This window comes from Adlercreutzia sp., assembly GCF_056795635.1.
This window is the reverse complement of the sequence record NZ_JBQIIT010000007.1, coordinates 1-56,677: the sequence shown is the minus strand read 5'-3', so window position 1 is coordinate 56,677 and position 56,677 is coordinate 1. Positions and strand designations below refer to the sequence as shown.

50 protein-coding genes (1 of these 50 cut by a window edge) are annotated in these 56,677 nt (G+C 66.9%); 29 read left to right on the top strand and 21 right to left on the bottom strand.

Going from position 1 to position 56,677, the window contains the following annotated elements; translation table 11 throughout:
• Together ACTOXK_RS06155 and ACTOXK_RS06150 are read right to left on the bottom strand one after the other, a co-directional pair.
• Positions 1-569, bottom strand: the 5' end (the start) of a protein-coding gene (locus ACTOXK_RS06155; protein ID WP_482276799.1) for a sensor histidine kinase. 1,636 nt of this gene lie to the left of the window's left edge; 569 of the gene's 2,205 nt are visible here — the first part of the coding sequence; the start codon lies at positions 567-569; the stop codon falls past the left edge of the window.
• Positions 559-1,281, bottom strand: a complete 723-nt coding sequence (locus ACTOXK_RS06150) for a response regulator transcription factor (protein WP_482276798.1) — start codon at positions 1,279-1,281, stop codon at positions 559-561. Before ACTOXK_RS06150 ends, ACTOXK_RS06155 begins: the two co-directional genes overlap by 11 nt.
• A 177-nt stretch (positions 1,282-1,458) precedes the next feature.
• Here ACTOXK_RS06150 and ACTOXK_RS06145 point away from each other — a divergent pair, with 177 nt between their 5' ends.
• From ACTOXK_RS06145 to ACTOXK_RS06120, 6 genes are all read left to right on the top strand, one after another.
• Positions 1,459-2,583, top strand: a complete 1,125-nt coding sequence (locus tag ACTOXK_RS06145; RefSeq protein WP_482276797.1) for a C39 family peptidase — start codon at positions 1,459-1,461, stop codon at positions 2,581-2,583.
• 118 nt (positions 2,584-2,701) lie between these two features.
• On the top strand, positions 2,702-3,577 hold the full coding sequence (locus ACTOXK_RS06140) for an ABC transporter ATP-binding protein (RefSeq protein ID WP_482276796.1): 876 nt from the start codon (positions 2,702-2,704) through the stop codon (positions 3,575-3,577).
• The gene (locus ACTOXK_RS06135; protein WP_482276795.1) at positions 3,571-4,401 is read left to right on the top strand and encodes a hypothetical protein; all 831 of its coding nucleotides are present in this window, start codon (positions 3,571-3,573) and stop codon (positions 4,399-4,401) included. The genes ACTOXK_RS06140 and ACTOXK_RS06135 overlap by 7 nt, the downstream gene beginning before the upstream one ends.
• A gap of 142 nt (positions 4,402-4,543) precedes the next feature.
• On the top strand, positions 4,544-5,269 hold the full coding sequence (locus tag ACTOXK_RS06130) for a DUF5067 domain-containing protein (protein WP_482276794.1): 726 nt from the start codon (positions 4,544-4,546) through the stop codon (positions 5,267-5,269).
• Positions 5,270-5,371: 102 nt separating this feature from the next.
• Entirely contained in the window at positions 5,372-5,791 is a 420-nt protein-coding gene (locus tag ACTOXK_RS06125) for a helix-turn-helix domain-containing protein (RefSeq protein WP_482276793.1), read from the top strand.
• Positions 5,792-5,870: 79 nt separating this feature from the next.
• Positions 5,871-7,169, top strand: coding sequence for a serine/threonine-protein kinase (locus tag ACTOXK_RS06120; RefSeq protein ID WP_482276792.1), 1,299 nt, complete (start codon positions 5,871-5,873; stop codon positions 7,167-7,169).
• 11 nt (positions 7,170-7,180) lie between these two features.
• Here ACTOXK_RS06120 and ACTOXK_RS06115 read toward each other — a convergent pair whose 3' ends face one another.
• From ACTOXK_RS06115 to ACTOXK_RS06105, 3 genes are all read right to left on the bottom strand, one after another.
• Positions 7,181-8,086, bottom strand: a complete 906-nt coding sequence (locus ACTOXK_RS06115; protein WP_482276791.1) for a TrmH family RNA methyltransferase — start codon at positions 8,084-8,086, stop codon at positions 7,181-7,183.
• Between the two features lies 1 nt (position 8,087).
• A complete protein-coding gene (locus tag ACTOXK_RS06110) occupies positions 8,088-9,218 on the bottom strand; it encodes a hypothetical protein (protein WP_482276790.1) in 1,131 nt (376 codons plus the stop codon).
• Between the two features lie 385 nt (positions 9,219-9,603).
• A complete protein-coding gene (locus ACTOXK_RS06105; RefSeq protein ID WP_482276789.1) occupies positions 9,604-10,227 on the bottom strand; it encodes a helix-turn-helix transcriptional regulator in 624 nt (207 codons plus the stop codon).
• Between the two features lie 434 nt (positions 10,228-10,661).
• Between ACTOXK_RS06105 and ACTOXK_RS06100 the strand changes: the two genes are divergently transcribed.
• The 7 genes from ACTOXK_RS06100 to ACTOXK_RS06070 all read left to right on the top strand — a co-directional run bounded on the left by ACTOXK_RS06100 (position 10,662) and on the right by ACTOXK_RS06070 (position 15,186).
• Positions 10,662-11,606, top strand: a complete 945-nt coding sequence (locus ACTOXK_RS06100; RefSeq protein WP_482276880.1) for an undecaprenyl-diphosphate phosphatase — start codon at positions 10,662-10,664, stop codon at positions 11,604-11,606.
• A gap of 161 nt (positions 11,607-11,767) precedes the next feature.
• A complete protein-coding gene (gene nrfD, locus ACTOXK_RS06095; RefSeq protein WP_482276788.1) occupies positions 11,768-12,775 on the top strand; it encodes an NrfD/PsrC family molybdoenzyme membrane anchor subunit in 1,008 nt (335 codons plus the stop codon).
• A gap of 18 nt (positions 12,776-12,793) precedes the next feature.
• Positions 12,794-13,255, top strand: a complete 462-nt coding sequence (locus tag ACTOXK_RS06090) for a GntR family transcriptional regulator (RefSeq protein WP_482276787.1) — start codon at positions 12,794-12,796, stop codon at positions 13,253-13,255.
• Between the two features lie 2 nt (positions 13,256-13,257).
• Positions 13,258-14,181, top strand: coding sequence for a slipin family protein (locus tag ACTOXK_RS06085; RefSeq protein ID WP_482276786.1), 924 nt, complete (start codon positions 13,258-13,260; stop codon positions 14,179-14,181).
• 111 nt (positions 14,182-14,292) lie between these two features.
• A complete protein-coding gene (locus tag ACTOXK_RS06080) occupies positions 14,293-14,586 on the top strand; it encodes a helix-turn-helix domain-containing protein (RefSeq protein WP_482276785.1) in 294 nt (97 codons plus the stop codon).
• Positions 14,583-14,936, top strand: coding sequence for a HipA N-terminal domain-containing protein (locus ACTOXK_RS06075; protein ID WP_482276784.1), 354 nt, complete (start codon positions 14,583-14,585; stop codon positions 14,934-14,936). Before ACTOXK_RS06080 ends, ACTOXK_RS06075 begins: the two co-directional genes overlap by 4 nt.
• A 13-nt stretch (positions 14,937-14,949) precedes the next feature.
• Entirely contained in the window at positions 14,950-15,186 is a 237-nt protein-coding gene (locus tag ACTOXK_RS06070; RefSeq protein ID WP_482276783.1) for a hypothetical protein, read from the top strand.
• Between the two features lie 84 nt (positions 15,187-15,270).
• Here ACTOXK_RS06070 and ACTOXK_RS06065 read toward each other — a convergent pair whose 3' ends face one another.
• On the bottom strand, positions 15,271-15,576 hold the full coding sequence (locus ACTOXK_RS06065) for a HigA family addiction module antitoxin (protein WP_482276782.1): 306 nt from the start codon (positions 15,574-15,576) through the stop codon (positions 15,271-15,273).
• Positions 15,577-15,777: 201 nt separating this feature from the next.
• Here ACTOXK_RS06065 and ACTOXK_RS06060 point away from each other — a divergent pair, with 201 nt between their 5' ends.
• From ACTOXK_RS06060 to ACTOXK_RS06020, 9 genes are all read left to right on the top strand, one after another.
• On the top strand, positions 15,778-16,098 hold the full coding sequence (locus ACTOXK_RS06060; RefSeq protein ID WP_482276781.1) for a nucleotidyltransferase family protein: 321 nt from the start codon (positions 15,778-15,780) through the stop codon (positions 16,096-16,098).
• A complete protein-coding gene (locus ACTOXK_RS06055; RefSeq protein ID WP_482276780.1) occupies positions 16,085-16,576 on the top strand; it encodes a HepT-like ribonuclease domain-containing protein in 492 nt (163 codons plus the stop codon). The genes ACTOXK_RS06060 and ACTOXK_RS06055 overlap by 14 nt, the downstream gene beginning before the upstream one ends.
• Before the next feature lie 204 nt (positions 16,577-16,780).
• Positions 16,781-19,192: a molybdopterin-dependent oxidoreductase gene (locus tag ACTOXK_RS06050; RefSeq protein WP_482276779.1), complete on the top strand. Its 2,412-nt coding sequence runs from the start codon at positions 16,781-16,783 to the stop codon at positions 19,190-19,192.
• A gap of 1 nt (position 19,193) precedes the next feature.
• Entirely contained in the window at positions 19,194-19,811 is a 618-nt protein-coding gene (locus ACTOXK_RS06045) for a 4Fe-4S dicluster domain-containing protein (protein ID WP_482276777.1), read from the top strand.
• A 146-nt stretch (positions 19,812-19,957) separates the two neighbouring features.
• Entirely contained in the window at positions 19,958-21,160 is a 1,203-nt protein-coding gene (gene nrfD, locus ACTOXK_RS06040) for an NrfD/PsrC family molybdoenzyme membrane anchor subunit (RefSeq protein WP_482276776.1), read from the top strand.
• A 278-nt stretch (positions 21,161-21,438) separates the two neighbouring features.
• Complete coding sequence (locus tag ACTOXK_RS06035; protein WP_482276775.1) at positions 21,439-22,005, top strand: HdeD family acid-resistance protein; 567 nt, start codon at positions 21,439-21,441, stop codon at positions 22,003-22,005.
• Between the two features lie 276 nt (positions 22,006-22,281).
• Positions 22,282-22,563: a chorismate mutase gene (locus tag ACTOXK_RS06030; RefSeq protein ID WP_482276774.1), complete on the top strand. Its 282-nt coding sequence runs from the start codon at positions 22,282-22,284 to the stop codon at positions 22,561-22,563.
• Positions 22,560-23,360, top strand: coding sequence for a 3-deoxy-7-phosphoheptulonate synthase (aroF, locus tag ACTOXK_RS06025; RefSeq protein WP_482276773.1), 801 nt, complete (start codon positions 22,560-22,562; stop codon positions 23,358-23,360). The genes ACTOXK_RS06030 and aroF overlap by 4 nt, the downstream gene beginning before the upstream one ends.
• A 701-nt stretch (positions 23,361-24,061) precedes the next feature.
• Positions 24,062-24,838: a hypothetical protein gene (locus tag ACTOXK_RS06020; protein WP_482279874.1), complete on the top strand. Its 777-nt coding sequence runs from the start codon at positions 24,062-24,064 to the stop codon at positions 24,836-24,838.
• 201 nt (positions 24,839-25,039) lie between these two features.
• Here ACTOXK_RS06020 and ACTOXK_RS06015 read toward each other — a convergent pair whose 3' ends face one another.
• The 6 genes from ACTOXK_RS06015 to ACTOXK_RS05990 all read right to left on the bottom strand — a co-directional run bounded on the left by ACTOXK_RS06015 (position 25,040) and on the right by ACTOXK_RS05990 (position 31,890).
• Entirely contained in the window at positions 25,040-25,807 is a 768-nt protein-coding gene (locus ACTOXK_RS06015) for an energy-coupling factor transporter transmembrane component T family protein (RefSeq protein ID WP_482276771.1), read from the bottom strand.
• Positions 25,807-26,784 (bottom strand): energy-coupling factor ABC transporter ATP-binding protein, encoded by a 978-nt coding sequence (locus ACTOXK_RS06010; protein ID WP_482276770.1) that lies wholly within the window; start codon positions 26,782-26,784, stop codon positions 25,807-25,809. Before ACTOXK_RS06010 ends, ACTOXK_RS06015 begins: the two co-directional genes overlap by 1 nt.
• Positions 26,781-27,620, bottom strand: coding sequence for an energy-coupling factor ABC transporter ATP-binding protein (locus ACTOXK_RS06005; protein ID WP_482276769.1), 840 nt, complete (start codon positions 27,618-27,620; stop codon positions 26,781-26,783). The genes ACTOXK_RS06010 and ACTOXK_RS06005 overlap by 4 nt, the downstream gene beginning before the upstream one ends.
• A gap of 197 nt (positions 27,621-27,817) precedes the next feature.
• Positions 27,818-28,501, bottom strand: a complete 684-nt coding sequence (locus ACTOXK_RS06000) for a tryptophan transporter (RefSeq protein WP_482279515.1) — start codon at positions 28,499-28,501, stop codon at positions 27,818-27,820.
• 540 nt (positions 28,502-29,041) lie between these two features.
• Positions 29,042-30,901: a DUF6320 domain-containing protein gene (locus ACTOXK_RS05995; protein WP_482276767.1), complete on the bottom strand. Its 1,860-nt coding sequence runs from the start codon at positions 30,899-30,901 to the stop codon at positions 29,042-29,044.
• Positions 30,874-31,890: an alpha/beta hydrolase gene (locus ACTOXK_RS05990; protein ID WP_482276766.1), complete on the bottom strand. Its 1,017-nt coding sequence runs from the start codon at positions 31,888-31,890 to the stop codon at positions 30,874-30,876. The genes ACTOXK_RS05995 and ACTOXK_RS05990 overlap by 28 nt, the downstream gene beginning before the upstream one ends.
• Before the next feature lie 426 nt (positions 31,891-32,316).
• Between ACTOXK_RS05990 and ACTOXK_RS05985 the strand changes: the two genes are divergently transcribed.
• Entirely contained in the window at positions 32,317-34,617 is a 2,301-nt protein-coding gene (locus tag ACTOXK_RS05985; RefSeq protein WP_482276765.1) for a HelD family protein, read from the top strand.
• 69 nt (positions 34,618-34,686) lie between these two features.
• Here the strand turns inward: ACTOXK_RS05985 and ACTOXK_RS05980 are convergent, their stop codons facing one another.
• From ACTOXK_RS05980 to ACTOXK_RS05955, 6 genes are all read right to left on the bottom strand, one after another.
• On the bottom strand, positions 34,687-35,118 hold the full coding sequence (locus tag ACTOXK_RS05980; RefSeq protein WP_482276764.1) for a hypothetical protein: 432 nt from the start codon (positions 35,116-35,118) through the stop codon (positions 34,687-34,689).
• 67 nt (positions 35,119-35,185) lie between these two features.
• Positions 35,186-35,623, bottom strand: a complete 438-nt coding sequence (locus ACTOXK_RS05975) for a LytTR family DNA-binding domain-containing protein (protein WP_482276763.1) — start codon at positions 35,621-35,623, stop codon at positions 35,186-35,188.
• Between the two features lie 112 nt (positions 35,624-35,735).
• Complete coding sequence (locus tag ACTOXK_RS05970) at positions 35,736-37,307, bottom strand: C69 family dipeptidase (RefSeq protein ID WP_482276762.1); 1,572 nt, start codon at positions 37,305-37,307, stop codon at positions 35,736-35,738.
• A 219-nt stretch (positions 37,308-37,526) separates the two neighbouring features.
• Entirely contained in the window at positions 37,527-38,870 is a 1,344-nt protein-coding gene (locus tag ACTOXK_RS05965) for an MFS transporter (RefSeq protein WP_482276761.1), read from the bottom strand.
• A 214-nt stretch (positions 38,871-39,084) separates the two neighbouring features.
• On the bottom strand, positions 39,085-39,957 hold the full coding sequence (locus tag ACTOXK_RS05960) for a MerR family transcriptional regulator (RefSeq protein WP_482276760.1): 873 nt from the start codon (positions 39,955-39,957) through the stop codon (positions 39,085-39,087).
• 73 nt (positions 39,958-40,030) lie between these two features.
• The gene (locus ACTOXK_RS05955; protein ID WP_482276759.1) at positions 40,031-41,323 is read right to left on the bottom strand and encodes an MFS transporter; all 1,293 of its coding nucleotides are present in this window, start codon (positions 41,321-41,323) and stop codon (positions 40,031-40,033) included.
• Between the two features lie 165 nt (positions 41,324-41,488).
• On the opposite strand from ACTOXK_RS05955, the gene ACTOXK_RS05950 reads away from it, so the two are divergent.
• The 3 genes from ACTOXK_RS05950 (at position 41,489) to ACTOXK_RS05940 (ending at position 48,981) form a co-directional block, all read left to right on the top strand.
• Positions 41,489-41,686, top strand: coding sequence for a hypothetical protein (locus ACTOXK_RS05950; protein ID WP_482276758.1), 198 nt, complete (start codon positions 41,489-41,491; stop codon positions 41,684-41,686).
• Positions 41,683-46,998: a DEAD/DEAH box helicase gene (locus ACTOXK_RS05945; RefSeq protein ID WP_482276757.1), complete on the top strand. Its 5,316-nt coding sequence runs from the start codon at positions 41,683-41,685 to the stop codon at positions 46,996-46,998. The genes ACTOXK_RS05950 and ACTOXK_RS05945 overlap by 4 nt, the downstream gene beginning before the upstream one ends.
• A gap of 450 nt (positions 46,999-47,448) precedes the next feature.
• A complete protein-coding gene (locus tag ACTOXK_RS05940) occupies positions 47,449-48,981 on the top strand; it encodes a helix-turn-helix transcriptional regulator (RefSeq protein ID WP_160324478.1) in 1,533 nt (510 codons plus the stop codon).
• Positions 48,982-49,009: 28 nt separating this feature from the next.
• Here ACTOXK_RS05940 and ACTOXK_RS05935 read toward each other — a convergent pair whose 3' ends face one another.
• The 3 genes from ACTOXK_RS05935 to ACTOXK_RS05925 form a co-directional block, all read right to left on the bottom strand.
• On the bottom strand, positions 49,010-49,480 hold the full coding sequence (locus ACTOXK_RS05935) for an acyl-CoA thioesterase (protein WP_160324479.1): 471 nt from the start codon (positions 49,478-49,480) through the stop codon (positions 49,010-49,012).
• Positions 49,481-49,579: 99 nt separating this feature from the next.
• Positions 49,580-49,891: an L-rhamnose mutarotase gene (rhaM, locus tag ACTOXK_RS05930; RefSeq protein WP_160324480.1), complete on the bottom strand. Its 312-nt coding sequence runs from the start codon at positions 49,889-49,891 to the stop codon at positions 49,580-49,582.
• A gap of 129 nt (positions 49,892-50,020) precedes the next feature.
• Complete coding sequence (locus ACTOXK_RS05925; RefSeq protein ID WP_482276756.1) at positions 50,021-51,562, bottom strand: helix-turn-helix transcriptional regulator; 1,542 nt, start codon at positions 51,560-51,562, stop codon at positions 50,021-50,023.
• A 220-nt stretch (positions 51,563-51,782) separates the two neighbouring features.
• Between ACTOXK_RS05925 and ACTOXK_RS05920 the strand changes: the two genes are divergently transcribed.
• Genes ACTOXK_RS05920 through ACTOXK_RS05910 form a run of 3 tightly spaced genes read left to right on the top strand, consistent with a single transcriptional unit; the run spans position 51,783 to position 56,233 of the window.
• Positions 51,783-54,731 carry a molybdopterin-containing oxidoreductase family protein gene (locus ACTOXK_RS05920; RefSeq protein ID WP_482279873.1) on the top strand — a complete coding sequence of 983 codons (2,949 nt, stop codon included), beginning with the start codon at positions 51,783-51,785 and terminating at the stop codon, positions 54,729-54,731.
• Positions 54,732-54,737: 6 nt separating this feature from the next.
• Positions 54,738-55,352 carry a 4Fe-4S dicluster domain-containing protein gene (locus tag ACTOXK_RS05915; protein WP_160324483.1) on the top strand — a complete coding sequence of 205 codons (615 nt, stop codon included), beginning with the start codon at positions 54,738-54,740 and terminating at the stop codon, positions 55,350-55,352.
• Complete coding sequence (locus tag ACTOXK_RS05910; RefSeq protein WP_160324484.1) at positions 55,352-56,233, top strand: hypothetical protein; 882 nt, start codon at positions 55,352-55,354, stop codon at positions 56,231-56,233. Before ACTOXK_RS05915 ends, ACTOXK_RS05910 begins: the two co-directional genes overlap by 1 nt.
• Positions 56,234-56,677 lie beyond the last annotated feature (444 nt).

The window sequence follows — 56,677 nt, the reverse complement described above, 5'->3', positions numbered from 1 at the left end:
AGGATCTGCTCGTAGGACACCGGGGGCACGGGAGCGAGATTGTCGGCGCTTGCGTTGCGGGCGCCGTCGTCGGTGGCGTCGATGCCGGCCGCTTCGATGCCACCGACTTCTCCGCCAGCGTCCACTTCGGGAGTGCCGCTGGCGGCGCCCGATATCTTGGTTTCGGCCCGGGCCTTCTCGTCGGCCGCCTTCGCAGCGGCATTCTCCTCAGAGACCGTAACGTACTCGCCGATGGCGTCCTGCATCTCGTTGACCTGTCCCTGGACCTCATCGACGGTGGCCGCCTCGCCGGAATACCCTTCGTTCACGAGATCCTCGACCCACATGTCGAACAGGCCGTTATCGAGCATGCCCTGGTCGACGAGGATGCGGCGGAACTCGGGGGAAGCGTCCAAGGCGCGCCAGCTGGAGGTGGCGTTGGCCACATAATTGGCCACGGATGGCACGACGAAGGTTTCCAGGGAGAAGCAGATCAGGACGAAGGCCCCGCTGAACAGAACGAGATTGCGGATGAGGGCGCCGAGCACGCGCCGCTTGAGGACGCGGGCCTGCTCGCTCCTAAGCGCCATGGCCGTCGGCGCCGGGGCCGCCGCGCAGCTTGTAACCTACGCCCCAGGCGGTCTCGATGAAGGCGGAGGAGGCATCGATGGCGGCGAGCTTCTTGCGCAGGCGGCGGATGTGCACCATGACCGTGTTGGCCGCAGCGTCGTCGAAGCGCTCGTGCCAGGCCCCCTCGAACAGGTCGGCAGCCGAGACCGGCGAGCCCACCGACTGGGCCAGCAGGGCCAGGATGGCGAACTCCTTGGGGGTGAGATGGAGCGGCTCGCCGTGGAGCGTTGCCAGGTGGGTGCGCAAGTCCACCTCGATGGCGCCGGCGGTCAGCAGGGTGGAAGAGGCCTGGGGGGCTGCGGCCTGGCGTCGGCGCAGGCGCGCCTTCACTCGGGCCACGAGCTCCCGGGGGCGGAAGGGCTTGGTGACGTAGTCCTCGGCGCCCAGGGTGAAGCCCACCACCTGGTCGGCCTCCTCGTCCTTGGCCGAGAGGAAGATGACGGGGATGTCCATCATCTGCCGCATGCGCACGCACAGCTCGAAGCCGTCGATGCCGGGCATCATGATGTCCACGATGGCCAGATCGAAGGGAGTGCGGCCGAGCATATCGAGGGCTGCCTGGCCGCTGTAGCAGGCCAGGGCATCCATGCCCTCGGCCACGAGCAGGTTCACCACCAAATCGGCGATGGCCTGCTCGTCGTCGACCACCAATATGTGAGCGCGTTTTTCCATGGGATCCATGGTACACGATTCCAGCGGCGGCTGCAGGGCAAGGGGCCCCTCGCCGGAAGGCTTCAGAAAAAGTTAAGGTCCCTGCCGGAATCGTCAGTATTTGCTATGGGACGTGTAAGCCGTGCTGTCGATAAGGTGAGGGGGAACTTGAGAGTGGAGTAGGCGAAGGAGCGACCGATGGATACCATCCTGTACCGAACCGACGAGAGCAGCGGCCTCGGCCGGGGTCCTGCGGCGAACCCCTATGGGCGCGAGCGCTGGTGCCGCCCTGACCGACCGGCCGGCCCACGGCACGGGGCTGCGGCGAGGGAATCGGCATCGCGGGACGGGGCGGCGAAGGGCTCCGGGCGGCGGGGCGGCTCGGCGGCGTCGCAAGGGGTGCGCGGCGGCCGGCCCGTGCAGTCTGCGGCTGAGTGCTCCCGCGAGACTTCGCAGCGTGCGACGGCCTACGGTGAAGAGGTTTTGCGCCATGGGGCTGCTCACGGCGAGGGGGCTACGCGGCGACCCGGGTGCGACGGTACGGCGGTGCGGCGCCGGGGAGGGGGAGCGGACGAGGCCGCGGCTGAGGCGGCCCGACGGGTCGCAACCTTGGCGCCCCGGCCGGTGTGGCATCGCCTGCGCCCGCGCTTCATCGGCCGGGCGGCTCTGGCGGCGGTGCTGGGAATCTTTCTGGTCGTCGCTGCCTTCCAGTTGGCGGCCATCTACCGGGACGGTCGCGGTGACGGATCGGCGCCGCTGGTGCCGGCGGTTGTGGCCGACGCGCCTCAGGAGGGGGAGCCGGCGACTAGCACCCCGCGCGACCAATGGCGGCGCGGGGAGGTGCCCTTCCTCTACCAGATCGACAGCGCCTGGGCCGATGCCCCCTATGCGGGCACCGACGTGGCCGAGGCCGGCTGCGGGCCCACCTGCCTGTCCATGGTATACGTGGCTCTGACGGGCAAGGACGACTATGATCCGGCGGCCATGGCCGCGTTCAGCGAGGCGGGCGGCTACGTGGAGGACGGCATGACCGCGTGGAGGCTCATGGGCGCCGGCGCTGGCGAGCTGGGGCTTGCCTCCCACGAGGTGCCCGCCGACCGGAGCCGCATTCTCGCGGAGCTGGGCGAGGGGCGGCCCATCATCTGCTCGGTGGGGCCTGGCGACTTCACCACGACGGGCCACTTCATTGTGCTGGCCGGCGTGACCGAGGATGGCCGGGTAGTGGTGCACGACCCCAACAGTCCCGCCCACAGCGCCGAAACGTGGGATGTGGACCAGATCATCGGCCAAGCCCGCAATTTCTGGGCCTTCGAGCGAGCCTGAGGTCTCTTAGGGAAGGACCGTTCCGTGGAGGGACGCTGCTCATTCGATGGGTTCGGTGCTCAGGGTTTCCCTTGTGCTAGGATGGCCCTACGTATTCCCCGAGGGAAAGGAGGCCGTCGTGAGCGAGTTCCCGCCATCGCAGCCGGCTCCCGCCGCACCGCCGACCCCGCCTGCGCCCGCATTCGCACCCGAGGCCCCGCAGCCGGCTCCCGCATTCGCACCCGAGGCCCCGCGACCGACGAGCGCATTCGTTCCAGAGGCCCCGCAAGCGGCGCCCGCATTCGCGGCGCCGTCGCCGTCGGCTCCCGTGCTGTGGTGCCAGAACCTCACCAAGACCTACGGCTCGGCCGTGGCCCTCGATCGCTTCACGATCTCGGTGCCCGCCGGCCGCATCGTGGGCCTGCTCGGTCCCAACGGCTCCGGCAAGACCACGCTGCTGAAGATGATCGCGGGGGTGAGCCATCCCACGGCTGGCGAGGTGCGCGTAGCCGGCCTGCCCGTCGGGCCCCAGAGCAAGGCCCTCGTGTCCTATCTGCCCGAGCGCCCCTATTTCTCCCGCTCCATGCGGGTGCGCGAAATGCTGGCCTATTTCGCCGACTTCTATGCCGATTTCGATAGCGCCCTGGCCCACGAGATGCTCGGCCGCCTCGGCGTGGACCCGGCCGCGGCGTGCTCGACCCTTTCCAAGGGTACCGTGGAGAAGGTGCAGCTGACCCTCGTCATGGCCCGCCATGCGGCCCTGTACCTTCTGGACGAGCCCATTGGTGGCGTTGACCCGGCGGCGCGCGACTACATCCTGTCCACGATCATCCGCGCCTACCGTCCCCAGTCCACCATCATCCTCTCCACCCACCTCGTGCGCGATGTGGAATCGGTGCTGGACGACTTCATTCTGCTGCGCTACGGCCAGATGCTGCTCCATGCGCCCGTGGCCTACGTGCGCGAGAAGGGCACGACGCTGGATGCCTTCTTCCGAGAGGAGTTCCGATGCTAGGCAAGTTGATGACCTATGAGCTGCGAGCCCTCTGGAAGCCGGCGGCCATCATGCTCGCCATTATGGTGGTCGCGGGCATCGCCGGAACCGCTTGCCTCGGCGCGACCCGGGCGATCAGCGAGGTATCCTGGGGCGCCTATGGCTCCCTGGCGGCGCCCACGGCCGGCAATGCCACCGTGGTGCTCTTCATGGGGGCGCTGTTCTGCGGTTTTCTCGTTTGGGCGGCCGTGGCGGCGTTCTACGTGTTTTCCACCATGCGCTTCTACCGCACCCTGTTCACCGACGAGGGCTACCTGACCCTTACGCTGCCCGTGTCCACAGGGAAGCTGGTCATGGCGAAGTTCTGGGTCTCGTACTTGGTGCTGGCCGCGTTCGCCCTTGTGGCGCTGCTGATGTACACCCTCATGGCACTGGCTATCAGCGGCGGCGACGTGGATGCGGTCACCGGCGTGGCCTCCATGATGGGCGGTTGGTTCGCCTTCGCGGCCGACGGCGATGGGCTCAGCGCCCTGCTAGGTTACGGGAATATGCTGGTGACCTGCGCCTACGCTCTGGGTCTCGCCTACGGCAGCCTCACCTTGGGAGCCTGGTGGGCCCGGCGCCACAAGGTGGCCGCGGCGGTGGGCGTGTATCTGGGCGTGGGCTGGGTGCTCTCTCTCGTCTTCTCCATTGCGGGGGTGCTGGTCATGAGCGGCGATGTGGCGTCCTGGGACTTCACCCTGGGAGCCGTGGCGGTGGTGCAGCTGCTCATGAACCTCGCCGTCGCCGTCGGGTCTCTGGCCCTGTCGGCCCACCTCGTCCGCACCAAGGTCGACCTGAATTAGGAGCGCCGATCTTCGCAGCTTCCGCGACGTTTGGGATCCTTTCCGCCCAACCTTAGCTGGCAGCTAATGAAATGATTCGCGAGAACCGATACTCTTCTTCACGGCCATGAGGCGAAACATTCATGAGAAGAAGGGAATCATTATGGAGAAGAAACCGACGTCCGGTCTCGCCGTGACGGGGCTGGTGCTGGGGATTATCGCGCTGTTCAGTGCCTTTGTGCCGTTGTTGAATTTGCTGTCGTTTCCGTTTGTGCTGCTGGCCATTATCTTCGGAGCCATCGGGCTTATCCAGACGATCAAGGGCACTAAAGCAGGCAAGGGCCTTGCCATCGCCGGCTTGGTGCTCGGTGTGCTCGCGTTGCTGGTGACGATGGCCATGTACGGCGGTGCCTCGGCTGCCTCCGACGACTCCTCCGAGAATGCCCCGGTCGCCGAGCAGGCCGCGAGCCAGGATACGCCGGCTCAGGCCGAGCAGGAGGCGAGCCAGGAGGAGCCGGCCCAGGCCGAGCAGCAGGAGGCCGCCTCCGACTACGCGGTGACCATCGATGGCTGTCGCATGACCGAGGATTACGAGGGCAATCCTGCCGCGGTGGTGACCTTCACGTTCACGAACAATTCCGAGGAGACGACGAGCCCGGCGGTGGCGCTCCATGCCCAGGTGTTCCAGAACGGCACTGAATTGGAGATGGCCATCACGGCGGACAATGAAGATGCCGGCAAGTACATGAACGACGTGAAGCCGGGCGCCTCCATCACCTATGGTCTCGCCTACGAGCTGGAGGATATGAGCGACATCACCGTGGAGGTGCAGGAGCTGATGGCCTTCAACGACGTCCTTCTCGCCGAGCAGACGTTCTCCTTGAGCTAAGCGGCGCGTGGAGTACGGTTTTCGGCGCCCCGGCCCCGGTGCGGCGCGGGGTACCGCTAGAATACGGCTACGGTAATGGCGCGACGAAAAAGGAAGAAGCGTGTGGAAGAACCGCTGACAGAAGATATGCTGGCCGAGCTGCTGGAGGCTCCCGATCCTCGGGCGTTCATCAAGAAGGCCGCCCACGTGCCGCGCGACCTGTCGGCGTATCTCAACGAGCTGCTGGAGGCTCGCGACCTGAAGCGGGCGGCGGTGGTGCGCGACGCGGGGCTGAACGAGACGTTCGGCTATCAGATATTCACCGGAGCCCGGCGTGCCTCGCGAGATAACCTGTTGAAGATCGCCTTCGCGCTGGGGCTGCCCCTGCGGGAGGCCAACCGGCTTTTGCAGGCGGGCGGCGTCAACGAGCTGTACTGCAAGAACCGTCGCGATGCCATTATTATTTTCGCTCTCAGTCATGGCTATACGCTGCAGAAGACCGAAGAGGAACTGTACCGCTTCGGGGAGACGACGATCGGCTAAGAACACATCGGGCTGGAACAGGGCCGCCTCGGACGTTGCCTGGTCGGCAATCGAGGCGGCCTTTGGTACCATAGACGCTATGGAGCATGATCCGCTGGCGACATATTTGGAAGCGCTTGCGCGCGACGACTGCTACCGCGTCCATCGCGTTCTGAAGACGAATCCGCACGAGACCACCGAGGTGGTCTTCTTTGTGGGCGCCAACGATGCGGCGCTCGGTCCTTTCGTGCGCAAGCGCATCAGTGGGGAAGTGCCCCTTGGCAGCGCCTATGGGCTGCTCGCGGAGGCCCAGCGCACGGGGCATCGGTTTCGTCATCTGCCCCGCATTTACGATGTGCACGAGCGCGACGGCGATTTGGTGGTGGTTATGGAGTTCGTGGGCGGCCGCACCTTGCGCGACGTGGTATACGAGCGCGATGCCTCGGTGGCGCTGGCCCGCGAGGTGTTCCCGATCCTATGCGACGGGGTCATCGAGCTGCACGAGGGTTTTGCGCCGCCGCTCATCCATCGCGATCTGAAGCCGAGCAACATCGTCGTGAGCGACGGCGGTCTGACGATTATCGACTTCGGCATCGCCCGCGCTTTCCACGAGGGAGCCGGTGCCGACACGACCCATTTCGGCACGCGCTCCTATGCGCCTCCCGAGCAGTTTGGCTATGGGCAGACCGACGTGCGCAGCGATGTCTATGCCCTGGGCATGTTGCTGTACTACCTGGTGACCGAGCGCGATCCAGATGCCCGGGTGGCCACGGGGGGATTTGCGGATCCGGATGTGCCGCCGATGTTACGACCGGTGCTCCAGCGAGCCTGCGCTTTCGACCCCGCCGCCCGCTTTTCCTCGGTTCGGGCCTTGAAAGCGGCGTTTCTCGCGGCTATGGGAGCGCAGGCGGCGCTGGACGCGGCACCTGCGGCGGGACTGCAGGTGCAAGGGGCTGCCTCTGCGGTGCCCCACGGAGGCGCGATGGCCTCCTCTGAAGGTGCCGGAATTCCCCGACCGACAATGGTTCAGCGCGTACGGGCTGCGTTCTCTTCCCTTCGTGGAACAGAGGCTGCGGGGCTTGTGTGGGACTGCATGCTGCTGTCTGCCTGGCTTCTGTTCGTGGGCGTCGCTCTTGCGATGCCCTTCGATCCCGGGGAAGGGTACGAACAGTGGCCTCGTTGGTTGCTGGTGTTCCAATACTGGTTCTTCGCCGCGCCGTTTTTCACGGGTATTGCCTGCGCCCTGCTCGATGTGCGCGTAGTCGCCCGGATGTTTCCCCGTCTGCGGCGCTATACCCTGAGGTGGCGTCTTATCACGAGTGGCGTCCTGGTGGGGGCGGGCGTGCTGGCCGTGGGCTGCACGGTGGCCATGGCCTCGGTGTTGGGGTTGCCCCGGTAGCTGGCGCGGCTCTACGATTCCCAGCGGGTTTCCCAGAAGGCCACGGCGCTGGCGGCGGCTACGTTCAGCGAATCCACACCGTGGGCCATGGGAATGCGCACGGTGTAGTCGCAGGCGGCGATGGTGCCCGTGGCCAGGCCGTCCCCCTCGGTTCCCAGCACCAGGGCCAGTTTCTCGGCCGTCTTCAGGCGCGGGTCGGCCACGGAGATGGACTGCTCTGACAGTGCCAGGGCCGCTGTGGCGAAACCGGCCTCGCGCAGCAGCGCCACGCCCTCTTCGGCCCAGTGGGTGCCGCTTCCGATGCGGGCCCAGGGTACCTGGAACACGGTACCCATGGCCACGCGGGAGGCGCGGCGGAACAGCGGGTCGTGGCAGGCGGGGGTGAGCAGCACGGCGTCGATGCCCAGGGCCGCGGCGCTGCGGAAGATGGCGCCGATATTCGTGTAGTTCGTGATGTCCTCGAGCACCGCTACCCGGTGGGCGCCAGCCAGCAGGGCGCCCAGGTCGGGCTCGGCGGGGCGGTGGAAGCAGCAGAGCGGCCCACGGGTCTCGCGGTAGCCGGTGATGGAGCGCATCTCGTCGGTGGACACCACGGCCACGGGCACCTGCGGGTGCGCCTCGGCGATGCGGCCGATGAGCTCGGCGGCCCCGTTCAGCCAGCGCTCGTCGGTGAGCAGGGCGAAGGGGGCGCAGCCGCTGTCGAGGGCCCGGGTGATGACGTTCACGGATTCCGCGACGAAGAGCCCGGCGGCCAAACGGTCGGGGGCGCCGGCGGGATCGCAGGCCCGGGCGAGGCCCACGAGCTGCTTGGGGTCGCGCAGCTCGCCGTCGGTCATGGCGGCGAAGGGGGCGAGGTGGGCGTCATCCGGGCCAATGGCCGCCGCGCCCGGAACGTGCCGGTCGTGCGAAGCGGTCACCTCAGCTCACGCCCTTCCGTTCGATGAGGGCCGGGGCCGGCGGAAGGTAGCGGGCCGGGTAGATGAGGAACCCGAGCTTCCCGACGCGCTCCAGCAGGGCCATGACCAGCACCGGCAGGCCGAAGCAGGCCACGAGCCCCGCAGCGAAGCAGAGCCAGGGCGCGCCCGATGCCGTGACCCCCAGGGCTGTGAGACCGACGATGGTCAGCTTGAGGCCGAGGGGCGCCAAGGGCCACAGGGCCATGGTGTAGCGGGAGGCGAACCCGTAGAAGGCATCTTGGGCCCCGGAGCGGAACGCCGCCGAGAACAGCGAGGCGAACCAGACGACGCCGATGGCGTCCAGCAGGCCGTAGGAGGCCTCGCCGAGCCAGCCGGCGCCGAAGGTGATGACACTCGTGGCCACCCAGAGGGCCCCGAGGGCCCAGGCCTTCTCGGGAGTGCGCAGAAGCGGCAGCACGCGGAACAGGGCCACGCCCATGCCGCCGGCGAACCAGATCCAGTTCTCGGCCACGGCCTGCACGAGCCAGGGCAGTCGCTCGGCGGTGGGGGCCGTGGCGGGCAGGGAGAGCAGCACGACGATGGCGATCTTGCAGCCCAGGGCCGCCATCAGCAGCCGCGAGGCGTTGCGACGGCTGGCCACCGTGGGCGTGATGGCGAACAGGATGAGGCAGACGGGGAAGTACCCGAGCGGCTCCACGGGGTCCAAGAGCAGCACGTCGAGGACCGTGAGCGGTCCGAGGGGGCGGCCGCCGCCCGTGAGGGCGTTGACGACCAAGGTGAGCACGGTGAAGGTGAGGAAGGGCACGAGCAGCACCGTGGCCTCGCGCTTCATATTCGCCATCCAGGCCCGCTTCGTGCGCACGGAGCGATAGCGCTGGTAGAGGTAGCCGCTCGCGAAGTAGAACACGGGGAATTGCAGCGGGAACAGGCAGTCCTGGGCCCAGAGCACGATGCCGGCCGCGGGCAGGGGGCCGGCGGCCGTGGCGAAGGTGAGCAGGCTGCCGAAGGCGATGAGCAGGGCCGAGGTAGCCTCCATGTTGTGCACCCAGGTGTCGCTCGGATGGTCGAGGCCACGGCCGTGCATCTCGTGGACGGCCGCGGGGCGCGGGGCGGTGTGGGCGGTGGCGGTCATGGGCGCGAAAGGGTCAAGGCGGCACTTCCTGGAAGATCGCGGTCGGGCGTTGGATGGCGCCATGATACCGTGCCCGCGCCGTCGCGCAGTCCCGCACCGCTTCCCATCAGCGCGAAGCAGCACGCACGGGCGGTGCGCGGCAGGGCGTCGGCGCCGGTTGCGCACCGCCGCGACTGCGCGGCGGTCAGGGACGGAGACGACGCGGGTTGCGGCGCGGTTGCGGCGTGCGGGCGCTGCGACTGCGCGGCGGTGGGAATCTTGCGGGGCCGCGATTACGCGACGGCCCTGGTTGTCCGCAGAGGGGGCTGCGCGGAGGCAAGAGCCTGGCGGGGCCGCGATTGCGCGACGGTCCTGGCGGCTCGCGGGGGGGGGGGCTGCGCGGCGGTCAGGGGCGCAGGCGGGGAATGACCTCGTAGGGGTCGGCGTGCGTAGCGGCCGATTCGTCCCCAGCGGCCAGGAGGAGGTGCTCGAAGGCGCGGCGGCGCTCGACAGAGGCCTTGCGGAAGATGTTCGAGGCATGGAACTGCACGGTGCGCGGCGAGAGTCCCAGCTGGTCGGCGATGTCCTGATAGCAGCGGTGCTCCAGAATGAGCTGGGCCACCGCCACTTCCCGAGGCGTGAGGCCGAAGGCGTCCAGCTTGCGCCGCAGGCGCTCCTCTTCAGCCTCGCGTCGGCTCTCGGCGAGGCGGAGGGCGCGGCCGTGCCGGGCGAGGAGCGCTCCGGTTCCCATGAGCCCGAGGGCCATGGCTGTGGCCCCGATGACGACGGCGGATTGCCGCAGTCCCTGCGGGGCCGGAGCTCCGAGGGCGAGGCAGCCGGCTGCCCCGGCGAGCAGGCATCCCAGGGCGATGCAGCCGAGGGCCGCCGCGATGACGCGGCCGCTGCGGACCGCGCTCGAGCCGTGAGCGCGGCGCGGGTCATCGTCTTCGCCGACGCAGCGGCGGTCTTGTGGGGGAATGAGAAGGGAGTGGGCGACGGTAGGTCGGCCCCACGGGACAGGTGCCTCCATGGTTGCTCCTTAGGAACGGGAAGGGCCAGGGCTCTTCGGTGAATAGGGCCCCAGGTGAGGATGGGCGTTGCCGCTTGGGAGGGCCGTGGGGCGTGCGGGCGGCGAGCGCGGTCCGCACGCCGACGGAGAGGCGGTTCTGAGATGCCTCGCGTGGGTTTCCGATCATAGCACGGGACGTTGAATGACATGCTATTCTATGCAGAATATGATAGATCGATTACCAATATGGACAAATTTCGTTAAAAACCAGCCTGTTTTCGCCCCTTGTCGAGCTGCCCTAAACGTGGACTTTCTTGGGAAGTGGAAGCGGTTTGCTGTGCCCATGGTAGGATTTTGCGTCGCTTCGCGCTGGTTCGCCGGACCCGCGGGCGCCAGTGCCGCCGCGCAGTCCCGCGGTGTTCCCGATAGAGTAAGGGGCGAGTTCTTCCATGGATATGTTCATCGAGATTCTGAAGGCGTTCTTCATCGGCGTGGTGGAGGGCATTACCGAGTGGCTGCCCATCTCTTCCACGGGCCACATGATCCTCGTGGACGAGTTCGTGAAGCTCAACGTGTCCGCTGAATTCTTGGAGCTGTTCCTCGTCGTCATCCAGCTGGGCGCCATCATGGCCGTGCTCATCCTGTACTTCCACAAGCTGAACCCCTTCTCGCCCCGCAAGACGGCGCCCGAGAAGCGCGGCACCTGGCGGCTGTGGGGCATGGTGGCCATCGGCTGCATCCCGGCGGCGGCCATCGGACTGACCCTGGACGACTTCTTCAACGAGTACTTCTACAACGCGTGGACCGTGGCTGTCGCCCTCATCGTGTACGGCGTGGTGTTCATCCTGCTAGAGCGCCGCAACCGTCGGCGCGAGGCGGCCTACCGAGCCTCCCATGACGCCCGTGCTGCCCGTGGGGCCCATGCCCGGCCGCTGCCCGTGGGCCCGGGCGATGACGGCGACGATGCCGAAGCCGCCCTGTTCCGCGTGCGCACCGTGGACGAGATCGACTGGAAGACGGCGCTCAAGATCGGCTGCTTCCAGATGCTCGCCATCATTCCCGGCACCTCGCGTTCCGGCTCTACCATCATCGGCGGCATGCTCTGTGGCTGCTCGCGCACGGCGGCGGCCGAGTTCACGTTCTTCCTGGCCATTCCCGTCATGTTCGGCTGGGGCGTGCTGAAGCTCATCAAGTACATCCTGGCCGTGGGCCTGGCCATGACCGCTACCGAGATCGCCGTGCTCGTCGTGGGCATCCTCACGGCGTTCGTGGTGTCGGTCATCTCCATCAAGTTCCTCATGGGCTACATTAAGAAGAACGACTTCACCGCCTTCGGCGTGTACCGCATCATCGTGGGTGTCGTGGTGCTGGCCTACTTCGGCGTGAAGGTGCTGCTGTAGCTGGCGGCGCTGCGCGAGAGCGCCCGCGAGCCCTCTTCGGCCCCGCGGGTGTTTGGTCGTGCCGCGGTAGCCAATTAAATTGTCTTATGATAATCTGCTCCCCGTGAAAGAGCGGTGTCGCACCGGATTCGGTGCGACGTTGTCGGAAGGGGAGGAGCGCTGTGTTCGGCGAACTGATTGTGGCCTACCTCTTCCTCGGCGGCACGGGGGCTGGCGCCTGCGCGGTGCTGGCGGCGCTCGGACTGCTTGCCGATCGGGACGATGTGGCCCGTGGGATGCGAGAGCGGTTCCGCGACGGTCGCGGCGCGGTTTACCGGCGGCTGTTCGTTCCGGGGCTCACTGCGGCCCTGAGCGCCCTGGCCCTGGGCGTTCTGTGTCTCGCTGCCGATCTGGGGCGGCTCGATCGCATTCTGGTGCTCGCGGCTGCGGCCCCGACCCATTATCTCGTCGTGGGGTTCTGGGCCATTGCGGCGAGTATGGTTCTGGGCGCGGCGTCCCTGCTTGCATGGCAGGGGGTTCTGCCCCTCGGGCGGCCCGTGTTCGCGGGGCTGCACGGGGCGCTGCTGCTGGCTGCCGTGGTGACGGCGGCCTACACGGGCCTGCTGCTCGGCGGTCTGCGGGCGGTGCCGCTGTGGTTCGGCCCCTGGCTGCCCCTCCTGTTCGTGCTCTCGGCGCTTTCCTGTGGAACGGCGCTGGTGGTCGCGACGGCAGCTCTGTCCGGTGCGGCTTCCTCGTTCGGCCGCGTGGTGTGCGGCCTCGCCCGGGCCGATTGCGGGCTCATCGCTCTGGAAGCTGCGGCCCTGGCGCTGTGGCTCGCTGCGACCTGGGCTGCTGCGGGCGGGATGGCTTCCAGCACGGGCTTCCCCGCTGCCCCGTCGACGCCGACGGATGTCGCCGCCCTCGCCTCGGTGACGGCCCTTGTGGAAGGCCCCTGGGCGCCGGCGTTCTGGGGCGGTCTGGTATTCGGAGGGCTCGCCGTGCCCTTCGCCGTGGAATCGGCTCTGGTGCGCCGGCACACCGCGGCGGCCGCTGCGTCCGACGGCCCGCGCTTCCGGGCGCGGCTGTTTGGCAGCGCGGCCTGCGTGCTCGCGGGCGGGGCGTGGCTCCGCTACCTCGCGGTGGCCGCCGCCGTGCAGCCGATCGTGTCCTCTGCCCCTGTGGCCCTCTGACTCGAAGAAAGGTTTCCCATGTTTCCCTTTGAAATCGACGAAGCGAGCGATGTGCCCCTGTGGGTGCAGCTGCGCAACCGCATCGCCTACCTCATCAACGACGGCTACTTCAAGCCCGGCGACAAGCTGCCCACGGTGCGTGGCCTGGCTTCGGAGATCTCCATCAACTACAACACTGTGAACAAGGCCTATCTGAGCCTCGTGTCCGACGGGTATCTGGAATCTACCCGCGGGCGCGGCGTGTTCGTGACCGATATGGCCGCGGCCGAGGGCGGCGAGGGACGCGGCGAGGCGGACGCGGTGCTCGACGACTGCATCGCCGCCTGTCGCGATCTGGGCATGGACTACGACGACATCGAGCGGGCCATGGGCCGCAAGATCAAGCGCTTGAAGCACGAGGAGGCCCGCCAGCGGGGCGAGGTGTCGGCCCGTATCATCGACTTCGAGCAGTCCGTCGGCCGCAAGGCGAAGGAGGCGTGAGCATGACCCGCGAGAAGAAGGAGCACCGGTTCCGCGTTGCGCCCGACCCGACCACCGAAGTGGTGGGGGAGCGGGCATCGAGCACCGGGGTGCTCGTGTTCTCGGCGGTGCTGTTCGCCGCTGCGTTCGCCGTAGGGCTCGCCGCGGGCTGGCTGATAGTGGGCGCGGTGACGCTGCCGGGCATCGTTGGGGCCGCGGTGGCGGGGCTTATCGCCCTGTCGTCGTGCCATGTCGCCCAGCAATGGGAACGGGTCGTAGTGCTGCGCCTCGGTCGCTTCAACCGCGTGTCGGGCCCGGGGCTGTTCTGGACGTGGCCCGTCGTGGAGGCGAACACCCTGCGCGTGGACACCCGCACGCGGGTGACCACCTTCTACGCCGAGGAGACCCTCACGGCCGATCTGGTGCCCCTGGATGTGGACGCCGTGCTGTTCTGGCACGTGTGGGACGCGAAGGCGGCCTGCCTGGAGGTGGGCGACTTCACCCGGGCCGTGGAGATGGCGGCTCAGACGGCCCTGCGCGACGCCATCGGCCGCGCCGGCGCCGCTGAGGTGGCCATCCGCCGCGAGCAGCTGGACCGCGAGCTCAAGCGGGTGCTGGAGGAGAAGGTGGCGCTCTGGGGCGTGACCGTGCTGTCGGTGGAGGTTCGCGACATATTGCTGCCCCGCGAGCTGCAGGAGGCCATGAGCCTGGAGGCCCAGGCCGAGCAGCGCAAGAAGGCCCGCATCATCCTCATGGAAGCGGAGCAGGACGTCTTCGAGACCCTAGCTGAGATGGAGGATCTGGTGGGCGGTCCCGAGGCCGTGGGCCGCCTGCGCACCATGCACCTGCTGAACGAGTCGCTGCGCGAGGGCAAGGGCACCGTCGTCATTCCCAGCGCCTTCGCCGAAGGCTTCAACGAGGGCCTGAGCGGCCTGCTGAAGGGGTAAGTGTCAAGAATATTTGACAATCACGTCGCGTCCTTATTCGTCAAGAATATTTGACAATTCTCAAATATTAGCTAATATCAAGAAAATTTGATATTAGATGGGAGATGAACGATGAAGTGGACCAATGTGTACGGTCTCGATCAGCTGGGGTCGTTTCTCCGGCGGGCACGCAAAGAAAAGGGGTACACCCAAGATGAGTTCGCGGAGATCATCGGCGCCTCCCATGCCACGCTCTCAGCCCTTGAGAACGGGAAGAGCGTCAGTTCCCAGACGCTCATGCGTGCCATCAGCGATTTGGGCTTGAAGTTGGTGGTGCTTCCCAAAGGCGCCCAAGCGGAAGTGCGCGAGGCCCCCGCTTCTGCGGTGGTGCTCCCGCGGTCGCACCAAGAGGGAGGTCGGTCATGAATCCCGAGGTTCTCGAAGTTCGCCTCGGTGGCGAGAAGATCGGGCATCTTGACCGCACGAAGAACGGCGCGCGCTTCGCGTTTTCGGAAGAGGCGGTCTCGGAGCACCCCTCTTCGCCCCTGCTCTCAACGGCACTCTGCGTGCAAGAGGGGCCTTTCGACGCTTTGCGGACGTTCTCCTGGTTCTCGGGGCTGCTGCCCGAAGATGCGAGGCTCAATGAGTTGCAGCGATTCTACGGTGTCGCCGAGGGCGACTATTTCGGATTGCTCGCCCAGATTGGCTGGGAGTGCGCCGGTGCCGTTGAGGTGATGCCCTCGGAAGATTGGTCATTGGTGCGTGCCGGCTCTTGAGATCACGCCGGATATGCTGTTCATGGGCCTGCGCATCGATGGCCGCATTCGCATCGATCGGATCGGGCGAGAGAATGTCGAGGCCGAAGCCCGCTCGTGGGGTCTGCCTGCCCGTGTCGTAGGCGAGGTGCTCGAGAAGGCGGTGGAAGATGTCCGGCTCGGTATCGCGATTGCCGGTGAGCTTTATCCCGAGGCTGGCGCCCGTCACGCCGCCCCCGCCTTGGATCGGTTGGAGGCGATGGGGTTCTAGGTTCTGTTTCGAATACGAGATCTTAGACTTAAGAGAGAAAACTAGATTTACTAGGTAAATGAGATTTTCTAGATTCGCTGGATTCTAGAGACAGGCGGCCTGGTTGAAGGGGCGGATTCGCTTGAGTTCAGGCTCGAGTTTGCGCCGGGCGATTTCCAGATCGTAGGCTTCTTGGGCGCGAAGCCAGTAGCCATCGGTGAGACCGAAGAAGCGGCAAAGACGCAAGTCGGTATCGGCAGTGATGGTCCGGCGTCCGAGGACGATCTGCCCGATGCGCTGGGCCGGCACGCCGATCTCTTTAGCAAGTCGGTACTGTGACAGACCCAGGGGCTTGAGGAATTCCTCGGAGAGCAGCTCCCCGGGGGTAATGGGATTGAGAAGTTCATTCATCGTCGCACGCTCCTAGTGGTAGTCAGAATGTACCCCTATAGTAACTCCTCACGTTAATAACGCCAAGAGTTACTAGTGCAAAGAGCGTACGGGCCGCTTTGTCGGATCGTAGGTCAGCTTTCCGATCTGCACGGTACGCGCGAAACTCTGGAGCATAGGGTATACTGCAAGCTATCTAGTCGGTATGCGAGGAGGTGAGCAATGCCGCCCTATACCATTGAGCAAATTAAAAGTGAGGTATCCCAAGCCAGCGAGGAATACAACGCCACAGCTCCTCTTGAGGAGAGGATAGCGAGTGTGTCTCTGTTCGGTAGTTATGCCGATGGGCGGGCGACTCGCAGATCCGATATCGATCTGCTTGTGCGCTTCACTTCGGCTGTTGTGAGCTTGTTTACCTTAGCTCGTGTTCTGTCTTGCATGGAAGAGCGTTTGGGTGTCTCGGTGGATGTGGTTCAAGATCCGGTTCCCGATGGCTCCCTGCTTGTTATCAACAAGGTGGTGCCGCTCTATGAGGGATGCTGATGTCAGGATACTCAAGAAGATCGTCTCGGAAATCGAATATCTGGAGAAATTGCTAGGGGAGGTAGACCTAGACGCCTTTTTGGCCGACGAGACAATCGAACGCGCCTCCTCGATGACAACCATCAACGTAGGTGAGCTTGCGAAGCGCTTAAGTGAGGGGTTTTACGCTGAGCATCCTGGAACTGAGCTGCGTTTTGCTGCGAAAACCAGGGACGTTTATGCGCACGGCTACTTTACCCTTTCATTTGAGACGGTTTATAAGACTGCGGTTGAGGACTATCCTCGATTGAAGCTTGCGGTTCTCGAAATGATCGAAGCAGAGGAGGCGGATCGTGACGCTCGTTACGAAAAAGAGCTGATGGAGGTAATAGAGGGCGGCCGCGCGGATCTGGCTGCAGGGCGTTATGTCGTGGGGATCGAAAATGCGAAAGAGCGCTTGCGCCAGATGGAGGAGGAATCAAGCAACGATTTCGAATAACTATCCTCAAAATAGATAACCTGTCTCAAGAATTGTCATATGATAATCCTTGCATTGTCATATGACAATTTGCTATGATGCCTCCCGTGGAATTTGGCCAATTCTTCAGGATTACCAGTTTGAGGGGACGAGAGAGCGGTCGCGTGAGGAGATGCGGGCCGCAAGCGCCGGAAGGCGAGTCCCTGGGAATTCGAAGGAGGAGAGATGTCGGGAGCACGAAACTCCACTCTCACCCGCAGGAGCTTCCTCAAGACCACGGGCGCGGCGGCTGCCGGGCTCGCCTGCGCCGGGGCGGTCGGTGCCGCTCTCAGCGGCGAAGTGCTCGCGCCCGCCCAGGCCAACGCGGCCGGCGAGGAAAAGACCATTTACACGCTGCACCAGTTCATGTGCCAGGGCAACTGTTCGATCAAGTGCACGGTGCGCGACGGATATCTGGCCAAGATAGAGCCAAGCGATGCGGTGGCACCGAAGTACCAGCGCTGCTGCATGAAGGGTCTGTCCGAGATTGAGCACGTGTACAGCCCGCTGCGCCTGCAGACGCCGCTGAAGCGCGTCGGCGAGCGCGGCGAGGGCAAGTTCGAGAGGATCAGCTGGGACGAGGCCATGGATATCGTGGGCTCAGAGCTCAAGAAGGCGTGGGACGCCTACGGCAAGGAGTCGGTGTACATCTCCGCCTCCAACGAGCCGCGCTTCGGCATGCTGGCCTCCATTCTGGGCGCCGGCACGGGCGTGGAACCGGGCATCGACCGCGGCATCGGCAACGGCGTCGATCCGGCCATCGGCGGTGGCGGCTTCGCCTCCTGCACCAATGAGACGCGCGACTGGGTAAACGCGAATACCATCATCCTGAGCGGCATCAACTTCCTGGAGACCTCGCTCATGCGCTCCGACGATTTCTTCGATGCGAAGCGCGCCGGCGCGGAGATCATTGTGGTGGACCCACATTTCTCCACGACGGCTTCGAAAGCCAGCCAGTGGATTCCTCTGAAGCCTGGCACCGACGGTGCGCTGTACCTGGCCATGATCTCGCACATCATCGACAACCAGTGGTACGACGAGGAGTACATGATTGCCCACACGTCCATGCCGTTTCTGGTGGATGCAGTCAGCGGCCAGCTGCTGCGCAGCGGCAAGGCGCCCGAAGTCGATCCTGCGACGGGCGAGGCTGTGGAACCGGCTGATTACCTTGTTTGGGACACCGCGACGAACCGGGCTGTTATCTACGACGATCCCGCGGCCGTGCCCACGCTGGAGGGCACCTACGAGGTGGACGGCGCGAAGGTCGCCACGGTGTTCGAGCAGCTGAAGGCCAGCCAGAGGGAGTACACCACCGCTTGGGCCGCCGAGAAGTGCGACATCGACCAGGAGGTCATCGAGAAGCTGGCGGAGAAGTACGCCACGGGCGGCCCGGCCTACCTGTGCTTCGGCTATGGCGGTTCCGACAAGTTCTCCAATCCCGATATCCAGGGCCACGCCATGGTGATCCTCACAGCGCTTACGGGCCAGATCGGCAAGCCCGGCGCTGCTCTGGGCCATCCCGGTGGCGGTCAGGGCTACGGCGCATCGCTCGCCGCCTGGCCCCTGCCCGTGGATATGGTGCCTGCTGAGATTCCCGTGCGAGCCGACCGCTTCGCCGACACCGACGCCGGCGTGCACGTCATCATCTCGCTCGGCAACACGTTGCAGCAGTACTACGCGAACATGAACAAGACGCGCACCTGGCTCGACAGCCTCGACTTCATCCTGCATGTGGGCATGTACGACGAGGATTCCGTGGCCTTCGCCGACGTGGTGCTGCCGGTGTGCTCCAAGTTCGAGGACACTGTGGAGCACAGCATCGTGCGCGGCGGCTACAACCACATACAGCTGTCGCAGAAGTGCATCGACCCTCTGTTTGAGGCGCTGCCCGACTACGACGTGATGTACCGCATCGCGCAGTCCGTGGGGTTGGAATCTGTGCTGCCAGCTGATGCCGAGGAGCTGGCTCGCTTCTCTATCGACAACGCCGAGGACCCGCTGGTGGCCGGTATCACCTTCGATGCCCTGGTGAAGAACAACAACACTATGCCCCTTGCCGGCATCGAGGAGCCCCGCATCGGCTTTGCCGACCTTCAGTTTCCCACGCCTACCGGCCGCATGGAGATTTACTACGAGCCCCAGCATCATTCGGGCCAGGCCCTGCCCCAATGGGAGGAGAACAACGAGGTCTTCGACGGCAACCCGCTCATGGATAAGTACCCACTGCAACTCGCCCAGACCCGCACGCGCTTCTTCGTGCACTCGCACTTCCGCGGTGCTGCGTGGCTCGCGCAGTTCTATACCGGGCGCATCGAGTTGAATCCGCAAGCCATGGAAGAGCGCGGCCTGGCCGACGGCGACATCGTGGAGGTCTTCAACGACCGCGGCACCTTCAGCTGTCCGGTATATGGCAACAACGCCATTCGCCCCACATCGGCCCGCATCTACGAGGCCGCCTGGTCGAAGGACTGCACGTCCGGCAATCCGCAGAACGTGACGAACGACCACGTGAACGAACGCGACGCCGACCTCATTACCGGCGCCCCCATTCCCTTCAACGACACGCTGGTGGAAGTGCGAAAGGCTCAGGGTGAGTAACATGACGAAACTGGGAATTGCCATCGACTTGGAGCGCTGCGTGGGCTGCCATACCTGCGCCAACGCCTGCAAGATGCAGAACAACGTGCCCACCGGGATGCTGTGGAACCGCGTGCTCACCGAGGGCTGCGAGTGCATCGACGGCGCGGTGGGCACTTATCCGAATCTGACGCGCACCTTCCTTCCCCTGGCGTGCCAGCACTGCGAGAATCCCGCCTGCCTGCGGGCCTGCCCCACCGGTGCCACCTACAAGGACGACATGGGCCGCGTGGAGATCGACTACGACAAGTGCATCGGCTGCCGTATGTGCATGGCCGCCTGCCCCTACAACGCTCGCTCCTTCAACTGGGAGGAGCCCGTGCGCGACGTGGACTTCAACTACGGCGACGCGGCGGTGCCGGCTCGCGCCAAGGGCGTGGCCGAGAAGTGCACCTTGTGCAAGGAACGCACCGATCGCGGCGAGGAGCCCATGTGCGTGAAATGCTGCCCCACCCAGGCCCGCATCTTCGGTGACTTGGATGATCCGAATTCCGAGGTGTCTCGGGTCGTCGTCAATCGCGGCGCCCACGTGCTTCTGGAAGAGCAAGGCACGCGCCCGCAGGTGTACTACTTCGATTAAGCGCAGCGGGGGCGGCGTCGCTCCCGCGATCCCCCCGGCGGGGTGCTTTTGAGGGGTCCGGTATCGCGGACCTCGGGGCCGCTGAGGTCTTCTTCGGCCCGTGCGGCCGCCCCGCCCTCGTTTTCCCCGTCTGAAAGGTTTGGAAAATGGAACTGTTCAAGCGAAACAAAGTCGTCACGGCGGTGCTGGCCGTGCTCGCCTGCATCGGCGTGGGCGCCTGGATCTACCAACTCATGGGCGGCCTGGCCGTGACCGGCATGTCCAACGGCGTGTCCTGGGGCGCCTACATCACCATGTTCATGTTCTTCGTGGGCCTCTCTGCCGGCGGCCTCATCGTGGCCTCCTCCGCCAGCATCTTCCACATCACGGCGTTCAAGCGCGTGGCCATGCCGGCGGTCATCCTGTCCACGGTGTGCATCTGCTTGGCTGGCATGTTCGTGCTCATCGATCTGGGCGGCATCCAGCGCGTGTGGCGCATCGTGACCGGCCCGAACCCGGCGTCGCCTTTGGTGTGGGACATCTGCGTCATCACCTGCTACCTGGTCATTAACGTCCTGTACCTGTACTTCATGCGGAAGGGGGCCAAGCGCGCCGTGGCCATGGTGTCCCGCTTCGCCCTGCCCTGTGCCATCCTCGTGCACTCGGTGACTGCCTGGATCTTCGGCCTGCAAATCGCCAAGGAGGGCTGGTTCACGGCCATCATGGCCCCCATCTTTGTGGCGAGCGCCATGGATTCGGGCCTGGCCCTGCTGCTCATCGTGCTGGTGGCGCTGAACGCCTCGGGCCGCTTTAAGACCCCCAAGGAGCTCATCGCGAGCCTGGCCGGCCTGCTTGCCACCTGCATCGCCGTGGACGGCTACTTCATCTTCTGCGAGGTGCTGACCATGGCCTACCCCGGTGCCGCCGGCGCCGAGACGCTGGCCCTCATGACGGCCGGCCCCACCGCCCCGTTCTTTTGGTTTGAAGTTGTCGGCGGCCTGCTCATTCCCTTCTGCGTGCTGGTTTTCGCGAAGAACCGCGCGAAGACAGGGCTCGTGGTGGGCGCGAGCGTGCTCGTGGTGGCGGGCGTGCTGTGCAAGCGCGTGTGGCTGCTGTTCACCTCATTTATCGGTCAGAATGTGGCCGGTGCCCCGGGTGTGATGAGCGCCGATGGCTGGACGATGGCCGGCGCCTACGCGCCCACGCTCGTGGAGATAGCCATCATTGTGGGCGTGGTGTCGGTGGGTGCCCTCGGCTTTATGGCCCTGGCCTCGAAGCTGCTCGTGCCCGCGGCCGAGGAGGAGGCGGTTCCGGCCGTGGCCTCCCGCGCCAGCGCCCCCGAGCTGGAGTTCGACCTGCAGGTCGCGTAAGCGGGGAAGGGGCCGCGAAGGGCGTTTGGAGCTTTGCCGTTAAGCCGGGGCGCTGAACCCCTGCGACGCGGCGTTGGTTACGGGATAGTGGCGGGGCCAGGCCCTGTTCAACCGATTGTTTTCAAGGGCCGTCGCACGGGCCCGATTTTGTGCAGTCGCTTTAACATGGTGTCCATAGGAGATGGTTCCGCTGTCGCTTACGCCGCGGGGAGGGCGGTGGCACAACGGCAGGGGCCAGGATAGGGGCGTTACGGGCCCCGAGCGATAGGAGTTGTCTTATGGAGAAGATTTTGGATCTGGTGCGGTCGAACAACTTGGTGCAGGCGGTGCTGTGCATAGCCTTCGGCCTGTTTCTCATGATTTACCCCTCCATAACCATCCAGGGCATCATCATGCTGTTCGGCGTGGCTTTGGCCCTCATGGGCGCGGCCGGTCTGGTGTCCTACTTCCGCCAGAAGAGCGTGCGCTATCGCAATACGGGTACGCTTATGGGAGCGGTCTTCTACCTCATCATCGCGCTTATCGCCTTCGTGTTTCCCAAGGTAATTGCCGGGTTCTTCTCGGTGGTGCTCGGTGTGGTGCTCATCCTGTTCGCCATTGTGAACGTGGTGCGGGCCCTGGGGCTGCGCGCCTTCGGGGGCAGTATCTGGATCGCCGTGCTCGTGGCCGCCGTCATCGTGGGCGTCGGCGGCGTGCTCATCGTGGTGAATCCCTGGGGCGCTTCCATGACCTTCGTGCTGGTGCTCGGCGCGGCCTTCATCGCCAACGGTGCCGTGGACCTGTTCATCGAGTGGTACGCCCGCGATTCCGCCAAGCAGGCCGACCTTATGGAGCGTCCCCGCTAGGGTATGCTCGGTGCGGGCCGGGGCGCGTGGCGCGGAGCGTTGCGGCGGTGCCTTGCCGCGTCGCCGTGCCGGCATTCCCCGCTCCTTCCGCATTCCACCGACGCGCATTCGGTTTTGCCGATGGCGGCCCGTCGCGGGCTTCTATAACCTAATTGCTCCATGACCCCTGCTCGCGCGGGGGTCTTTGCTATCATGAACCCACGCGAGGGCCGATCGTGCCGGAGACGGCGCGCCGGCCATGCTCGTTCAAGTTTTTGGTACACGAAAGGAAAAGCGATGTCTGAAGAGAACAGCAATCTTGCCGAGATTCAGAAGCATCGTGAGCAGATCGACGCCATTGATCGCGAGATCGTCGCGCTTTTGAACAAGCGCGCCGGCCACTCGCTGGTCATTCGCGGTCTGAAACCCGGTGCGCATCTGGGTCTGTACGACGCGCGCCGCGAGGAGGAGATCTTCGCGCGGGTGGACAGCTACAACGAGGGGCCGCTGTATAACGAGAACCTCCGCGAGATTTATGCCACCATCCTCAAGATCATGAAGGAGACGCCGTCCGTATGAGCGAAGTGAAGATTGCCCCCATCCCCGATCTCGGCCAGCGCACGGACGAGATCACCATTTACGCCGGGCCCTGCTCGGTGGAATCGGCCGAGCAGTTCAACGAGGTGGCGGAGTGCGTCGCCGACCTCGGCCTCTCCTGGATTCGTGGCGGCGCCTTCAAGCCCCGCACCAACCCGCACTCCTTCCAGGGCCTCGGTGAAGAGGCGCTGAAGATCATGAAGAACGCCGGCGACACCTACGGCCTGAAGACGCTCACCGAGGTCATGGATTCGGCCCACTGCCAGCTGGTGGCCGACTACGTGGACGGCCTGCAGGTGGGTGCCCGCAACTTCCAGAACTTCAGCCTGCTGAAGAAGATCGGCCAGGTGACCGCCGAGAGCCAGCAGATGGTGCTGTACAAGCGCGGTTTCGCCGGCACCATCGCCGAGTGGCTGGCCGCCACCGACTACATCACTGACTGCGGCAACAACAACGTGGTGCTGTGCGAGCGCGGCATCCGCACCTTCGAGACGGCTACCCGCTTCACGTTGGATATCGCCGCAGTGCCGGTCATCCACAAGCAGTCGCTGTACCCGGTGTGCATCGACGTGTCGCACCCGGCCGGCCAGCGCGACCTGGTGCCGGCTCTGGCGAAGGCGGCCGTGGCGGCCGGGGCCGACTCGCTCATGATCGAGGTGCACCCCAACCCGCCCGTGGCCCTGTCCGACGGTCCCCAGCAGCTGACCCCGGCCCAGTTCCGCGAGCTCGTGGCCGAGCTGCGCGATCTGGCCGCCTGCCTGGGCAAGAAGATCGTATAGCGCGAGGACGGGCGCTGCGAGAAAGGCGTCTTCGAGCGGAACAGGTCCCGAGCACTTTTGGACTGCCTCCCATTTCCTGGTAACGGGAAACAGGAGGCAGCCCATTTTTCGTGCCCAGGGCCTTCCAATTGCGAAGAAAACGACGGTTCTCGTGGTTTTTGTGGGTGCGTGAGGGATATTTGCCGTATGGCGTCTCGAATAACCGCAGGCCAGATTGCTTCGCTCGTTCTTCGTTGACGTTTCGAGCTACGAGAACCGTCATTTTCGTCGCAATTCGCAATCGTGGAACCGGAAAAGGGAGGCCGTCGCAACGGCGGTGTCGTTCACCGGCAGCCGGTGCCCCCCACCGGATGCTCCGGCGTGCACGATGTCTTTGCGGTGCTTCTCCCATATATATGCGGGCAACTCATTGCAGTGGAACCTTGGCGAAGGGTAATGTTTCTCGAAGCGGGTCAAAGCGTTGCCGCTACACTGCGTCCATGCGAATTTTCCTTTACGGCATATCGTCCTTCTCGTATTGGCTGTCGGCTTCGTACCGTCCCGACAGCAGTTGCGCTGTGGGCACGAACGCCTTGAAATCCTGCGTTCCCAGTCGAAGGGCGGTGTCTTACTTAGAAGAATCGTTCCCGCAAATTCCCAAGCCCTATCACGTCCTCGTTCGCACCCATGCGAAGAGCCCTGTCCCCGAGGCGATAGCCCATGTGTCTATCTTCTCTTATCGGGAGAAGCCGTTTCTGCGTGTTGGGAATGGCGTGTTTGCAAGCTGTCCGGAGCTTTGTTTCGTGCAACTTGCCCTCTGCCTGCCCTTTCATGAGCTTGTAAAGGCGGGAGACGCCCTCTGTGGCACCTTTTTCATCAGCCCCGATTCCAGGGGTGGCCTGAACGATCGCATGCCCCTCACTAGCAAGAAGCGCATCGAATCATTCGTTCGGCGCAACCCCGGCCTGCGCGGGTCGAAAGCGGCGCGGCGGGCGCTTGGGTCTGTTGTCGACGGTGCCGCATCACCGCCGGAAGCATTTCTCTGGTCGGCGCTGAGCCTGTCGCAGCGTTACGGCGGTTATGGGATTCCGCATCTCGCGATGAATCGGCGCATCAGGCCGAGCAAGCGTGCGCGCCGCATTGCCCGACGGGAGACGCTTGTGCCCGACATCAGCAATGGTGTTGCCCGCTTGGCCATCGAGTATGACTCAAATGCCGAGCACCTGACTTCCCGGCAGCTGTCTCGCGACGCCGCAAAGCGCCTCGCCCTCGAGGCCGATGGCTTCAAGGTGATTACGGTGACGACACGGCAGCTTTCCGACTGCCAGGAGATGAGAAACGTGGCCGAGCAGGTGAGCAAGCGCATGGGGCGTCGTTTGGAGGTGAAGGGGAAAAGCTTCGCGGTTTCGCGCCGGTTGCTCTACGCAACCGGCTGGTCGCTGAAAAGCTACCATCGACCAGAGTGGTTGAAAGGCGAATGGGCGCGCAGCGAGGCGTGAGCGTATACCGAGAGTAGTCGGCTTGTTTTGCGAAGAAAACGACGGTTCTCGTAGTCCAGCGCAGGGGTTTTCGCGAGCGGGAATGAGTTTTCCCAGTTCGTGGAAAGCCGATCGGTTAAACTCCCCGCGCAAAACTACGAGAACCGTCGTTTTCTTCGCAATTCGGTGCAGTGCCGTCGGTCTTGCGGTGCCCGCGCGTTCCTACCCCGTCACGGCTAGGGCGATGGCGGCTCCCAGGATGAGGATGCAGGCGGCCAGGGCCAGGTAGTCCTCGGTGCGCAGGGGGTAGTCCTTGTAGCCGCTCGCGCGGGTGCGCAGGTTGAAGCCGCGCACCTCGGCGGCGATGGCGGCGGAGTTCGTCTTGCGCACGGAGCTCACGAGCAGGGGCACGCACAGGGGCATCATGAGCCGCAGCTTCTTCGCGAGAGAGCCGTCGAATTCCACGCCGCGGGCCGTCTGGGCTTCCATGATGCCGGCCATGTCGTTCATGAACACGGGGATGAAGTGCACCGTGGACGTGAAGGTGAAGGCGTACTTGTAGGGCACGTGCAGCTGCTTCACGGCGGAGTTCGTGATGTCGCTCATACGGGTGACGTAGAACACGAGGAATAGCGGGATGGCCGCCGCCTCCAGGCGCGCGATGGCCGTAAGCGCTGCCAGCAAGCTGCCGGTGCCGAGGTAGCCCCAGGGCAGGGCGATGAGGGGCTCTCCCGTCGGGGTGGTGAGCAACAGCACCACGGCCAGGATGAGCGAGAACGCGAAGACGGCTTTCGTGAGACCCGCGGTCTCGCGGCCCAATCCGCAGCCAACGGCCAGGGCCACGGCCCCGGCGAGCAGCACGCCCAGGAAGACCAGGTTGCTCGTGGTGAAACAGGCGATGGCGAACAGGATGGCGCAGATGAGCTTCACCGATGGGTTCATGCGATGGAGAAAGCTCGTGCCGGGCACATATTCCAGGAACTTGGCCATTATCGGACTCCTTCTGCGTCGGGGCTGTCGGGGGTCGCCGCCGGGGCGGGGCGTCCAGGGGTCGCCGTTTGGCCGGGGCGGTTGGGCCCCAGCTCATCCGGCACGCCAGCGCCATCGCGGTCGGGGGTCGCCGCCGGGGCCGGGGTCGCCGCCGAGGTGGGGGCTGCGGCGGCAAGGGCGTCTGCCATAGCCTCTACGGTGTTGGCGGCGGCCACGGGCGCGGGGCAGGCGGCCAGCTCGTCGCTGAGGGCGAGGGCGATCGCGGTGATCTGGGGCGGCAGGATGTGGGCCTCGGCCAGGACGGCGGGATCGCGCAGCACCGCGAAGGTGGGGCCGTCGGCCACCACGCGGCCCGCGGTCATGGCGATGACCCGATCGGCGAAGTCGCCCACCACTTCCATGTCGTGGCAGACCATGATGACGGTGGTGCCCTGCTCGTTCAGCTCGCGCACCACGGCCATGACCTTCTCGCACTCGCGGAAATCGAGGCCGGTGGTGGGCTCGTCCAGCACGATGACGGGCGGTGCCAGCACGATGATGGAGGCCAGGGCCAGAAGCTGGCGGGTGCCGCGGTTCAGCAGGAAGGGTTCGGCGTCGGGCGAAAAGCCGAAGCGCTCGATGACGGCATCGACGCGGGCCTCGGCCGCGGGGCCGTCCTCGCCGAGAGCGCGAAAGCCGAAGAGCAGCTCCTCGCGCACGGTGGCGCAGCAGATCTGTCGGTCGGGGTTCTGGAAGAGGAAGCCGATGCGCCGGGCCAGCTCGCTCGTCTTCAGGGCGCCGGTGGGCACGCCGTCGACGAGCACCTCGCCGGCCGTGGGCTTCAGCAGGCCGTTGACCAGGCGCATGGTGGTGGACTTGCCGGCGCCGTTGGTGCCGACGAAGGCCACGAAGTCGCCGTCGTTCACGGTGAAGCTGACATCGCGCAGCACGGCCAGCTCGCCGTCGTAGCTGGCGCTGACGTTCTTGAACTCGATCATGCGAGCACCTCCTTCGCGGCGGTCACGGCGCCGGCTACAGTGCGCACCGTGGGCCCGGCGTACAGGCCGCGGTCGGCCAGGGTGTTGACGAGGGTAGTGGCCCGGGGCACGTTCACGCCCAGGGCCAACAGCTCGTCGGCGTGGGCGAGCACGGCCTCGGGCGCGTCGGCGAAGCGGATGCGGCCCCCGTCCACAATGACGAGCATATCGGCGTAGTCGGACAGCAGCGCGATCTTCTGCTCCACCACGATGACCGTGGTACCGTGCTCGCGGGCGTAGCGAGCCAACAGGTCGAACACGGCCACCGACGAGGCCGGGTCCAGCTCGGCGGTGGGCTCGTCCAGCACGAGCACCTGCGGGCGCAGGGCCAGCACCGATGCTACGGCCACCTTCTGCTTCTGGCCGCCGGACAGGCTGTCGATGGTGCGGTCGCGCAGATCGGCGATGCCCATGGCCGCGAGGGCCTCGGTGACGCGGTCGGGAATCTCCTCGCGGGGCACGGCGAAATTCTCCAGACCGTAGAGCAACTCGTCCTCCACCACGGTGGCCACCATCTGGGAATCGATGTCCTGGCACACGCTGCCCACCAGGCGGGACAGGTCGGTGAGGGAGGCCTCCATGGTGTCAAGCCCCTCCACGACCACCTCGCCGTAGAAGTCTCCGGGGTAGCAGTGGGGGATGATGCCGTTCACCGCGTAGGTGAGGGTGGACTTTCCGCTGCCTGCCGCGCCGGTGATGCCGACGAAGCAGCCGTCGGGAATGGTCAGGTTGATGTCCCGCACCACCAGATCGGCGCCCTCGCGGTAGCGGAAGCTGAAATCTCGGAACTGGATCATGACTGCCTTTCTCGTGCCTTTCTTGAATCTTGCTCGAAGCTCTTCGGGGGCGAGACCGCGGGGTATTCTGATTCGCTCAGACAGTCCTCGCTTGGTGAAACAGGACATTGAGTCCTGTTTCAATCGCTGCGGAACTCGCTCGGTCAGAACACCCCGCGTTCTCGCTTCGCTCAACCACGGTTGAATCGGAGGGCGAGTTAGCGCTTCAGGACTTTGGCCAGGGGGGTGGCGAGGAGCTGGACGAAGACGGCGTTGAAGGTGGCGGTGCCGAGCACGATGGCAACATAGGCGGCCATGGCCACGGCGAAGCTGCCGCCGACGGAGACGACGTTGATGTAGACGGACAGGGCGGCGAAGGTGAAGCCGGACACGCAGGTGGAGATGAAGGTGTTCACAAGGGGATTAGCGTCGAACGTGCCGCCGATCTTCAGGGGCACGCGGATGAGAAGGCCGCAGGCCACGGCGCCGAGCAGTTCGGAGGGGATGTTCAAAAGCGGCGTGGCGTTCAGCATGGGAATTTGGCAGACGAGGCCGGCGATGAGGCCGATGACGGCCGACTGGGCCAGGGTGGGACGGATGAGGATGATGGCGAGGCAGTAGGCGGCGATGATGAAGTTCGGCTTCATGCCGAAGGAGGCGAGCAGGCTGCCCACGGTGAGCTTCAGCACCGCGCCGGCGGCCAGGAGCACGGCCACGAGGATGAGATCCTGAATGGACAGGCCCTGTCGTGCCGTATCGGAGGCTTTCGCTCCGGCCGCGGGGGCTGCGGCAGCGGTGCGGGCACGGCCGGCCGGGGCGGTGGAGGCGCTGGTGCGCAGGGCGCCGGCAGGGGTCTCGGGGATCGTGGTCTCGGTGTCGGGGGTGAGGGTGCGCTCGGTCATGACGATCAGTCCTTTCTCGGCGGCGCGTACGGGGCCGCCTGTCACGCTCGCTTTTTCGCGAGCCTTCCAGTAGGTAGCAATTGCCCCGTATCCGACGCCTTCGAGAGTTTCCAGCCCCACCCCAAACAAAAAGGGATCTGTCCTTGGATTAAAGGACAGATCCCTTGATCTGCGGTGCCACCTTTAATTGATCCGCCGAAGCGAACCCTCTCGTGAACGGGCTATCACCCGCTCTGCCTTTAACGCAGGCTCACGGTCCAGATACTCAGTGACGCGGAGACAAACCGCGGCAACCTTTCCCCTTTCCCTCGGCGATCCATTTACCCTCTGGCGTTCTGCGGGAATCTCAGCTGCGCCCGCTCTCTGTGAGTGCCCGGAAGGCTTGATCTTCGCCTCATCGGTTTAGGTGTATTCAATTGCTGGCCCGTACTTTAGCACAAGAACCTGATCGCGCAACCCCACAATTTGGCAAACGCCGTGCAGTGCGGGAGGCGAGGGGGCCGGGGCGGGGCTGGTATGGGCTGCACGCTCCGGCCCGACCTACCCCAGGGAGAACAGTTTGCGCATTTCGGCGGCCAGCGGCTTGCGGGTAAGCAGTAGAAGAGCAGCCAGAAGCGCCACGGCGGCCGCGGCGGCGGTCCACGCCAGATAGGGCCAGGTGGTCAGGCCCGCGAGAGCCAAGCCGGCCGGCACGAGGCCGAGGACGAGCTCGTACAGCAGGTACTTCGCGTAGCCGCTCACGAAGGGGCCGCGGTAGGCGATGAGCAGCACGGCGTTGAAGCTCAGGCCGAGCAGGCAGAGTCCCGGCAGGGCGAAGGTGGTGACGAAGAGATTGCCCGTGGCGAGGAACCACAGGCCGCCCACGGCCAGAAGCACGAGGAAATACCGCTCCACCACCCGGATGAAATCGGGGGCGTGCACGATCATATTCCGTACGAACAGCCAGTTCAGGGCAATGGCGGCGCAGGGGAGGATCACGGTGGGCGCCCCGGCGCCCAAAGCCGCTCCGAGCAAGCCCGTGGCTGTCATGCACAGCACTGTCAGCAGGAGCATCACCGTGCGCGCCCCGCTGCTTTTCCGCATGAAGGTGTTCGGCGGGAACACCGAGGGCTCCGGCGCCTGCTTGCGCGCCCGGGTGCACGCCGGCGAGCGATGGAGGGCGGCGGTGTCGCGGCTGGCGTTCAAGTAGCCGGCGCATCCCGCGCTTTCCAGCACCTCCACGACCGCTCGGGCCACGCGCAGGCTTACGAAACGGCTGGACATGCCCAGGGACAGGTCGTCGCCATGGGTGCATACGATGAAGTTGAGGCCCGCCGTGGAGGTAAGGGCGCTGATGCCCCGCACGAAAGGGGCGGCGGTCTCGTCCATCGCCACGCGGCCCAGGCTGGATACGGTGGTGGTCACCTCCCGGGTCGTCTTCCACGCGGCCAAGCCCAGGATGGCGTCCTTGACGAACAGGGGCGCGGCGCGCAAGAGCGGGTTCTTCTCCAGCTTGATCATGGCCATCATGCGGCGCTTCAGGGCCGCCGGCTCGGTGCCGGCGGTCAGCTGGCGCTGTACTTCAGCGGCCACGGCCAGCAGGGGCTCGTCGGCGGTGCCGGGTGTGTAGGTGATGAAGGCGAGGCCGAAGAAGTTGCGCAGGGTGACGGAACCGAAGAGACTGCGCAGGTCGACGGGAACGTCCAGGTGGATGGCGCGGTGCCGATCGCGGGCCGTCATGGTGGAGCGCACGGCGCAGATGACCGCGGCGATGAGCAGGGATGTGACGCTGACGCCGGCCTCCTTGGCCCGACGGTGCACGGCACCGGCCGACAGGTGCAGTTCCAGGTACGTCGGCTCTCCGTCGGTCTTCCAGCCGTTGAGGTGGAAGACCCGCGGCTTGGCCGTGGCGCCCGCCAGGCTGCGGTCGTAGTTGGCCGAGAAGCTGTCCTCGGTCTTCTGGGGCTCGGTGCCGGCATAGGTGCAGGCCGGCCCGGGCGCGGCCCCGTAGCGCTCAGTGGCGTAAAAGCCCACAAGCGCTTTCAGGAACTCCAGGCCGCCGCGCCCGTCCGAGATCATGTGGGACACTTCCACGTTGATGCGGCGACGGTAGTACGTCACGCGGAAGAGCACGCTCTTGGGGCCCGTGTGCAGGCTGTAGCAGATGGGCAGATGCTCCGGCTCTACCATCGGACGCGCCCCCGAGGGCTCCAGGTAATGCCAGAATATGCCGCTGCGCAGGGACACGTTGAAGCCGGGGAACAGCGCCACCGCGGCGTCGAGGGCCCGCTGCAGAGCGGCCGGGTCCACCTCGTCGGCCATGGTGGCCGTCAGGCGGAAGATGGTCTGATCGGGGCTGCCGGCCTCGGCGGCGTAGAACTTCCCGACGTTGTCTAGTCGGTACCAAGCAGGGGAAGCCATGGCCGCTTGCCTTCGGTGGGGATGTCGTCGCCGTCGAGGAAGTGGGAGAGGAGGCGGTAGGTGTCGCGCACGAGCGAGAGCACCGACGGGTACAGGAAGTAGCCGTGCACGCCGTCGTGCATGCGGAAGCAGGCTACCTCGTTGCCCTCGGCATCGAGCCGGGCCGCGAAGGCCTCGCCCTCGTCGCGCAAGGGGTCGTACTCGGCAGTGATGACGAGCGTGCGGGGCATGGCGGCCAGCGACGTGGCGATGAGCGGGGCGAAGCGGGAATCGTGGAAGTCGTCGGGCGTGCGCAGGTACAGCTCGATGTAGTCGACGATGGCCTGACGGGTGAGGATATAGTCCTCGCCGTTCTCGCGCACCGAATCGAACAGGGTGGTCTCGGAGTGGTCGTTGTAGACGAGGGGATACAAGAGGATCTGGGTGCGGGGCGCGAAGTCGCCGCGCTCGCGGGCGAGCAGGCTCACCCCGGCGGTGAGGTTGCCGCCGGCCGAGTCGCCCATGAGCACGATGTGCTCGGGATCGGCATCGGGGATGATCTCGCCAGCGAACAGGGCCCGGGCCACGGCGTAGGAATCTTCCAGGGCTGTAGGGAAGCGGTGCTCGGGGCTGCGGCGGTAGTCCACGGCGATGACGCGCCGCTCCAGCTTCAGGGCCGTGCGCATGCAGGCATCGCTGTAGAACTCCACATCGCCGTTGGCCCAACCGCCGCCGTGGAGGTACAGGATGGTGCCGCGATGTTCCTCGTTCACGTGCAGGCCGCCCTTCAGAGAGAAGTCGATGTCGAGCGGCGTGAACACGCGCAGGGGAATCTCGTAGCCGTCGGGGGCGGCCACGGTGGTCTCGTCGATACGGCAGCGCGGATCGGCGATGGTCAGCTTGCCGGCGGCGTCTTCCACGCGGCGCTGCTCGGCGTAGGATTCGGTGACGTCGGGCTGCAGGCGCGTGATGGCCTTCACGACGGCCTGGACGACGGGGTTCATGGGCATGGGCGCTCCTTTGGTCGGGGCGGATAGACACTCGGCCGGGGGCCGGGCACGGTTGCGGTGGAGACCGCGGAACGGTTGCGGCGGGATTGCGGTTGCCGCTGGCCGGGTTCGCGGCGGGGTTGCAGGGCCACGGGATCGTAGCCGTTGACGGTGCGTTAACGATGAGGCCTATGCTAAGGGATGGGGCGAGCTTGTGCTGCCATCGTAGCGCGGTTGCCACGAATCTGTAACGCCGCACGGGAATTGTGCGCATCTTATGAAGATCGGGGCGGCGAGCCGAGGGCGGGGTGCGCGGGGCCGCTAGCATAGCTCCCCCACCTTGATGTCGGCGCTTCTCACGCCACCGACCTCTCAGGTTTCGCGAACGGGGCCTGCACGGGCCGCGCCGTTCGTTTCTCAGAAACTTGAATGAGGAAGGAGAGGGCCATGGATGCTGCCCACCAGAGCGTTCGCGGCGATGCCGACGTACCATTTCCTGATATCGAAACCGAAGAGAGGGCCCACCTAGCCGAGGTGATGGCCGCGGTGCGCGCCGCCGTGGCGCGGGCGAGTGGCTTGGCCGAGCGTACCGAGGCGAGCCACCGGGAGGCCGGCGCCCAGCTGGCCGAGGCCCGGGGCGAGCTCGCGCCGGAAGAGGCGCACCTGTCCGCCTTCGAGCTGAATCGCCTGGACGCCCAAGCCGCCCTCGCCCATCGCTCGCGGGGACGCCTGGAGAAGCTGCTGGCGTCCCCCTATTTCGCGCGGGTTGACTTTGCGGACGACGCGGGCGCGGATGGCGATGGAGCCGCAGACAGGGTCGCGTGCGCATCGGGCGTGGCATCTGAACGCACCTATATCGGGCGCTTCGCCTTCACCTGGGAAAACCAAGCGGTCGTCTCCGACTGGCGCAGCCCCGTGGCGGCCCTGTTCTATGATTTCGAGCCCGGGCCGGCCTTTTTCGATGCGCCGGCAGGGCGCCGTACGGGCACGCTTGTGGGCAAGCGGCAGATCTTCATCGAGGACGGGCAGCTGCGCTATGCTGCCGATTCCTCCTCCAGCGTGCGCGACGAGGTGCTGGCCCGCACCCTCGGCCGCGCCTCCGATGCGAAGATGCACGACATCGTGGCCTCTATCCAGCGGGAACAGAACGCGGTTATCCGCGACGAGGCGCCGGGCACCCTTATCATCCAGGGCGTGGCCGGTTCGGGCAAGACCTCCATCGCGCTGCATCGGGTGGCCTACCTGCTGTACCGCCAGAAGGAGCGCCTTTCCGCGCGGTCGGTGACCATTCTTTCGCCGAGCCGGGTGTTCTCCGACTACATCTCCGGCGTTCTGCCGGAGCTCGGCGAGGAGCCGGTGCGCGAATGGAGCCTGCACGAGGTGGCCTCCCTCGTGCTCGCGGGCACGGTGAAGGTGGCCCTGCCGCGCTCGGCGGCCGACGAGGCGGACCCGGCCCGCGCTGCCCGGGCCGCGGCCAAGGGCACCGAGGAATTCGCCGCCGCTCTTGTCGGCTGGCTCGCCGAGCAGCTAGGGGAGAAGCGGGGTGCCGGGGCCGGGACCCTGGCGGGGGAAGATGAGGCGGAAGTCGTGCCGGACGCTCCCGTGCGTGAGGAACCTGCGGATGCCCCCGCGCCTTTGAAGGCCGCGAGCACCCCCGTGCGCCGGGAACCCCCGGCCGCCCCTTCGATCTTCGAGGGGCGCGATCTTGCCGTCGGGGGAGATGTGGCCGAGGCGGCCTGGCTCAACGGCCGCTTCGCCGCCTACGCGCCCGTGCCCTTCGACGAGCGGCTCGACCTGATGGCGGGCGATGCCCTGGAACTGGCCCATGGTAAGACCTTCGGCCGCTACGCCCACGCCATGCCCACGCGCCGTGAGCTGAAGAGCCGGCTTGGGCGCATGATGCGGGCCCGGAACCCCCTGGCGCTGTACAAGTGCTTCCTGGCCGATACGGGCCAAAGCGCCCTGCTCAAGGCGCCGGCCAAGGGCGTCGTGGAATGGGAGGACGCCTTCCCGCTCGTGCTGTGCGCCCTGGCCTTCGGTGCCGGCGACGGGGTGGCCGCCTGCGCTGCCGTGCGCCATCTGGTCATCGATGAGATGCAGGACTTGACCCCGGTGCAGCATGAGGCCGTCGCCCGGCTATTCCGCTGTGACCGCACCATTCTGGGCGATGTGAACCAGCTGGTGGATGGCCGTGCCGTGGCCGCGCCCGAGACGGTGGCGGCCCACTACCCCGGGGCGCGGGTCGTGCGGCTCATGACGAGCTACCGGTCTACCTACGAGATCACGGCACTGGCGGCCCGCGTGCTGCCCGTGGCCGGCCTGACGGCGGTGGAGCGCCACGGTGCGCCGCCCTGCTTCGTGCGCTGCGGCGACACGGCCGGGGTGCTCGCGGCGGTCTTCGAGACCATCGAGCGTTGGCGCGACGGGGGCGGGCGCACTCTCGGCATCATCGCGAAGTCCGACTTCTTCGCCGCCCGCTATGCCGAGCTCATCGGCCGCGATTGCGCGCTTACGCTGCTCACCGACGAGACCGACACCTATCCCGGCGGCATCGTCGTCAGCTCCGTGCGCCTGGCCAAAGGCCTGGAGTTCGACGAGGCGGTGCTGCTGGACGCCGACGGCCGCCAGTACGCCACCGAGGCCGACCGCCACCTCCTGTATGTGGCCCTCACCCGCGCCATGCACGGACTGACCATCCTCTACCGCGACGAGCCAAGCCCGTTTTTCGGCGAAGTTCCAGCGGCATAGCGCCGATTTTCAACTCAGCCAAACTCATGCGCCTCGTGGCAAGTCGGCCGCAAAGGTTCGAGGAGGCCTCTACTGCCCGTGCTCTTTGCGGTAGCGGGCTAAGGCAGCATCGAAGCTGCCGACGGTGCGGCGATAGTGCAGGGTGTAGCCGGCGGTGACGGACGCCAAGGTGACCAGGTAGATGGAAACGAACGTGATCCAGGCCCCCGCGCTATCGATAGGAAACCAGCCGCCCGCAGCCGCACATAGAGCGAGCACGGGCAGGGCCGTGATGCCGAAGCCCGCGATGCGCGCCGGGTAGCTTACCCGCGCGAGCACGGCTCCAGTGAACCAGAATGCCTGCAAGGCGCACAGGGCGGCGCAGGCGCCCAGGAGCGAGAGGGTGATGACGATGCCCTCTACCGGGCCGGCGAAGGCAAGGCCGATAACGCACCATAGGGCCATGGCGGCGGTGAAAACCACGCAGGTGCGCGTGAGGGCGCCTTTGAGGAGCGTGTTCATGGGGGTTTCCTTTCTCGTGATACGACACTCAAGGGGTGCGACGGTGAAGCGGGGCGCCACGCCGGCCCTACAGGCCGAGCTTGCGCTTGATGGCTGGGGCGTACTGGCGCGAGGCGACGACGTGCTCGCCGTTGGCCAGGATCAGCTCCAGGCGGGCGTTCAGCTGGGGGCGCAGGCCGCGCACGGCGTCGAAGTTCACGAGCAGCGACTTCGACGCGCGGACGAACTCGGTGCCGGCCAGCTGGTCCTCCAGCTCGTAGAGGCGCAAGGGGCTCTCCAGCACGCGGTCGCCCTCGTAGAGGAAGGTGCGCCCGTCCACGGTCTCGGCGTAGAGCACGTCCGCGGCCTCCACGAGGAAGGTGCCGTGCCCGTCGGTTCCCATAAGGCGCCGGTCGGCGGCGTTCGCCGCGGCCATGATGGCCTGCACGCGCCGGTCGATGGCGGGGCAGCGGATGGTCACCTCCACCTCCTCTAGCTCGGGCCGCTCTTCCACCGTCAGCTTCACGGGGCCTCCTTTCGCTCTTCCGATGGCACCAGTGTGCCCCGAAAAAACAACAGGTGCAAGGGGCGCTAAGCCCACTTGCACCTGCGGAGCGCTATCCTGCAAAAACGGAAGATCAGTGATCGTTCATGTTGAAGGCGTTCTTCATGGTGACGGTACGCTGGTCGAGCACGGTGCCCAAAAGCGCCTGGGTCTGGGCCTGCACCGAGTCTATGAGGGCCTGGTTGGCGGCGGCCAGTTCCGCCTGCACCGTGGCGTCGTCCATGACGTCCAGGTTCACCTTGCCCTCCTTCGCCAGGGCCTTCAGCTTGGCATCGGTCTCGTGCAGCGACTGGTAGCCCTGGGCCATGGTGTTCAGGCGGTAGCCCTGGATGGGCTCGTAGCTCTCGAAGAACTGCGGGTCGGCGAGGCCGGCCACAAGGCGGTTGTTCCAGTAGAGGCTGTCGGTGGTGACCGCGGTGGGCGTGTCAAGGTAGGCCGGCATGGTCGTCACGTTCGCGTACATGGCCACAGCGGTGTTGAAGGGGCCGGATGCCGGTGCGAACCAGTGCACGCCGCGCAGGGCCACGGGCACGTTCGGGCGGATGCAGAGCACCGAGCACTCAGAGGTGCGGTCGATGCCCACGTAGCGGTACTGGTGGCGCGTCTCGGGCGTGCCCTTGGTGCCGTAGGGGTCGTACTCGGTGCCGTCGTAGGTGGTGGCGAGCAGGTCCTTCACATCGGAGGCGGACAGCTTCTTATCGGGGCGCAGGGCCCAGGGAATGTCCAGGCTCTCGGGGCCGAAGGCGGGCGCCGGGCCCTGGAAGCGGGGGTCGGAGGGGGTCAGGCGACGGCAGAGGTACCACTTGCGCGGGGCGTTGTAGAGCTGGTCGAGCCAGGTATACGTGGAAAACGCGATGCGGGCGTTGAAGTAGCGGGGCAGTCCCTCCACGGTCTCGCCCGTGTCCCCCTCGTGGGCCGGCATGTCCATCAGCAAATCGTGATCCTTGATCCACTGGGCCAGGTCGGCGCTGCACATGTAGTCATGCTGCTCGCCCAAGGCATCGGCCAGATCGAAGTGATCGATGCCCTGGCGGTTCGGCTGCACTACGTAGCAGTCGTCGGGTACGCGGCGGGCGATCCAATGGTGGCCGCCGATGTTCTCCCAGTACCACACGTCGTCGGCATCGCCGAAGGCCACGCCGTTGGTCTCGTAGGTGCCGTACTTCTCCACCAGCATGCCCAGCCGCTGCACGCCCTCCCGGGCGCTGTGGATGTAGGGCAGCGTGATGGTGGGCAGGTTCTCCTCGCCGATACCGCCGGGCACTTCGGGCCGGTAGTCGGCGTCGCCCGGCTTGCCTTGGGCCGGCTGGTACACCACGAGCGGGTCGGCGCCGAGCACCCGGGCGTTGGCGGAAATGGTCTCGGTGGCCGACATGGACACGTTCGCCGCATTGATGCCGGTCTCGGCCCACACGCCGTTTGAGGGATCGGCGTTCGGCGTGCAGGTGTAGCGCAGGGGGTTGTCGGGCAGCTCGATGGTGAGGTGGTTGGCCACGCCGGTGTAGGTGCGCGGCTGGTCTTCCGGCATCACCACGATGAGCTTCTTCGGATCGAACGAGAAATCCTCGCCGTCCTCGTTGCGGGCGACGATGGTGGAGCCATCATTGGTGGCGAGACGGCCGACGAGCAGCGATGTGCATGCCATAGTATCTCCTCGGTTGGGGGCTTTTGTTACTGCCCCCATGGTGTGCCCGCCGCGCCCGGGCCCGGCGGCTCGCGGGCAACTTGTTCGAAGACCGTTGCCAGATGGCTGCGCCGCTGACAGGGAAGAAGACGTGGGGAAGGGGCCGCGCGGGGCGGCCCCGGAATGCCGGGGGACGGGGAAGGGGTTCCGAAGCCGCTCGGGTTGCCGGGGCGCGGGTCCCTAGGCGCGCTCGGCCTCGGAGGCGAAGGGAATCGGATCGGGGTGGGCCGTTTCCTCGTCGAGGTACTTCAGGCTGTGGGCGTTAAGGGCCCACAGCGTGATGAGCATCCAGCAGCCGGCCAGGCCGAGGGCGGCGGCAGCCACGCCCACGCCCTCTACCACGAGCGAGGTGGCGAACACGGCCGCGGGGGCAGCGGCCAGGGTGAGCGAGTTCTGGGTCCCCAGGGCGCTTCCGCGCCTCTCGGCGGGAATGCGGTCGAAGATGAAGAAGCCGAGCAGGGCCGAGATGGGGCCGGCCGACAGGCCCAGGATGAGGGCGCTGGCGATGAGCAGCGGGAACGAGGGCAGAAGGCCCAGGCCCAGGATGCCCAAGGCCGTGCCGGCGAGCGACAGGACGTACCAGGTGCGGCGGCGCAGCTTGTGGGCGATGGCCGCATAGCCCAGCGAGCTGACGAGCATGCCGGCGGACATGGCCGACAGCACGTAGCCGAGCAGTTCCGGCGAGCCGGCGGCGGTGAAGTGCACGGGCAGCACGAGGCCCTGGAGCGAGCCCATCACCATGACCACGCCGAAGCTGATGATCATCGAGGAGCGCAGCAGGGTATCGCTGGCGAACAGCACGCGCACGCCGTCACGCAGGGCGTGCCACACGCCGGACATAAGGCCGCGCCGGGGCTGGCTGCTGACGGGAATGGCCGCGGCGGCCCCGGTGCCCGCGCCGTGCACGGCGCCGAGGGAACGGGGCAGCGTGAGGGTGACGAGGGCCGCGGCCAGCGACATGGCGGCGGTGAACCACAGGGCGTTCACGCTGCCCGCGAATCCCATGAGGAAGGCGGCCAGGGCCGGCCCCACGATGACCACGAGGGAATCGAGGGACTGGGTGAGGCCCATGAACTTCTGTAGGCTGCGATTGTCACGCTCGCACACGGCCGGCACGAGGGAGTCGCGGGCGGTCATGCCGGGAATGTCGCCGATGGCGCCCAGAAGGCCGAGGGCAACGAACCAGCCGAAGGACAGCCCCCAGATCATATCGACGATGGGCAGGAGGGCCACACTGGCCGCCGACAGGATGTCGGAGACGATGGACACGTTGCGGCGGTTGAAGCGGTCGGTGAGCGCTCCGCCGATGAGGCCGATGAGGAACTGGGGCACGGCGCAGATGAGCGCGAGGGTGCCGGCGGCCAGGGCGTCGCCGGTGGTGGCGAGCAGCACGAGCGGCAGGACGACGCCGGCCACGGAGTTGCCGAGCAGCGAGCATGCGCAGGACAGCAGGTAGCGCGGGGCGACGTTGCGGGGACGATGGGGCGGTCGGGGCACGCGGGCCACGGGAGCGGCGGGGGACATGCGGGGGCCTTTCTCGAAGGGACAGGTGCGTTCGAGAAGGAAGTAAAAACTATGACGCAACGTCGGGGTCAACCGCCCTCACGGCTCCCATGAAGGAGTTGTGAAGAGAGCGGGGCGGGGAGGGGTATGCCCCGCTCTCTTCCCGTTCCTACGCGGTGATGCCCAGCGCCTTCTGTTCCAACCGGGCAGACGAGCGGGAGGGCATCGGCAGCCTCTACGTGCTGCGGGGCGCGGCGGCGCTGTCGGCCTCAATGGCGGTGCCGGCTTGCTCTGTGCGCACGCGCTCGGCCATGATGGCCTCGATGCCCCGCTCGATGCGGTCGTAGACGTCCTGTTGGGCCGGGTTGTTCCCCTCGAAGGCGATTTCGTCCAGGAACCGCTCCCGGTCGGTGGAGGGGCGCAGCCAGTTGGCCGTGTCGAAGCAGGCGATGACGGGGGCCAGGGCCTCGAGGGACTCTTCGACCAGGGCGGCCCGCTCCGTCTCGGGGGCATCGGGCGCGAGGGCGCCCAGGCGCTCGTCGAGCTGTTCCAGGGCCTGCACCAGGTTCTTGTTGGCAATGCATTCGACGACGCGCTCCAGCTCGCCGAGCTCCTCGTCGTCGTAGAGGTGGCCGGCCACGATGAGGGCGGTGCGGTCGGCGGGACTCGCATCAGCGAGCGTGTCTACGCCTGGCAGCATGCGCAGAACGCGGGAGAAGCGCACGGGCAGGTCGGGATCGAGGTTCTCGGCACGCAACGCGGCGATGGTGCGGCGCTGCTCCTGCAAGCGCTCGATTTCCAGGGCCAGCTCGCGGTCGAGCTCTTCCAGGGCACTGAGCGGCGACGGCGCGGCATCGGTTGGGGCGTCGCCGGTGCCTGCATCCGCCTTCGGCGCGTCCATCTCCTCGAGGACGGCGCCGATGCGGGCCAAGGGGAAACCGAGCGAGGCGAGGCGCTTGATGCGCAGCACCCGGGCCACGTCGGCGGCGGTGTAGTCGCGGTAGCCGTTGTCCGACCGCGGCGGTTCTAGCAAAAGCCTCAGGCTGTGGTAGTGGCGCAGCGTGCGCACCGACACCCCGGCCAACTTCGCCACCTCGTTGCTCCGCATGATTCCTCCCTTCCGCAAGGCCCTATCTTAACGCGGTTTCCCCGTTCTGGGAAATCGGGCGGAATCGCCTTCTCTACCGAGGGCGGTAGGCGGCCAGGCGCCGGGGGCCGACGCCGAGCAGCACTGCGCCGGCGATAAGGGGGAAGGCGGCCATGAGCAGGTACATGCCGCCGTAGCCCAGCGGCCCTGCGACCATGCCGGCGATGAGCGATCCCAGGGCCATGCCGCCGTTCAGGCCGAACAGGTAGGTGGACGTGGCCACGCCGCGCCGGGCCGGGGGCACCGCGCCCACGGCCATGGTCTGGAAGACGCCCATGGAGGTGCCGAACCCGAGGCCCGCGAAGGCCCCGGCCACGCAGAAGACCGTCAGGCTGTGGGCTCCGGCCACCATCACCATGGTGACGACGACGCTCGCGGCGGCCAAGATGCCCGGGGCGAAGAAGCCCACGCGATCGATGGCCTTGCCGATGAGGGGGCGCGTCACGAGGTTGACCAGGGCGTACACGATGAAGTAGAGCGAGATGCCCTCCACGCCCCGATCCTGCCCGTGCAGCACGATGAAGGTGCTGATGGGGGTGAAGGCGACGTTCATGAGGAAGATGAGGACGCTCGGTACGAGGGCGCGTCGCTCGAACAGGGCATCGAGGGAGAACCGTCCCTTCCGGCCCGGCTGCGCCGAGGGCGTGTCGTCGGATTCGGCGGCCTTTCCGCTGTCGGCGCGGGCCTTCGCCTCGGCGAAGGGCACGGGCGGCTTCTGCAGCGCCGCGGGGTTCCTGAAGCGGGCCGGCAGGGCGAAGGCGAGGGCCGCGCCGGCGCAGGCGATGGACACGGCGATCATGGTCTCGATGCCCGCCTGCTCCAGCAGCACGATGGAGAGGGCCGGCGCGATGGCGGCGCTGATGGAGGTGGTGAGCGAGAAATAGCCCATGCCCTCGGCGAAGCGCCGGGGCGGAATGACGTCGGCGGCAATGGTAGAGGTGGCCGTGGAGCTGAGGCCCCAGCCGAGGCCCTGGATGAAGCGCAGGCCGAGAATGGCCGGCACGATGGGGACGATGGGGAATAGGGCCACGGAGCCGAGGGTGACGATAACGCCGGCCAGAAGGATGCCCTTGCGGCCGAAGCGGTCCACCATTAGCCCCGTGAACGGGCGTGTGACGAGGGCCGAGGCCGTGGTGAGTGTCGTGACGAGCCCCACCTGGAAGGGGGAGCCGCCCAGCATGGACACGAAGACGGGCATGCCGGTGTTCGTCATGTTGAAGGCCATGAAGGTGGCGAGGTTCACAAGGGACACGAGCACGAATGCGGGGGTCCACAGACGCGACGGCACAACGGCGGTGCTTTTCAGATCGGCGGGGGTTCTGCTCACAGGGGCTCCTCGGTAGATATGATGATGTTGCAACAGAGATTTACTTGCTATTCTAATACTCCAGGCCCGCTGCGGCACAAAACCCATAGTTGGCCTTGACAAGAACATTTGTACTATATAAGATGCTCGGTGCGAGAACGGCAGCGGTGCGGCGAGGAGGCCATCATGGAAGAGAACGAGCGCTTGGCGCGGTTCGAGGCGGTGCTGGCCGATTGGGTGGCCGAACAGGAATCGGTGAACGTAACTTTGGAGGCCCTGCGTGCCCAGGGCAAGATGCGCACGGCCACCTATCAGCAGCTCACGGCCCGCAAGCTGACCCTGAAGGCGGCGCTGGCCCCCTTCGAGGAGCAGGGCCTCCTATGAGCGCGCCGGCCGACAATTGGAGTGAAGCGGAGGCGATGGCGTCGTTCTCCAGGTCTGTGCGCACGTGGTTCGCCGCTACGTTCGGCGCGCCCACGGCGGTGCAGGAGCGGGCCTGGGCCGCCATCGCCCAGGGCGAAAACGCGCTCGTGATCGCGCCGACGGGCTCCGGAAAGACGCTCGCGGCGTTTCTGTGGGCCATCGATAGGCTCATGGGCCAGAAGGCGGCCGCGGCGGCGCGGGGGGAGAAGTGGCCCCGGGGCGTGCGCGTGCTGTACGTGTCGCCCCTGAAGGCGCTCGGCGCCGATGTCGATCGCAACTTGCAGGGGCCCCTGGCGGCCATCTCCGAGCTCGTGGCCGCCGAGGCTGCGCGAGACGGGGCGAAGGCGCCCGAAGTGCGCACGGCCATGCGCACGGGCGACACCACGGCCGAGGAGCGTCGCAAGATCGCGCGCAACCCACCCGACATTCTCATCACGACGCCCGAATCGCTCTATCTCATGCTCACGTCCCAGGCCTGCGAGGTGCTGCGCACCGTGGAGACGGTCATCGTGGACGAGGTACACGCCCTGGCCGGCGACAAGCGGGGCGCCCACCTGTCCCTGTCCCTAGAGCGGCTCGACGATATCCTGGAGCGGCCGGCCCAGCGCATCGGCCTGTCGGCCACGGTGCGGCCGCGCGACGAGATAGCCCGGTTTCTGGGCGGGGCGCACCCGGTCACGGTGGTGGCCACCGAGGCTCCGCCGAGCCTGGATCTGTCGGTGCGGGTGCCGGTGCGCGACATGACGGCGGTGCCCACCTACGACGGGTTCAAGGGCGCCGGCGACGGGCCCGTTCATATCGGCGGCGCTCCGCGGCGGGCGGCCATCGAGACCGCCTGGAAGTCCGATCGGGCCCTGCGGGCGGCCATGGCCGAGGGACCTGTGGCTGCTTCCCACCCCGACAGCCGGGTGGGCATGGCCTCCATCTGGCCGCACATCGAGGCGGCCATCCTCGATGAGGTGCTGGCCCACACCTCGACCATCGTGTTCGTGAACTCCCGCGGCCTGTGCGAGCGGCTCACGGCGCGGCTGAACGAGCTGTACGCCAAACGCTTGGGTCTGGACGGCCCCCGCTCCGAGTTAGCCGGCTATTGGTCGGCCACCGGCAGCGCGGGCGTCGAAGGGGAGGGCTCGGCGCCGGCGTCGCCAGTGCGCGGGGTGCCTGCGGGCGCCGATGCCATGGCTGCGGCCCCGGGTCCGGCCTACCGTTCGGATATTGGCTCCACCACGGCCCTCGTCACCACTCCTTCGGTGGTTGTTGCCAAGGCCCATCACGGCTCGGTGTCCAAGGAGAAGCGCCTTCAGGTGGAACGGGAGCTGAAGGCCGGCGAGCTGCCCTGTGTGGTAGCCACCTCTAGTTTGGAACTCGGTATCGACATGGGCTCCATCGACCTGGTGCTGCAGGTGGCCGCACCGCCGTCGGTGGCCAGCGGGCTTCAGCGGGTGGGTCGCGCGAACCACCAAGTCGGCGGCAGGTCCCGCGGCATCATCTACCCCCGTACCCGGGTGGAGGTGCTCGATGCGGCGGTGATGGCCCAAGGTATGGAAGCGGGCGCCATCGAGAGCACCTTCATGGTGCGCAACGCCCTGGACGTGCTGGCCCAGCAGACCGTGGCCGCCGTGGCCATGGCCCCCGACGGGCTGGCGGTCGATGCGTGGCTCGCTACGGTCCGGCGCTCGGCCTGCTACGGCGATCTGGGGAGTCGCTCCTTCGAGGGCGTCCTCGATATGCTGGCCGGTCGTTACGGGTCCGGGGAAATCGCCGAGTTCGCTCCGCGCATCCTGTGGGATCGGGAGACGGGGCTCTTGAAACCGCGCCCCGGTTCGCAGCGTCTGGCGGTGACCTCGGCGGGTACTATTCCCGATCGCGGCATGTTCTCGGTGGTGCTGCCCGAGGGCGACGGGCGGCAGGGGCGCCGGCGCGTGGGGGAGCTCGACGAGGAGATGGTGATGGAATCGCGGGTGGGTGACATCATCGCCCTGGGCACCAGTACCTGGCGCATTCAGGAGATCAGCGCCGACCGCGTTATCGTGGAGGCGGCGCCGGGCCGGGCGGCGCGGCTGCCCTTCTGGCACGGCGAGGCCATCGGGCGCCCCTACGAGACGGGGCGCGCCCGCGGTGCCCTGGTGCGGGCCGCCGAGGGCGCCCTCGCCCAGGCGGCGGTCTCGGAAGAGGCGTCGTCTTCCGGCGGGAGCGTGCTCGGCGCCTCGGTAGATGGGGCGGCTCTGGAGACCGTCGTGTCGGCGGCCTTGGACGAGGATGCCCGGCGCAACCTGGGGGCGCTCGTCGTGGCGCAGCGGGAATGCACGGGCGCCGTTCCCACGGATCGGCGGCTCGTGGTGGAGCAGTGCACCGACGAGACGGGGGACTGGCGGGTCATCCTGCATTCCCCCTTCGGGCGCCGGGTGCACGAGCCCTGGGCCCTGGCCGTGGCCCATCGCATCACCACCACTCTGGGATTCGATCCCCAGGCCTCGGCCGCCGACGACGGCATCCTGCTGCGGGTGCCCCTGAGCGAGGAGGGCCTGCCCGGACCGGAGCTGTTCCTCTTCGACCCCGATGAGCTGGAGGCCATCGTGCGGGAACGGGTGAGCTTCACGGCCCTGTTCGCCGCCCGTTTCCGCGAGTGCGCCGCCCGAGCCCTGCTCATGGCGCCCACGGCTCCGGGCAAGCGGGCTCCGCTGTGGCAGCAGCGCCTGAAGGGCGGCCAGCTGCTGGAAGCGGCCCGCCAGGAAGAGGACTTCCCCATTATCCTGGAGGCCATGCGCGAGTGCCTGCAGGATGTGTTCGACCTGCCGGCCCTGCGGGAGGTCATGGGCGGCTTGCAAGCGGGAACCATCAAGATCGGCGAGGCCCGCACCACGGTGCCGTCGCCTTTTGCGGCGCCGCTCGTGTTCGGGTACTTGGGCGAGCATCTCTACGAGGGCGACCTGCCCCACGCCGAGCGCCAGGCGTCGCTTCTGGCCGTGGATCCGGCCCTGCTCAGTGAGCTTCTGGGTGCCGGCACGGTGGAAGAGGTGCTGGATGAGAGCGTTGTGGCCCAAGTGGGGGCCGAGTTGCAGCGCACGGCTTCGGGCTGGCAGGTGCGCGGCGCCGAAGGGGTGGCCGACCTGCTGCGCGAGCTGGGGCCGCTCACGGCGGAGGAGATCGCTGAGCGCACCGTGGCCGATGACGCGCCCCGCATGCGCGGGTCGGCTCAGGAGGATGCGGCGGTGCCGGAGTTGGCGACTTCCCTTGATCCGGCCGCCGTAAGGGTCCTGCTCGGCCGTCTCGAAGTCGAGCATCGGGCCTTCCCAGTGCCGATCGGGGGCCAAGAGCGCTGGGCGGCTGCCGACGACGGCTTTCGACTGCACGCCGTGCTGGGCGTGCCGGTGCCCGCCTGGGCCGCCGTTGTGCCCCAGGCGGCGCAGGGTGCCGAAGGGGCAGATGACGGTCCGTCGCCGCACAGGACGTCACCGTCTGCACCGGCGCCCCTCGACGGGCTGGTGGCCCGCTTCGCCCGCACCCACACGCTCTTCGACGGCGAGGCCGTAGCGGCGGGGCTGGGGCTTGGGACCGCGCTGTTGACCGAGTCGCTAGAGCGGCTGACGGCCGCCGGCCGTCTCGTGCGCCTCGGCCACGACCGCTGGGCCGACAGCACCGTGCTGCGGCGGCTGCGCTCCCGCTCCCTTGCCCGGGCGCGGGAAGCCGTGCGCCCCGTCGGCGCCGATGCCTACCTGCGCTTCCTCTTGCAGCGCCAAGCCATCGCCGCCTCTGGCGAGGCGCCGTTGGCGGGCATCGACGGGGTGGCCCAGGTGATCGCCCAGTTCGAGGGCGCCTACCTGCCCATGGCCCTGTGGGAATCCACGGTGCTGCCCCTGCGCGTGCCCGATTATCGCCCGGCCATGCTCGATGAGCTCATCGCCAGCGGCGAGGTGCTCTGGGCCGCCTCCACGATGGGGGAGGAGCATCTCGTGGCGTTCTTCCCGACCGATTCGCCGCTGGCGCCCCTGCCCATCGACGAGGCGTCGGGCGTGGCTGCCTCCCTCGTGCCCGAGCCGGGGGAAGAGTCGCGGGGCGGGAAAGCGCCGACGGAGAAGGACTGGGCCGACGATGCGGCTCGCGAGGCGGGGCCGACGGCGGCGATGGAAGGGGCATGCCCGCGGGACTGCGATGATCCCGCACCGCTTGCCGCTGTGGTGCGCCGGGTGCTCGTGGCCCAAGGGCCGGTGACCTTCCGCGCTCTCGTGGACGAGACGGGCCGTCGGATGGAGCCGGCGGTGCCGGCGGAGCGCGAGGTGGCCGAGGCGCTGCAGCGGCTCGTCTGGGCCGGGGCGGCCACCAACGATGGTCTGGGCTTTCCCCGGGCCGGCGGTCTCGCAGTGCCGTCTGCGGCTGCATCCTCCGCCGGTCAGCAGCCGCCTTCTCCACGACGGCGGGCGAGCAGTCGGCGCGGCCGCTCCCTGCGCTCCGAGATGCGGGCTCAGGCCCGGGCCACGGTGGTGGCCCGCCAAGGGGCCGCCCTGGCCTTCGATGCCGCCCTGGCCGGCCGCTGGTCGGCCCTGGCGCCGACGGCCCAGAGCCCGACGGTGCAGGCCGTGGCACTGGTGGAATCGCTGCTCGATCGCTATGGGATCGTGACCCGCGACATAGCCCTGGCCGCCGGGGTGCCCGGCGGCCTCTCGTCGCTCTATCCCGTGCTGCGGGCCATGGAAGACGCCGGCGAGCTCATCCGCGGCATGTTCGTGGAGGGCATGGGGCCGGCCCAATTTGCCGCTCGGGAGACCGTGGAGGTGCTGCGGGGCTTCGCCGATGCCGCGTCGGCTTCCGAAGGCGGCGCGGCGGCGGGGCGGCCCTTGTCCCTGGCGGTGCTGCCGGCCGATGACCCGGCCTGTCTCCTGGGCGCGGGCATTCCCTGGCCCGAGGTGGCATGGGAGGCGGCCGGCCCTGCTCCGGCCGCGGAAGCGGCCCTGGTGACGGCCAAGCCGAGCCGGCGCGAGGGCGCTCTCGTGGTGCTGGCCGACGGCGCCCCCGCGCTCTGGGCGGCCCCGCGCCTGAAGTCGCTGCTGGCGTTCACCACCGACGAGGCGGTGCTCGCTGAGGCCACGGCGGCCCTCGTGGCCTCGGTGCAGGTGACACTCAAGCGGGAGGGTTCGGCGGCCATGCGGCGCAAGATCATCGTGACCTACTTCAACGGCCGCGACGTGCTCGACACCCCGGCGGCTCTGTGGCTCCAGCGGGCGGGGCTCGTGCGCCTGCCCGACGGCCTACGCCTGTACGCGAGCCCCTTCTAGGTTGGCGAGCGGGCAGAAGAGGGCCCCGCGTCTCTCTCTCGGGACGCGGGGCCCTCGTTGGGAGGCCGCGCGATCCCCTGAAACGCGCGGCCTGTGGAGTATGCGGAAAGGAAGCGGGCGGCGGCCAGAAAGGAGAGCCGCCGCCCTCGGGCACCCGCGAGTTGCCCCGACGGGTGCCCGCAAAGCCCTTGGTGGAGGCGGGACGGTCGCGGCCTCAATGGCCCCAAAAAGGCCGTGCCGTTTGAAGTCCGCCTCCAAGAGGAACAGCGTCCACTATAGGGGGCCGGCCGCCAGAGCGCTATCGTCGCTCTTAGGTATCTCCATCGCACTTTTTGAGTATTGGCTGTTGTCAGGTCAATCACGGCAGCGCCGCGGTCGAAGGGGCGCACCGGGGCTCTGCTAGAATCGAGCTCAGATCATGGCGTGCATCAGAAAAGGAGGGAGGCCGATATGGGCGCGTTGAATGAGCAGGGGGCGAGCGGCGCCGCGCGGCCGGGTGGGCCTTGCGGCTTGCGGCCGCGGGATGGGGCCTTGGCGGCCTTTGTCGCCACGCTGTTTCCCGTCACGCCCGTTCTGGCCTCGTTCGACCAGACGGCTCAGTTCCCTGTTCTGGCCGACCCCTTTCTCATAGCCGCACTCTGCGCCGTCCTCGGTTCGGCTCTGGCGCTAGTGATCCGATCTCTCGTGCGGGGTACGGTGGCGCGCCCGCGATCGCGGGCGACGGTGACGGTGGCGGCTGTGGCGTACCTGCTGGCCCTTCTTGCGCTGCCCGCGCTCCTCTGCGCGCCCGAGCCTTATCTGTGGGCCGCCGTGGCTGCCGGCATTGCGGCCGGGGCGGCGACGCCGTGGCTTGTGGCCCAGTGGGCCGCCGTCGTGGCGGCACCCATGCGCGCCTCGCTCGCCCGCTGCGCCGTGGTGGCGGTCGGAGCCTCTCTGGCCGCATGGGTGCTCACCCTTCTTCCCGAGGGGGCGCTCGTGCCCGCCTTCGACGGCCTCGTGCTTGTCGGTGCCGCGCCGCTCGCGTTTCTTTCGGCGCGCGACGAGGGCCCGCGTGAAGATGCCGGTCCGGGTACGAACCAGCTGGGGCGCTTGCTGTCGGTTACCTGGCTGCCCCTGCTCGGCCTGGCTGCCTATGCCTTTGCCACCAATGTCGTCGCCCACGGGGCCCACACGGTGGTGCAGACGGCTATCTTCGGGGGTGCCGCGGCGGCCCTCGTAGCCCTCGGGGTTTCCGTGCGCTGGGGTCGTGATCCGCTTTTGCCGTGGTCGTACCGCGTGCTTGTGCCCGCCATGGCGGCGATCTTCGTCGTTTTGGGCGCATGCCCGGCCGGCACCTTCCCCTCGGGCCTCTCCCTGGCGGCGCTGTACGGGTTCTACCTGGTGCTCGCCCTTATCGACTGCGCCCTGTTCCTCGCGGTAGTTCACAGCCGTGAGCTTGCGGCCGATACGGTCGTCGGGGTGCCCGTAGCCGTAGCCGCCGCGGCGGCCCTCGCCGGCCAGCTGCTCTCCGCCGTACCCCGGCTCGATCTGGCTCCGTGGCTCACGGTGCTGGCGGCCCTGTTCGTGGCGGTTCTGCTCGTGTTTCTGGGGTGCACGGCATGGAATGAGCTCGTAACGCCTCGGGAGACGGCCGCCGAGGGCGAGAAGGAGGCCGCCGCCCCGCTCAACGATGCGACCACAGCACCGACGACTACTTCCGCCTCGGACTCTTCAGCGGCTCCATCGGAGGCAGCCGCCCTGGCCGCCGAGCCCACGCGCCGCGATGCCTTAGAGGCCCGGTGCACGGCGGTGGCTGTCGAGGCCGGTCTGTCTCCGCGCGAGGCCGAGGTGCTTGTCTACCTGGCCCGCGGCTTCACGCCGGCCTATATCGCGAAGACCCTCGTGCTGTCCATCAGCACCGTGCGCACCCACGTGCGCAACATCTACCGCAAACTCGGCGTGGGCAAGCGCGAGGAGCTCATCCACCTTATCGACGGGGAATAAGCCCCTCGCCCGCTGTGTTCCCCGGTTCTTAGGATTCCTCGATGATTTCGCCGTAGAGGCGGTACAAATCGGGGAAGGTGCGCTTGAGGCTCACAGGTTTGAAGGTGTCGCGCTCCACGACGCAGAGGGTCACGAGCCCGTCCACGAGCGGGGTGGCGCCGGCGCGGAGGAGCGGCTCGCCGGCCTCGTCGGTGCCGGCGGCATCTTCGGCACGGAATATCTGCTGGCGGTACACGGTGCGCATGGGCAGGCTTCGGGCCACCGACGTGCGTACGAAGGCGGTCTCGCCGTAGCGCAGGGGGCTGCGGTATTGCACCTCCAGCCCGTAGATGGGGCTCATGTAGCCGGCCTGCTCGATGTACTCGTCGTAAGGGTAGCCCACGGCGTTCAAAAAATCGATGCGGGCGTCCTCGAAGTACAGCAGGTAGTTCGCGTGGTACACCACGCCCATCATGTCCGTCTCGCCGTACCGTACCTTGATGGGGGTGTGCACGTGCATGGTCTCGCTCGCTTTCTCGCCTCATCCGATGTCTCAGCGAGCCATTATAATGCGGGGTTCGGGAAAGGGGCGCAGGCCTTTCGGCCGGGGTGTCGTCGCCTAATCCAGATGGAACAGCACGGGCAGGTCCGCCGAGACCGGGGAGTTGTCCTCGTTGGTCTCCATGATGTCGGCCATGAAGTCCCACCATTTCCGGTTGATGGCCGTGTCGGCTCCGGCAGCCCACCGCTCAGGATCGTCGATCTCGATGTAGCCGAACAGCGTCAGCGTGTCCGGATCCAGGGCGATGGTGTAGTTGCGGCCGCCGTGCTCGTGGATCATGTCCACCATTTCGGGCCACAGCTCGTTGTGGCGCCGCTCGTACTCCGCTTCCATGCCGGGGTACAGCTGCATCTTGAACGTCTTGATCATGGGCGCTCCTTCTGCGTTCTGTCGCGATGCCGGATGCTGCCAGTATAGGAAACGGCCCACTCCTCCGAGGGGAGGGGCGGGCCGTTGGAGCCGGTTCGTAGGATTCGACGGATACCGCGAGGGAGGACGCTAGTCCCCGCCGCCTCCGAGCACAAGGTCAATGACTTCTTGGCGACTGTGCACGCCCAGCTTCGCGTAGATGTTGCGGGTGTGGTAGTTCACTGTGCCGGCAGCGATGGAAAGATCTTCCTGGATGCGCGCCGAACTGCGCCCCTCGGCAACGAGCACGAGTACGTCGCCCTCGCGTTCCGAGAGGCCGAAGGTGGCGGCGAGGCCCTGGCAGCGGCGCACGATGGCCTCATGGGGCGTGAGCTCGGCGTGCACGGGCGCGGGGGCTTCGACGTATTCATCTTCGGAACCGATGCCATCGGCTGGCGCGGCAGACACTGGCAAAGGGCGTTGGAGAAAGACCGTCACGGCTACGGCGGCAATGAGGACCCCCGAACCTGCCATGAGCAGCAATGATGCCAGGTAGGCAATGGCCAGCGCGTCGGATTGCTCCAGGATGGCGGTGCCGGCCGCGGCTCCTGCGGCATCGGAGAGGGCGAAGGCGAGACGGGCTGCCATGAAACAGCGGGCCGGGGAGGCGTGATAGCGCCGCGCGAAGAGCACGGCGGCGAAAAGGAGCAGCAGCTCGAAGGCGATGGAACCGATAGGGTAGGCTACGGCGGCCATGAAGTTCTCCGAGAGGTTCGTTTGGGGCAGGAGCAGAACGACGAGGGCGGCTACCGGCGCGATGAAAAGGGGAGGCAGGGCCCGCGGCTCGCTGCGTCGCAGGTTCGCGTCGGCGACGGCGAGGGCGAGGACGGTGGCGATGAGGTAGAACCATCCGCCGTAGTCGAACCGCTCGTCGTTGTCGATGAAGGCTCCGAGGAGGGCGGCCGTGGCGCCGATAGCGGCCACTGCCGCTACGAATAGGACGAGCCGGCTGGCTGCGAGCTTGGGCCGACGGCTGTCGGGGGGCCAAGCGGGGTTATCGCGACTCTGCCCGGGGGATCGGGGCGCTGCCCGCATGCGCCTCTCGGCAGCGCGCAGGCAGCCGCCCGATGCCAGGGGCAAAAGGATCAGCAACGCCAGTTGGGCTTCGCGGGGCAGGTATCCCGTCGAGAGGCACAGCGCCACGATGAGTAAAAGCAGCAGCGTGAAGTTCGCCATAAGTGCCTGAAGGGAGAAGCGTCCGAACAGGGCGGCCCAGCGCGCGGCCAGGAGGGCCGACCCGAAGCCCGTGAGCGCGCCTCCGGCTGCGACGAGCGCGGCGGTAGGGGTAACGGCGTTCGCCACGTACAGCAAGGTCCCCAGCGAGGCCGCAAGGGGAGCGCCGACGACGAGGGCCGGGGCGAGGGCGAGGCGCATGAAGCGCTTGGTGGCGACCACGCCGATAAGCATGGTCAGCACCAGGGCCGCGGCAGAGGCGTAGTAGCCGATGTCGTAGGCGTTGGCGGGGATGCCGGCGTTCGTGTGCAGGCTCCGGGCCACCTCACCGCTCCCGTAGAACAGAAGATAGATCCACGTGGGATGGAATGCGAAGCTCAGAAGCTCCCAACGGATACTCGCTGGGCCCCCTTCTCTGAAGTCTCCACTGTAAACTGGCGCTGAACTGGTCTTATCCACACTTCCCCCTTGTTTGTCCGCCTTCACCCATATGAATCATATGGGCCGAAGATTGGCGAAAAACCGTATGTCTCGCTCGTTGTGGCGCCGCATCGGCCGACCCTAAGATAGGTCGCAACCGGGGCGCACAGGGGGCCGCATCCCTCTGGCTGGAACATTGTACCAGCTTTGCGCCTCGGCCCTGCGCTTGAGACCCCGAGCAAATCTTAGAGGAGGAAGTATGCGCAAGTTGAATCTGTCGCGCCGCAGCTTTGTGAAGCTGTCGGCGGCAGTGGGGGCCGTATCGGCGTTCGCATCGGCACCTGCACCGGCCTTCGCCGCCGTGGATCCCGCCATGGCGGATGCCGCGGACGTGAAGGTGGTGCGCACCTGTTGCCGCGCCTGCGGCAAGAACGAGTGCGGCGTGCTCGTGACTGTGGAGAACGGTCGCGCTGTGAAGGTGGAGGGCGATGCGGAGACGGCGTTCCACTCCATGGGCAACTGCTGCACCAAGAGCCAGTCGTCTATGCAGGCGGCCTATCATCCCGATCGGCTCTACCATCCTATGAAGCGGACGAATCCGAAGGGAAACGTGGATCCGGGCTGGGTGCGCATTTCCTGGGATGAGGCCTACGCCACCATCGCGAGCAAGTTTCAGGAGCTGAAGGACAAGTTCGGCGGCGAGTCCATGTTCTTCATGGGCGGCACCTCGCGCATTTGGACGCAACACGCCTACGCCGGCTGGTTACAGCTCGTCGGCAGCCCGAACGCGGTGACGGCCTGGCAGATCTGCAAGGGGCCGCGCCACTTCGCCACGCAGCTCCAGTCGGAGTTCGCCTTTTCCTGGATGGCCACCACCGACCGCCCGCGCGTGCTCGTGCAGTGGGGCACGGCCACCGAGATCTCGAACTACGACGAGTCGTGCCGCACCACGGTGGATTTGGCGAACACCGCTGACACCTATATTTCCGTGGATCCGCGCAAGACGGGCCTCAACCACGAGGCCGACATCTGGGCGCGTCTGAAGCCCGGCACCGACGGGGCACTCGCCCTTTCGTGGGCCCAGGTGATCATCGAGAACAACCTGTTCAAGGACTTGTTCGTGAAGCGTTGGACCACGGCTCCCTTCCTCGTGGTGGAGGGCATGGAGCCCTCTGGTGGCGTGATGGTGAACGGCATCGCCTGGGAAGACCTGAAGCCCATGGCCACCCGCCTTTTGAAGGAGTGCGACCTGAAGGAAGGCGGCAGCCCCTATCGCTACATGGTATGGGACGAGCTGGCCGGCACCGACGCGGCCCATCCGCTGCACGGAAACGACGCCTCCGGGCACCTCACCTATTTCGATGCCGAGACGGGCCTGTGGGAAGGCGAGCCCGACGAGGTGTGGGATCAGTTCTACGACAACCCGCAGCCGAACTTGCCCGAGCTGACCGTGCCCGGCCGCATCGCCAAGGAGAGCCCCTTCAACCCCGAGATTGATCCGGCTCTGCGCGGCGAGTACGATGTGGTGCTGGCTGACGGCAAGGGCTACAAGATGCGCCCGGCCTGGGATATCTGGGTGGAGTACCTGCAGGACTTCGCGCCGGAGAAGGCCGCCGAGATCACCGGCCTCGACGCCGATGCCATCCGCGACATGGCCATCACCTGGGCCTCGCCCCTCGACCCGTCCACCGGCTACGGCAACGGCGGCATCCAGTACGGCCTGGCGCCCGAGCACGCCTGCAACTCCATCCAGAACAACCGCATCTTCGACACGCTCGTGGGCATTACGGGCAACTGGGATACCCCGGCGGGCAACCGCGGGCCGACCTGCGGTATGTTCTCGGGTGCCGAGGACGCCCAGCCCACCATTGTGACCGGGCATTTCGCCGACCTGGCCGATGCGGGCTTCCACGATAAGATTCTCGGCTGCGAGAAGATTCCCATGTTGTCGTGGTGGCAGCAGTGGGCCGACTGCAACGCCGTGCAGAACGCCATTCTCGCCGGGGATCCCTATCCGGTGCGCGGCGGCCTGTGCGAGGCGTCGGGCTTCATGAACCAGGGCAACTCCACGAAGTACTGGGAAGCCTTGAACGCGCTCGATTTCTTCGTGGTGCAGGATCTGTGGAAGACGCCTACGGCTGGCGCCGCCGACATCCTTCTGCCGGTGTACCACTGGATGGAAGTGGACTGCCCGCGCATCTCCCAGGGATCCACGGGTGCCCAGGGCGCGACGTGCCGGGCCATCGAGCCGCCGGCAGACTGCCGCTTCGATGTGGACATCGTCACCGACGTGTACAGGGCCATGGGCGTGCCCTACGCCGATGATCCGGTGGGATTCGGATTGCCCGAGGGCTGCACGTGGCCCACGAGCGAGCAGCTGTTCGACAAGTGCGTGGCCCCTATGGGCATGACCTGGGCCGAGTACAAGGAGGCCTTCCAGGAGCACGGCTGGTGGGACTGCCGAGAGATCGCGCCCGAGACCTGGGGCACCTACCGCCGCTACGAGACCGGCATGTGCTCCAAGCCCGATTTGGTCACGCCTGCCGGCAACCCCATGAAGGGCATGTCCACACCCACGCGCAAGATGGAGATCTGGTGCCCCCAGATGGAGACCTACATGCCCGACGGCAAGTACAACCTGCCCACCTGGGATCCGGCGCCCCAAAGCGAGCTGGCCAACCCCTCCATTCGCAATGAGTGGCCCTACCTCATGACCACCGGCCGCCGCATTCCCGTGTACTTCCATTCCGAGCACCGCCAGCTGCCCTGGTGCCGCGAGCTGTGGCCGGCGCCGCGCGTGGAGATCAACCCCCGCGACGCGGCCGACCTCGGCATCGCCCAAGGCGACTGGGTGTGGATCGAGAGCCCCAACGGCAAGATCCGCCAGGTGGCCGACTTGTACCACGGCATCGAGCTGGGCACCATCAACACCGAGCACCAGTGGTGGTTCCCCGAGCTGGATCAGGCCGGCGGCGGCTTCGATCTGTGCACCATCAACTGCCTGGTAGACGGCGATACCCAGGACCCCATCTGCGGCTCGTCCTATCTGCGCGCCTACCACGTGAAAGTGTACAAGGCCACGGAAGAGAACTCGCCGTTCGGGAATCCGTGCCCCTGTGGCGAGGACGGCACGCCGATCATCTGCGACGCGAGCGATGAGCGCTTGCATCGTTGGCTGCCCAACTACGAGATCCGAGAGGAGGCGTAAGCCGTTATGACCCAATACGCTATTGCGACGGACGTGAACCGCTGCGTGGGCTGCCTGGCCTGCTCGGTGGCGTGCAAGGTCGTCAACAACGTGCCGGTGGGCTCGTTCTGGAACAAGACGCTGCGCATCACCAACCCCACCTCCGAAGGCGCCACGTGGCCCGAGGTGGACAACTACTACCTCACCGTGTCCTGCCAGCACTGCGAGAACCCCGAGTGCGTGAAGGTGTGCCCCACCGGCGCCTCCCACAAGGCTGCCGACGGCACAGTGCAGATTGACAAGTCGAAGTGTATCGGCTGCCAGTTCTGCGCCATGAGCTGCCCCTACGGCGTGCGCTACCTGAACGAGGCCGAGGGCGTGGTGGAGAAGTGCACGCTGTGCCAGCAGAAGGCGGCCCAAGGCGAGCTGCCCCAGTGCGTGAGCCAGTGCGGCGGCATGGCCCGCTGGTTCGGCGACGCCGAGGGAGATATCCGCGCCTTCAAGGGCGCCCGTGGCGAGACGCTGGGGGACTTCTGCGAGGAGTTCGCCGATGCCGATGTGCACCGCCTGCCCGATGTGGGCAACGGCCCCACGGGCCTGTTCATTCTGCGCCGCATGAAGTGGCAGGGAGGAGATGCGTAATGGAGTTGCAATGGCCCCTTATCTTGTTCACGACGCTTCTGGCCTGGTCGGCGGGCCTGTTCGCCACTCAGTGCGTCTACGCGCTGCGGGGTGAGGCCGTAAAAGCTCAGATGCCGGCGTGGATCGTCTCGGCAGTACTGCTCGTGGTGGGCGGTGTCGCGGTGTTCATGCATCTGGAGCACTGGGAGCGCATCTTCAACGGTTTCGGCCACTTGACGAGCGGCATCACCCAAGAGCTCATCGCCATTGTGGTACTTGCCGTGGTGGCCGTCGTCTACCTGGTGTACCTGCGCCGGACCGAGGGCCGCGTGCCTGCTTGGGTGGCGGTTATCGGCATCGTGGCCTCGGCGATCCTGCTCGCGGTGATGGCCCATTCCTACATGATGGCCGCCCGTCCCGCGTGGAACACGGTCTGCCAGATCCTCTCCATCGTGGGCGCGGCCTGCGCCATGGGCCCGGCTACTATGGCCGCCCTCGCCGCTGCGGCACCCAAGGAAGAATCCGGTGCCGAGGTGACCGCCTTTGCCGGCTTGCTGGCCGTGGGCGGCACCGTCGTGAACGCTGCGACGACCCTTCTCTACATCGCGGTGATGGCCACGGCCTCCTCGTCGTTCGTGTCCATGGGCCACTATTTCGACCCGACCCATCCCACTCAGGCTGTGGCCGATGTGACGCTGCTCACGCCCTTCGGGGGCGGCCTGCCCATGACCCTTCTGGCCATTGTCGCGGCGCTGGCCGCCGTGGCGTTCGCCCTCATCGGCAAGAAGCAGGACACGTGGAAGCTGTGGGGCGTTGCGGCGGCAGTGTGCGCTTGCGTGGGCGCTGTGGCCCTGCGCGTGCTGTTCTACCAGATGGGCGGCTCGGTGTTCCTGTACTTCTAACCGTGCCGCGTTCTGGCGCCGGGCAGGGCGGCCCCCCCCTCCGCCGCTCTGCCCGCCGGGAGGCCCGCAGCGGAGCGACTCGTTATCCCCAAACCCCTTGCAAACGACGAGCCGCCCCGCCGCGGGCCTCCTGTGCTCACAGGCCAGAGGTTGGCGGATGCCAAATGAAAGCGACCCTCGGTCGATGGGAGGCCGGGGGTCGCTTGGCGTATGCGCGGGGCGGGTGCGGGCTTGCAGGCGCTGGGGGCGGGTGCGGTATGACAGGCGCCGCTCCTAGTTCTTGAGCGAGTTCAAAGGTGCGGGCATGCGTCCGCCGCGGTGGGCGAATACGGTGCCGGCATAAGGGTTCACGGGCATGACCGGGGCATAGCCCAGAAGACCGCCGAAGTCCAGCTGGTCGCCCACCTGCTTGCCGATGGCGGGAATGAGGCGCACGGCCGTGGT

Bases quoted from the DNA above. Each gene is read 5' to 3' on its own strand.
- ACTOXK_RS06050 (WP_482276779.1), top strand. From the start codon at position 16,781: ATGTCGGGAGCACGAAACTCCACTCTCACCCGCAGGAGCTTCCTCAAG.
- ACTOXK_RS06045 (WP_482276777.1), top strand. From the start codon at position 19,194: ATGACGAAACTGGGAATTGCCATCGACTTGGAGCGCTGCGTGGGCTGC.
- ACTOXK_RS06035 (WP_482276775.1), top strand. From the start codon at position 21,439: ATGGAGAAGATTTTGGATCTGGTGCGGTCGAACAACTTGGTGCAGGCG.
- ACTOXK_RS05915 (WP_160324483.1), top strand. From the start codon at position 54,738: ATGACCCAATACGCTATTGCGACGGACGTGAACCGCTGCGTGGGCTGC.
- ACTOXK_RS06055 (WP_482276780.1), top strand. From the start codon at position 16,085: ATGAGGGATGCTGATGTCAGGATACTCAAGAAGATCGTCTCGGAAATC.
- ACTOXK_RS05980 (WP_482276764.1), bottom strand. From the start codon at position 35,118: ATGAACACGCTCCTCAAAGGCGCCCTCACGCGCACCTGCGTGGTTTTC.
- ACTOXK_RS05965 (WP_482276761.1), bottom strand. From the start codon at position 38,870: ATGTCCCCCGCCGCTCCCGTGGCCCGCGTGCCCCGACCGCCCCATCGT.
- ACTOXK_RS06145 (WP_482276797.1), top strand. From the start codon at position 1,459: ATGGATACCATCCTGTACCGAACCGACGAGAGCAGCGGCCTCGGCCGG.
- ACTOXK_RS06090 (WP_482276787.1), top strand. From the start codon at position 12,794: ATGTTTCCCTTTGAAATCGACGAAGCGAGCGATGTGCCCCTGTGGGTG.
- ACTOXK_RS06030 (WP_482276774.1), top strand. From the start codon at position 22,282: ATGTCTGAAGAGAACAGCAATCTTGCCGAGATTCAGAAGCATCGTGAG.
- ACTOXK_RS06110 (WP_482276790.1), bottom strand. From the start codon at position 9,218: ATGACCGCCACCGCCCACACCGCCCCGCGCCCCGCGGCCGTCCACGAG.
- aroF (WP_482276773.1), top strand. From the start codon at position 22,560: ATGAGCGAAGTGAAGATTGCCCCCATCCCCGATCTCGGCCAGCGCACG.
- ACTOXK_RS05920 (WP_482279873.1), top strand. From the start codon at position 51,783: ATGCGCAAGTTGAATCTGTCGCGCCGCAGCTTTGTGAAGCTGTCGGCG.
- ACTOXK_RS05970 (WP_482276762.1), bottom strand. From the start codon at position 37,307: ATGGCATGCACATCGCTGCTCGTCGGCCGTCTCGCCACCAATGATGGC.
- ACTOXK_RS05960 (WP_482276760.1), bottom strand. From the start codon at position 39,957: ATGCGGAGCAACGAGGTGGCGAAGTTGGCCGGGGTGTCGGTGCGCACG.
- ACTOXK_RS05985 (WP_482276765.1), top strand. From the start codon at position 32,317: ATGGATGCTGCCCACCAGAGCGTTCGCGGCGATGCCGACGTACCATTT.
- ACTOXK_RS06150 (WP_482276798.1), bottom strand. From the start codon at position 1,281: ATGGAAAAACGCGCTCACATATTGGTGGTCGACGACGAGCAGGCCATC.
- ACTOXK_RS05945 (WP_482276757.1), top strand. From the start codon at position 41,683: ATGAGCGCGCCGGCCGACAATTGGAGTGAAGCGGAGGCGATGGCGTCG.
- ACTOXK_RS05990 (WP_482276766.1), bottom strand. From the start codon at position 31,890: ATGCCCATGAACCCCGTCGTCCAGGCCGTCGTGAAGGCCATCACGCGC.
- ACTOXK_RS06130 (WP_482276794.1), top strand. From the start codon at position 4,544: ATGGAGAAGAAACCGACGTCCGGTCTCGCCGTGACGGGGCTGGTGCTG.
- ACTOXK_RS06065 (WP_482276782.1), bottom strand. From the start codon at position 15,576: ATGAATGAACTTCTCAATCCCATTACCCCCGGGGAGCTGCTCTCCGAG.
- ACTOXK_RS05935 (WP_160324479.1), bottom strand. From the start codon at position 49,480: ATGCACGTGCACACCCCCATCAAGGTACGGTACGGCGAGACGGACATG.
- ACTOXK_RS06135 (WP_482276795.1), top strand. From the start codon at position 3,571: ATGCTAGGCAAGTTGATGACCTATGAGCTGCGAGCCCTCTGGAAGCCG.
- ACTOXK_RS06075 (WP_482276784.1), top strand. From the start codon at position 14,583: ATGAATCCCGAGGTTCTCGAAGTTCGCCTCGGTGGCGAGAAGATCGGG.
- nrfD (WP_482276776.1), top strand. From the start codon at position 19,958: ATGGAACTGTTCAAGCGAAACAAAGTCGTCACGGCGGTGCTGGCCGTG.
- rhaM (WP_160324480.1), bottom strand. From the start codon at position 49,891: ATGATCAAGACGTTCAAGATGCAGCTGTACCCCGGCATGGAAGCGGAG.
- ACTOXK_RS06100 (WP_482276880.1), top strand. From the start codon at position 10,662: ATGTTCATCGAGATTCTGAAGGCGTTCTTCATCGGCGTGGTGGAGGGC.
- ACTOXK_RS05940 (WP_160324478.1), top strand. From the start codon at position 47,449: ATGGGCGCGTTGAATGAGCAGGGGGCGAGCGGCGCCGCGCGGCCGGGT.
- ACTOXK_RS06120 (WP_482276792.1), top strand. From the start codon at position 5,871: ATGGAGCATGATCCGCTGGCGACATATTTGGAAGCGCTTGCGCGCGAC.
- ACTOXK_RS05950 (WP_482276758.1), top strand. From the start codon at position 41,489: ATGGAAGAGAACGAGCGCTTGGCGCGGTTCGAGGCGGTGCTGGCCGAT.
- ACTOXK_RS06070 (WP_482276783.1), top strand. From the start codon at position 14,950: ATGCTGTTCATGGGCCTGCGCATCGATGGCCGCATTCGCATCGATCGG.
- ACTOXK_RS06105 (WP_482276789.1), bottom strand. From the start codon at position 10,227: ATGGAGGCACCTGTCCCGTGGGGCCGACCTACCGTCGCCCACTCCCTT.
- ACTOXK_RS06015 (WP_482276771.1), bottom strand. From the start codon at position 25,807: ATGGCCAAGTTCCTGGAATATGTGCCCGGCACGAGCTTTCTCCATCGC.
- ACTOXK_RS06000 (WP_482279515.1), bottom strand. From the start codon at position 28,501: ATGACCGAGCGCACCCTCACCCCCGACACCGAGACCACGATCCCCGAG.
- ACTOXK_RS06085 (WP_482276786.1), top strand. From the start codon at position 13,258: ATGACCCGCGAGAAGAAGGAGCACCGGTTCCGCGTTGCGCCCGACCCG.
- ACTOXK_RS06080 (WP_482276785.1), top strand. From the start codon at position 14,293: ATGAAGTGGACCAATGTGTACGGTCTCGATCAGCTGGGGTCGTTTCTC.
- ACTOXK_RS06005 (WP_482276769.1), bottom strand. From the start codon at position 27,620: ATGATCCAGTTCCGAGATTTCAGCTTCCGCTACCGCGAGGGCGCCGAT.
- ACTOXK_RS06010 (WP_482276770.1), bottom strand. From the start codon at position 26,784: ATGATCGAGTTCAAGAACGTCAGCGCCAGCTACGACGGCGAGCTGGCC.
- ACTOXK_RS06060 (WP_482276781.1), top strand. From the start codon at position 15,778: ATGCCGCCCTATACCATTGAGCAAATTAAAAGTGAGGTATCCCAAGCC.
- ACTOXK_RS05910 (WP_160324484.1), top strand. From the start codon at position 55,352: ATGGAGTTGCAATGGCCCCTTATCTTGTTCACGACGCTTCTGGCCTGG.
- ACTOXK_RS05995 (WP_482276767.1), bottom strand. From the start codon at position 30,901: ATGGCTTCCCCTGCTTGGTACCGACTAGACAACGTCGGGAAGTTCTAC.